At 60.6% G+C, this 56,080-nt stretch carries 58 protein-coding genes and 1 pseudogene (2 of these 59 only partly in view); 31 read left to right on the top strand and 28 right to left on the bottom strand.

Annotated features, from left to right (window positions below; genetic code table 11):
• Positions 1-1,606, top strand: the 3' portion of a protein-coding gene (locus tag GR197_RS08710; protein ID WP_164008506.1) for an efflux RND transporter permease subunit. It extends 1,541 nt beyond the left edge of the window; the window shows 1,606 of its 3,147 coding nt (coding positions 1,542-3,147); the start codon falls outside the window, past its left edge; its stop codon occupies positions 1,604-1,606.
• Between the two features lie 181 nt (positions 1,607-1,787).
• Here GR197_RS08710 and GR197_RS08705 read toward each other — a convergent pair whose 3' ends face one another.
• Genes GR197_RS08705 through GR197_RS08660 form a run of 10 tightly spaced genes read right to left on the bottom strand, consistent with a single transcriptional unit; the run spans position 1,788 to position 9,151 of the window.
• Positions 1,788-2,825, bottom strand: coding sequence for a Gfo/Idh/MocA family protein (locus tag GR197_RS08705; protein ID WP_164008505.1), 1,038 nt, complete (start codon positions 2,823-2,825; stop codon positions 1,788-1,790).
• 6 nt (positions 2,826-2,831) lie between these two features.
• On the bottom strand, positions 2,832-3,281 hold the full coding sequence (aroQ, locus tag GR197_RS08700; RefSeq protein WP_164008503.1) for a type II 3-dehydroquinate dehydratase: 450 nt from the start codon (positions 3,279-3,281) through the stop codon (positions 2,832-2,834).
• Between the two features lie 32 nt (positions 3,282-3,313).
• Positions 3,314-3,682, bottom strand: coding sequence for a 5-carboxymethyl-2-hydroxymuconate Delta-isomerase (locus GR197_RS08695; RefSeq protein WP_164008502.1), 369 nt, complete (start codon positions 3,680-3,682; stop codon positions 3,314-3,316).
• Between the two features lie 15 nt (positions 3,683-3,697).
• On the bottom strand, positions 3,698-4,558 hold the full coding sequence (locus GR197_RS08690) for a shikimate dehydrogenase (protein ID WP_164008500.1): 861 nt from the start codon (positions 4,556-4,558) through the stop codon (positions 3,698-3,700).
• An 18-nt stretch (positions 4,559-4,576) separates the two neighbouring features.
• The gene (locus GR197_RS08685; RefSeq protein WP_164008577.1) at positions 4,577-5,311 is read right to left on the bottom strand and encodes an amino acid ABC transporter ATP-binding protein; all 735 of its coding nucleotides are present in this window, start codon (positions 5,309-5,311) and stop codon (positions 4,577-4,579) included.
• A gap of 41 nt (positions 5,312-5,352) precedes the next feature.
• Positions 5,353-6,177, bottom strand: a complete 825-nt coding sequence (locus tag GR197_RS08680; RefSeq protein WP_164008498.1) for a transporter substrate-binding domain-containing protein — start codon at positions 6,175-6,177, stop codon at positions 5,353-5,355.
• 40 nt (positions 6,178-6,217) lie between these two features.
• Positions 6,218-6,868, bottom strand: coding sequence for an amino acid ABC transporter permease (locus GR197_RS08675; RefSeq protein ID WP_164008496.1), 651 nt, complete (start codon positions 6,866-6,868; stop codon positions 6,218-6,220).
• Between the two features lie 9 nt (positions 6,869-6,877).
• A complete protein-coding gene (locus GR197_RS08670; protein WP_164008494.1) occupies positions 6,878-7,546 on the bottom strand; it encodes an amino acid ABC transporter permease in 669 nt (222 codons plus the stop codon).
• A gap of 46 nt (positions 7,547-7,592) precedes the next feature.
• Positions 7,593-8,414, bottom strand: coding sequence for a sugar phosphate isomerase/epimerase family protein (locus tag GR197_RS08665; protein ID WP_164008492.1), 822 nt, complete (start codon positions 8,412-8,414; stop codon positions 7,593-7,595).
• A complete protein-coding gene (locus tag GR197_RS08660; protein WP_164008490.1) occupies positions 8,414-9,151 on the bottom strand; it encodes a GntR family transcriptional regulator in 738 nt (245 codons plus the stop codon). Before GR197_RS08660 ends, GR197_RS08665 begins: the two co-directional genes overlap by 1 nt.
• A gap of 255 nt (positions 9,152-9,406) precedes the next feature.
• On the opposite strand from GR197_RS08660, the gene GR197_RS08655 reads away from it, so the two are divergent.
• The 5 genes from GR197_RS08655 to GR197_RS08635 all read left to right on the top strand — a co-directional run bounded on the left by GR197_RS08655 (position 9,407) and on the right by GR197_RS08635 (position 14,674).
• Positions 9,407-10,300, top strand: coding sequence for an intradiol ring-cleavage dioxygenase (locus GR197_RS08655; RefSeq protein WP_164008488.1), 894 nt, complete (start codon positions 9,407-9,409; stop codon positions 10,298-10,300).
• 20 nt (positions 10,301-10,320) lie between these two features.
• On the top strand, positions 10,321-11,103 hold the full coding sequence (hpaH, locus tag GR197_RS08650; RefSeq protein WP_164008486.1) for a 2-oxo-hept-4-ene-1,7-dioate hydratase: 783 nt from the start codon (positions 10,321-10,323) through the stop codon (positions 11,101-11,103).
• Positions 11,104-11,110: 7 nt separating this feature from the next.
• Entirely contained in the window at positions 11,111-11,875 is a 765-nt protein-coding gene (hpaI, locus tag GR197_RS08645; RefSeq protein ID WP_164008484.1) for a 4-hydroxy-2-oxoheptanedioate aldolase, read from the top strand.
• Positions 11,876-11,886: 11 nt separating this feature from the next.
• Complete coding sequence (locus GR197_RS08640; protein WP_164008482.1) at positions 11,887-12,558, top strand: transporter substrate-binding domain-containing protein; 672 nt, start codon at positions 11,887-11,889, stop codon at positions 12,556-12,558.
• A 205-nt stretch (positions 12,559-12,763) separates the two neighbouring features.
• The gene (locus GR197_RS08635; RefSeq protein ID WP_164008480.1) at positions 12,764-14,674 is read left to right on the top strand and encodes a beta-N-acetylhexosaminidase; all 1,911 of its coding nucleotides are present in this window, start codon (positions 12,764-12,766) and stop codon (positions 14,672-14,674) included.
• Here the strand turns inward: GR197_RS08635 and GR197_RS08630 are convergent.
• Entirely contained in the window at positions 14,664-15,587 is a 924-nt protein-coding gene (locus tag GR197_RS08630) for an ROK family protein (protein WP_164008478.1), read from the bottom strand. The two genes, GR197_RS08635 and GR197_RS08630, sit on opposite strands and share 11 nt — an antisense overlap.
• Between GR197_RS08630 and GR197_RS32615 the strand changes: the two genes are divergently transcribed.
• From GR197_RS32615 to GR197_RS08585, 10 genes are all read left to right on the top strand, one after another.
• Complete coding sequence (locus GR197_RS32615) at positions 15,568-15,696, top strand: hypothetical protein (RefSeq protein ID WP_281409514.1); 129 nt, start codon at positions 15,568-15,570, stop codon at positions 15,694-15,696. The genes GR197_RS08630 and GR197_RS32615 overlap by 20 nt on opposite strands.
• A 185-nt stretch (positions 15,697-15,881) precedes the next feature.
• Positions 15,882-16,460 (top strand): exopolysaccharide biosynthesis protein, encoded by a 579-nt coding sequence (locus GR197_RS08625; RefSeq protein ID WP_204330125.1) that lies wholly within the window; start codon positions 15,882-15,884, stop codon positions 16,458-16,460.
• 126 nt (positions 16,461-16,586) lie between these two features.
• Positions 16,587-17,537 carry a sugar-binding transcriptional regulator gene (locus GR197_RS08620; protein ID WP_164008475.1) on the top strand — a complete coding sequence of 317 codons (951 nt, stop codon included), beginning with the start codon at positions 16,587-16,589 and terminating at the stop codon, positions 17,535-17,537.
• Between the two features lie 146 nt (positions 17,538-17,683).
• The gene (locus GR197_RS08615) at positions 17,684-18,994 is read left to right on the top strand and encodes an ABC transporter substrate-binding protein (RefSeq protein WP_164008473.1); all 1,311 of its coding nucleotides are present in this window, start codon (positions 17,684-17,686) and stop codon (positions 18,992-18,994) included.
• A gap of 137 nt (positions 18,995-19,131) precedes the next feature.
• A complete protein-coding gene (locus GR197_RS08610) occupies positions 19,132-20,004 on the top strand; it encodes a carbohydrate ABC transporter permease (protein ID WP_164008471.1) in 873 nt (290 codons plus the stop codon).
• A gap of 1 nt (position 20,005) precedes the next feature.
• Complete coding sequence (locus tag GR197_RS08605; protein WP_003590144.1) at positions 20,006-20,836, top strand: carbohydrate ABC transporter permease; 831 nt, start codon at positions 20,006-20,008, stop codon at positions 20,834-20,836.
• Positions 20,837-20,853: 17 nt separating this feature from the next.
• Positions 20,854-21,852, top strand: a complete 999-nt coding sequence (locus GR197_RS08600; RefSeq protein ID WP_164008469.1) for an ABC transporter ATP-binding protein — start codon at positions 20,854-20,856, stop codon at positions 21,850-21,852.
• Positions 21,853-21,936: 84 nt separating this feature from the next.
• Positions 21,937-23,418 carry a mannitol dehydrogenase family protein gene (locus tag GR197_RS08595; protein ID WP_164008467.1) on the top strand — a complete coding sequence of 494 codons (1,482 nt, stop codon included), beginning with the start codon at positions 21,937-21,939 and terminating at the stop codon, positions 23,416-23,418.
• 36 nt (positions 23,419-23,454) lie between these two features.
• Positions 23,455-24,150, top strand: coding sequence for an HAD family hydrolase (locus GR197_RS08590; RefSeq protein ID WP_164008465.1), 696 nt, complete (start codon positions 23,455-23,457; stop codon positions 24,148-24,150).
• On the top strand, positions 24,143-25,726 hold the full coding sequence (locus GR197_RS08585) for an FGGY-family carbohydrate kinase (RefSeq protein ID WP_164008463.1): 1,584 nt from the start codon (positions 24,143-24,145) through the stop codon (positions 25,724-25,726). Before GR197_RS08590 ends, GR197_RS08585 begins: the two co-directional genes overlap by 8 nt.
• Positions 25,727-25,730: 4 nt before the next feature.
• Here GR197_RS08585 and GR197_RS08580 read toward each other — a convergent pair whose 3' ends face one another.
• Positions 25,731-26,585 carry a MurR/RpiR family transcriptional regulator gene (locus tag GR197_RS08580; RefSeq protein ID WP_164008461.1) on the bottom strand — a complete coding sequence of 285 codons (855 nt, stop codon included), beginning with the start codon at positions 26,583-26,585 and terminating at the stop codon, positions 25,731-25,733.
• A 235-nt stretch (positions 26,586-26,820) separates the two neighbouring features.
• Here GR197_RS08580 and GR197_RS08575 point away from each other — a divergent pair, with 235 nt between their 5' ends.
• On the top strand, positions 26,821-27,534 hold the full coding sequence (locus tag GR197_RS08575; RefSeq protein ID WP_164008459.1) for a sulfate transporter family protein: 714 nt from the start codon (positions 26,821-26,823) through the stop codon (positions 27,532-27,534).
• 33 nt (positions 27,535-27,567) lie between these two features.
• Here GR197_RS08575 and nth read toward each other — a convergent pair whose 3' ends face one another.
• Positions 27,568-28,347 carry an endonuclease III gene (nth, locus tag GR197_RS08570; protein ID WP_164008457.1) on the bottom strand — a complete coding sequence of 260 codons (780 nt, stop codon included), beginning with the start codon at positions 28,345-28,347 and terminating at the stop codon, positions 27,568-27,570.
• A 22-nt stretch (positions 28,348-28,369) separates the two neighbouring features.
• Here nth and GR197_RS08565 point away from each other — a divergent pair, with 22 nt between their 5' ends.
• Both GR197_RS08565 and GR197_RS08560 read left to right on the top strand, forming a co-directional pair.
• Complete coding sequence (locus tag GR197_RS08565; protein ID WP_164008575.1) at positions 28,370-28,867, top strand: DUF2244 domain-containing protein; 498 nt, start codon at positions 28,370-28,372, stop codon at positions 28,865-28,867.
• A gap of 79 nt (positions 28,868-28,946) precedes the next feature.
• Positions 28,947-29,819, top strand: coding sequence for a methylated-DNA--[protein]-cysteine S-methyltransferase (locus GR197_RS08560; RefSeq protein WP_164008455.1), 873 nt, complete (start codon positions 28,947-28,949; stop codon positions 29,817-29,819).
• Positions 29,820-29,854: 35 nt separating this feature from the next.
• Here GR197_RS08560 and GR197_RS08555 read toward each other — a convergent pair whose 3' ends face one another.
• The gene (locus tag GR197_RS08555; protein WP_164008453.1) at positions 29,855-30,880 is read right to left on the bottom strand and encodes a sugar-binding domain-containing protein; all 1,026 of its coding nucleotides are present in this window, start codon (positions 30,878-30,880) and stop codon (positions 29,855-29,857) included.
• Positions 30,881-31,303: 423 nt separating this feature from the next.
• Between GR197_RS08555 and tal the strand changes: the two genes are divergently transcribed.
• Entirely contained in the window at positions 31,304-32,269 is a 966-nt protein-coding gene (gene tal / locus GR197_RS08550) for a transaldolase (RefSeq protein WP_003543075.1), read from the top strand.
• 92 nt (positions 32,270-32,361) lie between these two features.
• Positions 32,362-33,030 (top strand): DUF1345 domain-containing protein, encoded by a 669-nt coding sequence (locus GR197_RS08545; protein ID WP_164008451.1) that lies wholly within the window; start codon positions 32,362-32,364, stop codon positions 33,028-33,030.
• 41 nt (positions 33,031-33,071) lie between these two features.
• Here the strand turns inward: GR197_RS08545 and GR197_RS08540 are convergent, their stop codons facing one another.
• Both GR197_RS08540 and GR197_RS08535 read right to left on the bottom strand, forming a co-directional pair.
• A complete protein-coding gene (locus GR197_RS08540) occupies positions 33,072-33,872 on the bottom strand; it encodes an anti-sigma factor family protein (protein WP_164008449.1) in 801 nt (266 codons plus the stop codon).
• Positions 33,869-34,621, bottom strand: coding sequence for a sigma-70 family RNA polymerase sigma factor (locus GR197_RS08535; protein WP_164008447.1), 753 nt, complete (start codon positions 34,619-34,621; stop codon positions 33,869-33,871). Before GR197_RS08535 ends, GR197_RS08540 begins: the two co-directional genes overlap by 4 nt.
• A 301-nt stretch (positions 34,622-34,922) precedes the next feature.
• Here GR197_RS08535 and GR197_RS08530 point away from each other — a divergent pair, with 301 nt between their 5' ends.
• From GR197_RS08530 to GR197_RS08495, 8 genes and pseudogenes are all read left to right on the top strand, one after another.
• Positions 34,923-35,897, top strand: coding sequence for an MBL fold metallo-hydrolase (locus tag GR197_RS08530; RefSeq protein WP_164008446.1), 975 nt, complete (start codon positions 34,923-34,925; stop codon positions 35,895-35,897).
• A gap of 20 nt (positions 35,898-35,917) precedes the next feature.
• A complete protein-coding gene (locus tag GR197_RS08525) occupies positions 35,918-36,379 on the top strand; it encodes a tetratricopeptide repeat protein (protein WP_164008445.1) in 462 nt (153 codons plus the stop codon).
• Positions 36,380-36,441: 62 nt separating this feature from the next.
• Positions 36,442-36,885 (top strand): DoxX family protein, encoded by a 444-nt coding sequence (locus GR197_RS08520; protein WP_164008444.1) that lies wholly within the window; start codon positions 36,442-36,444, stop codon positions 36,883-36,885.
• Between the two features lie 98 nt (positions 36,886-36,983).
• The gene (locus GR197_RS08515) at positions 36,984-37,475 is read left to right on the top strand and encodes a hypothetical protein (protein ID WP_164008443.1); all 492 of its coding nucleotides are present in this window, start codon (positions 36,984-36,986) and stop codon (positions 37,473-37,475) included.
• 143 nt (positions 37,476-37,618) lie between these two features.
• Entirely contained in the window at positions 37,619-37,897 is a 279-nt protein-coding gene (locus GR197_RS08510) for a hypothetical protein (RefSeq protein WP_164008442.1), read from the top strand.
• Between the two features lie 189 nt (positions 37,898-38,086).
• A complete protein-coding gene (locus tag GR197_RS08505) occupies positions 38,087-38,827 on the top strand; it encodes a response regulator (protein WP_164008573.1) in 741 nt (246 codons plus the stop codon).
• The gene (locus GR197_RS08500) at positions 38,824-40,197 is read left to right on the top strand and encodes a sensor histidine kinase (RefSeq protein ID WP_164008441.1); all 1,374 of its coding nucleotides are present in this window, start codon (positions 38,824-38,826) and stop codon (positions 40,195-40,197) included. Before GR197_RS08505 ends, GR197_RS08500 begins: the two co-directional genes overlap by 4 nt.
• A 194-nt stretch (positions 40,198-40,391) precedes the next feature.
• Positions 40,392-41,009 (top strand): annotated as a pseudogene (locus GR197_RS08495) (DUF3313 domain-containing protein); the annotation flags it as partial.
• Positions 41,010-41,039: 30 nt separating this feature from the next.
• Here GR197_RS08495 and GR197_RS08490 read toward each other — a convergent pair.
• The 7 genes from GR197_RS08490 to GR197_RS08460 form a co-directional block, all read right to left on the bottom strand.
• Positions 41,040-41,213 carry a DUF1328 domain-containing protein gene (locus tag GR197_RS08490; protein WP_007631868.1) on the bottom strand — a complete coding sequence of 58 codons (174 nt, stop codon included), beginning with the start codon at positions 41,211-41,213 and terminating at the stop codon, positions 41,040-41,042.
• Positions 41,214-41,423: 210 nt separating this feature from the next.
• Positions 41,424-42,851: a gamma-aminobutyraldehyde dehydrogenase gene (locus tag GR197_RS08485; RefSeq protein ID WP_164008440.1), complete on the bottom strand. Its 1,428-nt coding sequence runs from the start codon at positions 42,849-42,851 to the stop codon at positions 41,424-41,426.
• 13 nt (positions 42,852-42,864) lie between these two features.
• Positions 42,865-43,677: an ABC transporter permease gene (locus GR197_RS08480; RefSeq protein WP_164008438.1), complete on the bottom strand. Its 813-nt coding sequence runs from the start codon at positions 43,675-43,677 to the stop codon at positions 42,865-42,867.
• Positions 43,667-44,629 (bottom strand): ABC transporter permease, encoded by a 963-nt coding sequence (locus GR197_RS08475; protein WP_164008437.1) that lies wholly within the window; start codon positions 44,627-44,629, stop codon positions 43,667-43,669. Before GR197_RS08475 ends, GR197_RS08480 begins: the two co-directional genes overlap by 11 nt.
• Complete coding sequence (locus GR197_RS08470) at positions 44,626-45,612, bottom strand: ABC transporter ATP-binding protein (RefSeq protein WP_164008435.1); 987 nt, start codon at positions 45,610-45,612, stop codon at positions 44,626-44,628. The genes GR197_RS08475 and GR197_RS08470 overlap by 4 nt, the downstream gene beginning before the upstream one ends.
• A 220-nt stretch (positions 45,613-45,832) precedes the next feature.
• On the bottom strand, positions 45,833-46,993 hold the full coding sequence (locus GR197_RS08465; RefSeq protein ID WP_164008433.1) for an ABC transporter substrate-binding protein: 1,161 nt from the start codon (positions 46,991-46,993) through the stop codon (positions 45,833-45,835).
• A gap of 119 nt (positions 46,994-47,112) precedes the next feature.
• Positions 47,113-48,021: a LysR family transcriptional regulator gene (locus GR197_RS08460; RefSeq protein WP_164008431.1), complete on the bottom strand. Its 909-nt coding sequence runs from the start codon at positions 48,019-48,021 to the stop codon at positions 47,113-47,115.
• Between the two features lie 179 nt (positions 48,022-48,200).
• Between GR197_RS08460 and GR197_RS08455 the strand changes: the two genes are divergently transcribed.
• Positions 48,201-48,941, top strand: coding sequence for a hypothetical protein (locus GR197_RS08455; protein WP_164008429.1), 741 nt, complete (start codon positions 48,201-48,203; stop codon positions 48,939-48,941).
• 67 nt (positions 48,942-49,008) lie between these two features.
• On the opposite strand, the gene lysS is transcribed toward GR197_RS08455, so the two are convergent.
• The 5 genes from lysS to GR197_RS08430 form a co-directional block, all read right to left on the bottom strand.
• Positions 49,009-50,505 (bottom strand): lysine--tRNA ligase, encoded by a 1,497-nt coding sequence (lysS, locus tag GR197_RS08450; RefSeq protein WP_164008427.1) that lies wholly within the window; start codon positions 50,503-50,505, stop codon positions 49,009-49,011.
• A gap of 22 nt (positions 50,506-50,527) precedes the next feature.
• Positions 50,528-51,982 carry a glutamate--tRNA ligase gene (gene gltX / locus GR197_RS08445; RefSeq protein ID WP_164008426.1) on the bottom strand — a complete coding sequence of 485 codons (1,455 nt, stop codon included), beginning with the start codon at positions 51,980-51,982 and terminating at the stop codon, positions 50,528-50,530.
• Positions 51,983-52,219: 237 nt separating this feature from the next.
• Complete coding sequence (locus GR197_RS08440) at positions 52,220-52,969, bottom strand: TerC family protein (RefSeq protein ID WP_164008424.1); 750 nt, start codon at positions 52,967-52,969, stop codon at positions 52,220-52,222.
• Between the two features lie 159 nt (positions 52,970-53,128).
• Positions 53,129-53,968 carry an AraC family transcriptional regulator gene (locus GR197_RS08435; RefSeq protein WP_164008422.1) on the bottom strand — a complete coding sequence of 280 codons (840 nt, stop codon included), beginning with the start codon at positions 53,966-53,968 and terminating at the stop codon, positions 53,129-53,131.
• Between the two features lie 104 nt (positions 53,969-54,072).
• The gene (locus GR197_RS08430) at positions 54,073-54,753 is read right to left on the bottom strand and encodes a TetR/AcrR family transcriptional regulator (RefSeq protein ID WP_164008420.1); all 681 of its coding nucleotides are present in this window, start codon (positions 54,751-54,753) and stop codon (positions 54,073-54,075) included.
• Positions 54,754-54,905: 152 nt separating this feature from the next.
• Here GR197_RS08430 and GR197_RS08425 point away from each other — a divergent pair, with 152 nt between their 5' ends.
• On the top strand, positions 54,906-56,080 hold the 5' portion of the coding sequence (locus GR197_RS08425) for an HlyD family secretion protein (RefSeq protein ID WP_164008418.1). It continues 34 nt past the right edge of the window; only the first 1,175 of its 1,209 coding nucleotides appear in the window; its start codon is at positions 54,906-54,908; its stop codon lies off the right edge, out of view.

Below are 56,080 nucleotides of genomic sequence, written 5' to 3'. Positions count from 1 at the left end.
GAGCTTTTATCGCCGTCTGCGCGGCACGGTCGGCTGGGCGGTGCGCCACCGGGTCATCGTGCTGCTCTTGACGCTCGGCACCTTCGTCACCAGCCTCTGGGCCTTCCAGTTCATTCCGCAGAATTTCTTCCCGCAATCGTCGCGGCCGGAAATCCTCGTCGATCTGTGGCTGCCCGAGGGCACCAGCATCAAGGAAGTCGAGGTCCAGGCAAAGGCGCTCGAAGCCAAGATGATGGATGATCCCGACAAGAAGTTCATCGCCACCTATATCGGCGAAGGCGCGCCGCGCTTCTTCCTGCCGCTTGACCAGCAGCTGCGCAATCCGAACTTCGCCCAGCTTCTCGTCATGGCCAATGACGAACCGGCGCGCGAGAGGCTGATCGTCAAGCTGCGGGCGATTCTTGCGGAAGATTTCCCGGAGATTCGCGGCAAGGTCGACCGGCTCTTCCTCGGCCCTCCCACAGGCTGGCCGGTGCAGATGCGCGTCATGGGACCGGACCGCCAGGAAGTGCGGGCAATCGCTGACCAGGTGAAGGCACGCTTCCAGGCCAACCCGATGCTCGGCGCCATCCATGACGACTGGCTGGAACAGGTGCCGGCAATGAAGCTGGTCATCGACCAGGACCGCGCCCGGGCCCTTGGCGTCACCTCGCAGCGGGTGCGCCAGATGCTGCAGACCGCCATGTCGGGAGCCGCCCTCGACGATTTCCGCGACGGCGAGGAAACGGTCTCGATCGTCGCCCGCGAACCGGATGCCAGTCGTTCGCTGCTGTCGGCGGTGAACTCGGTCTATGTGCCGACGGATTTCGGCGGCTTCGTGCCGGTCTCGCAGGTTGCCAAGGTCGTGCCGGTCATGGAGCAGGGCATCGAATGGCGGCGCGACAGGCTGCCGACGATCACCGTGCGGGCGACGCTGCCCGATGGCGTGCAGCCGAACGACGTGGTGATGAAGATGTATGCCGACATGAAGGACATGCGCGACAGCCTGCCGGCCGGCTACAATGTCGAAATCCAGGGCGGCGCCGAGGATGCGGCGGAAAGCCAGATGTCGATTGCCGCCAAGGCGCCGATCATGCTTGCCGTCATCATCGTGCTGCTGATGGTGCAGTTGCAGCATTTCGGCAAGGCAATGCTGGTGTTGGCGACCGGGCCGCTCGGCATCATCGGCGCGGCCGCCGCCTTGCTGATCAGCGGCGCGCCCTTCGGCTTCGTGGCGATCCTCGGGGTCATCGCGCTGCTCGGCATTATCATGCGCAACTCGATCATCCTGGTCGATCAGATCGACCAGGATATCAAGGCCGGCATGCACAGGCAGGAGGCGATCGTCGGTGCTGCCGTGCGGCGCTTCCGGCCGATCATGCTGACGGCACTGACCGCCGTTCTGGCACTGATCCCAATCTCGCGCGGCGTCTTCTGGGGTCCGCTCGCCTACGCGATGATGGGCGGTATCCTGGTTGCGACTGTGCTCACCATTCTGGTTCTGCCTGCCGGTTACGCGCTTTTCTTCGGCCGGGAGCCGAAGGCAAAGGACGAGCCAGGTCAGGATGCCGACGCCATCCAGGAAGAGGCGGATGACAGACATCCGCCGGCGTTGGCAGCAGAGTGAAAACGGCGCGGCGAAAGCCGCGCCGTTTTCCTTAGAGGTCGCAGATCCCTATCAAAACGCGTCTCTTGGGGCGGTTCACGGAAACGCGAGCCGCCTGCTTCCTCCGCTTTGAATTCCGGCGGACGATGCGATTGTCGTCTCGAACTCCGAGCCTAAGACGAGGGCAGGCACGTGTCGCGATTCACGACAGCGTGACGCGCCGAGCCATGACTGCGGACCGTTTGACGGCTTCGATTACCTTCAGGGTTTCAAGTCCCTCTCGCCCGCTGACCAGAGGCTCCTCGTGACCTCGGATGACCTTGCAGAACTGCCGTATCTGAAGGACAAGCGGATCCTCGGTCTCGACGCTGACGCGTTTCCGGTCGAAGGGCTCCAGCCAACTCCGCTCCGCTGGGTTGCACCATATGTCGAGCGAAGGAACGGCGAGCGAGCCGTGTGTTCCGCCTATCATGTAGCAGGCCTCTTCCGTCTTCGGATAGGCGGCGTTCTCTCCGGTCGTCATCTCCCAGCTCCATGGCGCGACAACGGAATCCGAAACCGACGCAGTGCCGAGAATTCCGTTCTTGAATTCGATTAAGATCACGGCTGTCTCCTCGACGGCGTTTCCACGCATTGCGTTGGACTCGCGCTCCTCGACGGCCGCGATATCCCCAAACAGGTAGCGAAGATTGTCGATGTCGTGGATCAGATTGAGAAACACAGGTCCCGCGCCGCGCTCCCGTCGCCAGGGCATGTCGAAATAGTCGTCCGGCTTGAACAGCCAGAACATTGCGTTGACGACCAGTATCCGACCGAGCCTCCCGCTTTCAATGATCTGTTTTGCTCTCTGCATCATCGGATTATGCCGGCGATGATGACCCGTCAGAAGCGGGACCCCCTTGGCTTCTGCCGTCTCTATGAGTTTCTCGCCGGCTGCAATGTCGTCGGCAACCGGCTTCTCAATCAGTGCCGGGATGCCGGCTTCTACAGCCTCCATGCCGTTCGAGACATGCACTTGGTTGGGGGTGGCGATGATGACGCCGTCCGGACGCTGGACGGCGATCATGTCGGCAAAGCTCGGAAACCATCTGACGCCGGCCTCCTTTGCAATCTTTCGACCGACCGATGTGGGATCCACCACGGCGACGAGGTCCGCCGCGGGTTCTTCCAAGACAAGTCGAATGTGACGCTTCCCAATCAGTCCCGCGCCGAGCACTGCTAGTTTGACCTGGTCGACCATTTTGTGTCAGCCGTTCTTCGGGGTCTTTAGCATTGTCGCGACGCGGCGGATGCCGAGCTGGTAGCCTTCCGTCCCAAGTCCGGCGATTACGCCGTCTGCCCTGTGGGAGACAAAGGAGTGGTGGCGGAAGCTTTCGCGCTTATGCACGTTGGAGATATGGATCTCGATGACGGGACCTTCGAACGTATTCAGGGCGTCGAGGATGGCAACCGACGTGTGCGTGAATGCAGCTGGATTGATGACGATGCCGGCTCCATCCTCACGCGCTTCATGGATCCAGTCGATGATTTCGTATTCGCGGTTGCTCTGGTGGAAGCGGAGCTCGTGTCCGAGTTCCGATGCCAGTTTCCGGCAGTCGGCCTCGACGTCAGCCAGCGTTTCGTGGCCGTAGATATGCGGCTGGCGCTTGCCGAGAAGGTTGAGATTTGGACCGTTCAAAACATAAAGCAGGCTCATTGCAATTATCCTTGTGAAGGCAACGCCTGAGTTCAGGCGAACGCTATTTCCTGGAATGCGAAATCGGGATCGGATTCGTAGAGATCTGCGCGTAGCCCTAGCCGTCCTTCCTCCAATGCGGGTGCTGCGACATTGTGCGCGGCGTCGAGAACCGCTTTCAGCAGCTCTCGTTTGGTCTCCGCCGGCCGTCCGGGAGCCATGCGCACAATGATTTGGATGAAGTGATTGTCGGCATGCTCGTCACCGACGCAGGAGAAAGTCGCCTCCCTGGCGAATGTGCGAACTATAGCAGGCTTTACCAGGCCCCCGTCGCGGACTCGGCGATGCACCGCTCTGGTCAGCTCGTCAATAACGACGCGTTGGGCAGCGCCCCGGCTGTAGTCGATGATGATATGCGGCATCACATGTCCTCTCGATCACACTGCAGCTCGGCACAACTCTTCGAAGTGACGCGACATGCGTTCCGCGTCCGGATGCACGCCCGTGAACAATTCGAACGCGGCGGCGGCCTGGAATACCGTCATTCCACCACCGGGCAGCGTTCTGCAGCCCTTCTTCTCGGCCAAAGCCAGAAGTTCGGTCACAAGCGGCATGTAGACGATGTCAGCGACCCAGTGACGCGATTGAAGCGATCTCGGGTCGATCGGGATGCCAGGATAGCTTCGCATACCCGTCGGCGTGGCATGGATCAGCCCGTCGGCCGAAGCGAGCGTGGCGCTGACATCCCTGATCGGCTGCGCGCAGCTTTTTGAGAAGCGCTGGTTGAGCTGATCGGCAAGCGTGGCGGCGCGATTTGCGTCCTGGTCGAAGATCGAAAGCATCTCGATTCCGAGCTTGATGGCTGCGTGCGCGACTGCGACCCCTGCGCCGCCAGCGCCGAGCAGAACCGCATGTGCTTTGGCAACATCGGGTAATCCGCGCTCGAAATTCTTATAAAAGCCATACCAATCGGTGTTGTGCCCGATCCGCTTTCCGTTGCGAAGCACGACCGTGTTGACTGCGCCGAGCATCTGGGCATCTTCCGACAGATCGGTAAGGTGAGCTATGACGGTCTGCTTGCACGGATGGGTAATGTTGCTTCCCGCAAAGCCCCGGCGTTCGATCTCGTCGAGAAGCTCTGGCAGCGCAGATGCAGGAAGATCACGCTCGGCCAGATCGAGAAGCTCGTACCGATATTCCAGTCCAAGCTGGTATGCTTCGGTCTCATGGAGAGCCGGCGACTTCGACATCTGAATGTCTGCGCCGATTAGCCCGACATGGAATTTCCTATTGTCCATTTTGATAGCTCTACCGGATCAGTGATGGGCAAGTATTTCGCCGAGAAACGCCCTGGTGCGCTCGTGCTGAGGAGACTCGAAGAAAACCTCGGGGTCAGCCTCTTCGATGATCTCACCAGAGGCCATGAAGATGACCCTGTCTGCTACCTGGCGGGCGAAGCCCATTTCATGGGTCACACAGATCATGGTCATGCCGTCGCGTGCGAGCCCGATCATTGTATCCAGCACTTCCTTGACCATCTCGGGGTCCAGCGCACTCGTGGGCTCATCGAACAGCATCACTTTCGGCTCCATGCAGAGCGCACGCGCGATTGCGACGCGCTGCTGCTGGCCCCCCGAAAGCTGGGCGGGATATTTCTCCGCCTGATCGAGGATCCGGACACGTTCCAGATATTTTCGTGCCAGTCGTTCGGCGTCGGCGCGGCTGGTGCCACGAACGCGCATGGGGGCCAGCGTGCAGTTCTGGAGCACGGTCATGTGAGGGAACAAATTGAAACTCTGGAACACCATGCCCACTTCGCGCCGGATCGCATCCACGGCCTTGGTGCTGCCATCCAGCAACTGTCCTTCGACGACTATCTTCCCGTCCTGGATCGTCTCAAGCGCGTTGATGCAGCGGATCAAAGTCGATTTGCCGGAACCCGACGGGCCGCAAAGGACGATCTTCTCGCCTTTGCGAACCGACAGGCTGATGTTTTTCAGGGCATGGAAGGAGCCGTACCATTTCTCCATCTTCTCAAGTGAAATCAACATCGACTGATCGTTTGAAGAATTGAGCACGGCGCCCTCCAGCTTTACTTGACGGTGAACGGGATGTTGGGGATGGATTCGGGGAATGTCGGAAGTTCGATGCCCATCCACTTCTTGGTGATGGCCGCCAGCTCCCCGCTTGCCTTGATCTTGTCGATGAAGCTGTTGGTGGCTTCGTTCCAGTCTTTCTCGCCAAGGCGCGTTCCGACGCCATTATAGGTCTTCAGGAAGTCGATCTTACGCTCGTAAGTCCCGGCGCTGGCCGCATCGAGCCTCTGTCCGTAGAACTGGTTGCCGCCCACAGCCTTCACCTGACCGGAAATGAGAGCCTGGATGGTGGCGGCGTCATCGTCGAACCGGCGGATTGTTGCAGTCGATCCTACGGCGTCCGTCACGGCCTTATCCTGCGAGCTCGACTTCGGCACACCGATCTCCCAGGCCGCTACATCGGCCGGCGCCTTTACGGCATCGGCCTTCGCGGCATAGAGGGAGATTGTGTTCGCTGCATAGGGCTTGCTGTACTGGATCGATTTGGCGCGCTCCTCGGTCATGGCCATTGTGGCGAACAGGATGTCGACCTTCCCCGTCGTCAGCGCCGGAATTCGGTTGGCGACGGCGAGCGGCTGGAATTCGACCTTCACGCCGAGTTCCTTGGCAAACAGCGTCGCGATATCGGCGTCGAAGCCGTCCTGCTTGCCGCTCGTATTTACAAAGCCCCATGGCGCGTTGTCGCCCTGGATGCCGACGACGAGAGTGCCCTTGGCTTTGATCTCTTCGACAGTGGCGGCCGATGCGGCGGCGGCGCCGATGGTGGCGAAAGCGACCGTCGCAAAAGCGATTCCCAGAAATTCCCTACGGTTGGTCTGCATTGCTTATTCCTCCTCTTTGTTTTTGCTTCGAACGAAGCGGTTAGCGGACTGCTTTCGCCATCCGTTTTTCGAGGCCACTTCCAAGGTGCGACAGCGGCCAGCAAATGATGAAATAGATCACGCCGACGATCCCGAAGACGAGGAGCGGGCGGTAGGTCTGGTTCGAGATAATCTGTCCAGCTCGGGTCAGCTCGATGAAGCCGACGATCGCGGCGAGCGACGTTCCTTTGATCAACTGGACAAGGAAGCCGACGGTCGCAGGCATGGAGATTTTCAGGGCCTGCGGAAGGATGACGTCTTTCATCCGCGATACGTAGTGCAGGCCCAGCGCGTTTGCGGCTTCGTTCTGACCTTTCGGCACGGCTTCGATGGAGCCGCGCCAGATCTCGCCGAGGAAGGCGCTCGCATGAAGAGTGAAGGCGATAGCCACCGCGATCCAGGCGTTGACATCAACGCCGAGCAGCGCCACGCCGTAGTAAACGACGAAGAGCTGCATCAGGAGCGGCGTGCCCTGGAAGAGTGCGATGTAGCCCGAAGTTGCGACGCGCGCCGTCCGGTTTTTTGATGTGCGCGCCAGGGCGATCACTATCCCGAACACGCCTCCACCTACAAAGCCGATGATCGCGAGCAGGACGGTCCATTTCAGACCCTGCAAGATGAATAGAAATTCGTTTTCGCCGATGGGACCCATAAGTGCCTCCTATCGCGTCGGGTAGTTGAAGTAGTGGCGGGAAATGAGGGCAAAGAGGCCCATCATCATGGTCGAAATCACGAGGTAGATGGTAGTTACGGAGAAATAGACCTCGAAGCTTCGGAACGTGTCGGATTCGATTCTCTGCGCCGCCGACGTCAGCTCGTAGGCTGCGATCGAGGTGCAGACGGAGGTGGTGAGAGTCAGCATCACGAACTGACTGGTGAGCGATGGGTAGATTGCCCGAAGAGCCGGCTTCAGCACAATCAACCGGAAGACGTCGCCCTTGTGGAGGCCAAGTGCGAAGCCTGCCTCGATCTGACCCTTGCTGACGCTCTCGACGCCGCCACGGATGATCTCGATCGCGTATGCCCCGCCGTTGATGCCCAGTGCGATAATCGCGGTAACCGTCGGGTTGAGGCGTATCCCCAACAAGGGAAGCGCGAAGTAGATGAAGAAAATCTGTACGAGGAATGGCGTATTCCGGACGATTTCCACGAACCCGATGACGGGAGCTCGAACGAGCCGGATCTTGGACGTTCTGGCGGCAACGCCGATAATACCGATGACCAGCGCGAGGACCATTCCGGCCAGCGCCAGTCCGATCGTACCGAGCGAACCCCAAAGCAATTCCGGGGCGCGGTCAAAGACCGCACCAAAATCGAATGTATAACCCATGTATGATTTCCTCCTTCCGGTGCGGATCACCTGCATCCGCGCCGGACTATCGATCCGGTCCGACTATTCTTTCCGCGCAGCCGAAAAGATGTTTAAGGTGGACCTCCGGCGCCATGGATCCGACCAAAGGCACCTCCACCGAGATGGACGCGGCGGCGCCGACCGCAGAAACCAGATCGTCCAACGGCAACTCACCTTCCCCTGGAGGCAGTCGGCCGCTTCTTGCTTCCGCGATCATTTCCTCCGGCTTCGTCGGCGCCGGACCGGCCACGTCGCATAGTTGGACGTGCTTCACTTTGTCGAGGTTGGCCCGTAGGTCTGCCAGAGCCGCGCCGTTCCTGAAGAAATGAATGCCGTCGACGAGAACGCCGGCATTCTCCATCCCCGCCTCGGTCACGAGGTCGATGCCATCTGCAAAGGCTTTGACAACCCGCCAGCCCATATTCTCGATATCAACCGCCAACCCGTACCGTTCCGCGAGGGCGCAGAAATCCGAGAAGTTCGATAGCAACCTGGCATGATCCGGATCGTCACCGCAGACGCTGAGCCGACGCGCTCCAATATTCGCAGCGGCGGCGATGGTCGCCTCCACTGACGATGCGTCGAAAGTGGGATCGATCACGAAGAACTCGATATCGAAGACCTCGACTTCTTCACCGGCAAGCACAGCCTTCAACTCTCCGGCCGCTGCGCTGCCTACAGGCAGTTCATAATACGGCGCACCGGGAAAGGCTGGATGGAGCCTGAGGCCGATCCTGGAGAAACCTGCCCGTTTGGCAATCTTCGCGAACTCCGTGGGGGGCAGCATTATAGACGAGAAATGCGCGACGCCGATCGGGACGGTCGACTTTGATGTTGAGGCGGCCATCATACGACACCTTTCGTCGCAAGATGATTTCGAAGATTGGTCCCGGTCCGGTGGATGTGCTGGCGCAGCTTCTCGCAGGCATATTCAACGTCGCGTGCCACGGCACCCTGCGCAATCTCGCTGTGCTCCTGGCCTACGTTGCGGTCCCCGGATGTGCGGATGAGGAAGGCGCGGCGGTATCGGTCGTTGAGATTCAGCAGAAGATTGCAGAAGTGGAGAAGCAGCGGCTTGCCACAGCCCGAGATTAAGGTGAGGTGGAATTCGCGATGCAGCGCTTCCCAGTGTTCCAGCGTTTCGGGACGGGCGGCGTCGCGCTCGGTTCGGTTCAGGCGATGGAGCGCACGCATGATGTTGCCCTCCCACTCGACGTCGCCGATGCGAATGGATTCGCGCAGTGCGAAGACCTCGAGCTCCTCCCGAAGGGTCGTAACTTCCTCGAGATTGGCAAGCGAGATCGGGGCGACGCGATAGCCTCGATTGTCCTGAAACTCAACCAGGCCGTCGGAAATGAGTCGGGCCAGGCCTTCGCGCAACGGGCTGAGGCTGACATTGAACGTCTTTCGGGCCTTGTCGAGATTGATCTTGCTGCCCGCCTCCAGTTCGCCGGAAATGATCGCCTCTCGAAGACGCGATGCGAGCTGGCTGCCGATGGTGTTTTTACCATCATCGGCGAAGGTGGCGGGCGGCGCATCTTCCTCTGTCGGCGCGCCACGGGCGCTGTCGTCGCTCGAGTCCATCACTCCTCCCAGGCAATCCGGCTCAACTTTCGATGATCGATATAATAAACGATTATCTGTGTCAACTTGTCGTCAGTATTATTAGCGACGAGCTTCCTGGAGAAGGAATAATTTTTGCAGTTTTTCTTTTGAAAATCAATTAATTGCTGATGATGTGCGCAAGAGATGAGGCAGGCGAGTGCGGTTTGGACACTTTCGCTTGCTTGACAAATAATCGATTATTTTATATTCGGCGCTCCATGAGGAGGTGGCAGTATGCCAATCAGAACTGAGAGCGAGGTGACGCCTGCCGTCGTCGCTGTGATGAATCGCACCGAGGATCCCAGGCTGCGTGAAATACTCGTCGCAATGGTGAAACATCTCCACGCCTTCGTGCGGGAGGTCAGGCTTTCGGAAGCCGAATTCCGGGAGGCCACGGCGGTCCTCAACGAAATTGGCCAATTGCAGACTGACAGTCACAATGAGCTCGTGCTCATGGCAGGGTCGCTCGGGGTCTCTTCGCTCGTCTGCCTGCTCAATAACGGCGACAAGGGGCAGACAGAGACGTCGCAATCGTTGCTCGGGCCATTCTGGCGGCTTAACTCTCCGCGAATCGAGAACGGTGGAATCATCATCCGGTCCGAGACGCCAGGCACGCCTTTGTTCGTCCATGCGAAGGTGATCGATCGGGAGGGCAAGCCTATCGCAGGCGCCGAGGTCGACGTGTGGCATGCGTCGCCTGTCGGTCTTTACGAAAACCAGGATCCCGACCAGGCAGAAATGAATCTCCGCGGGAAGCTCACCACGGACGAAGAAGGCCGCTTCTGGTTCAGGACGGTGAAAATGGTTGGCTATCCGATCCCGGTCGACGGGGTCGTGGGTCGCCTTCTCAAGGCGCAAGGCCGCCACCCCTATCGCCCCGCCCATCTGCACGCGCTCATCTTCAAGCACGGATACAAGACACTCATCTCGCAGGTCTTCGATCCGAGCGATCCGAACATCGACTCCGACGTGCAGTTTGGCGTGACCGCGGCGTTGACCGGCGACTTCGTCCGGCATGAAGAGCCGCACCCGACCGACGCTGACGTCGCAGGGCCGTGGTTCTCGCTCGATTACACATATGTCATGGAGCCAGGCGAGGCAGCCCTGCCACGCCCTCCGATCAAATAACGAAAGCAGCAGAGCCAATCATGATCACGGACAAGGAACGCCAGGAGGCAGCTGACGCGCTGCTGAAGGCCGAAGTCGAACGCAAGCCAATCGTCCAACCAAGCAAGACATATCCGAACCTGGAACTCGAAGACGCCTACAAAATACAAGCGCTCTGGGCGCAGGCGCGGATTGCGAAAGGCGCACGGATCGCTGGCCACAAGATCGGACTAACGTCGCGGGCAATGCAGATGGCCTCGAAAATGACGGAGCCCGATTACGGCGTCATTCTCGACGACGCTCTCTTCAATGATGGAGCGCAAATCAAAGCGGATCTGTTCATCAAGCCCCGTCTCGAAGTCGAACTCGCATTCGTAATGGGCGAGAATCTCGAAGGTCCAAGCACCCGCATCTATGACGTCATGCGGGCGACCGAATTTGTCGTTCCCGCTCTCGAAATCATCGACTATCGAACCGAAGTGCCAAGAGCCATCACCGACACAATCGCCGACAACGCGGCTTTCGGAGCGATCGTCATCGGTGGTCGTATCGTTCGGCCGATGGACGTCGATATCCGCTGGGTCGGTGCGACGCTTTCGAAAAACGGCATCATCGAGGAATCCGGCGTTTCCGCAGCCATCATGGGCCATCCAGCCGCCGGAATTGCATGGCTCGTGAACAAGCTCCATGCTGTCGGAGGCGGTTTGAAGAAGGGCCAGATCGTCCTTGCCGGCTCGTTCACCCGCCCCGTGGATATCGCCAAAGGCGACGTCATCCAGGCCGATTACGGGCCGGTCGGCTCCATCGGCGTTTCGTTCGTGTGAGGTGGTGATGGAACTCCCTGTCAATCACTTTAAACGAAAGCTCATGGCCGGACAAAGCCAGATCGGTTTATGGTGCGGCCTTCCGGGAAGCTATGCAGCGGAAATCGTCGCGCCATCGGGTTTCGATTGGCTGCTGTTCGACACCGAGCATTCTCCCAGTGACGTCCTCACCGTCCTGCCACAATTGCAGGCGGTTGCGCCCTACAAGGTTTCGCCCGTCGTACGCCCTGCCTTCAACGACCCCGTGCTGATTAAGCGGTTCCTGGACATCGGCGTGCAGACGCTGCTAGTTCCATATGTGCAGAATGAGGAGGAGGCGATGGCCGCTGTAGCAGCCATACGGTATCCGCCGTGCGGAATTCGTGGTGTCTCCGCCTTGACGCGTGCTACCCGCTTCGGGCGTGTTGCGAACTACGCGCAGATCGCGGAGCAGGAGATATGCCTGCTTCTTCAAATCGAGACCCGTGAAGCGCTCGATCGTCTCGAGTCCATCGCCGCTGTCGAAGGAGTGGACGGCATCTTCATCGGGCCGGCTGATCTCGCGGCGAGCTTTGGCCATCCTGGTCAACCGGGTCACCCTGAAGTGGTAGCTGCGATCGAAGACGCGATAAGGCGCCTGAAGGCGCTTGGAAAGCCGACCGGCATACTCACCCCCGACGAAAAGTTCGCAGCCCGCTGCATTTCGCTGGGGACGCTGTTTACCGCAGTCGGTGTAGACGTCGCCCTGCTTGCAAGAGGATCCGAAGCACTCGCGGCCAGGTTCGCATCTTAGGGAGTTCGAAGATGCCGACGCGAAAGCAGATTTTGGCTGAGATAGCGCCGGCCGGCGCGATCAGGGCCGCCGTCAACATGTCAAATTCGGCGTTGGTCCGATGGGACGATGAGGCGGGCGCCTTGGTCGGTCCGAGCGCTGAGCTAGCCCGCAAGATCGCCGAACAACTTGATTGCGGCCTCTTCCTGATCCAGTACGGCTCGGCCGCCGACATACTCGCCGATGCAGACGGCGACGAATGGGACATCGCTTTCATTGCCTCGGATCCATCCAGAGCCGACCGCTTCTCCTTTTCACCTCCATACATCTTCGTCAAGGCGACCTATCTCGTGCCTGACAGTTCGTCCTTCCGGCGGGTCGAAGACGTTGATGTCGAGGGAGTCCGGATTGCGTCTGCAAGGAGTGCGGCCTACACTAAGCAGCTCGAACGAATGCTTGAAAGAGCAACGGTTTTCCACACTGACAGCCCCGCAGCAGCCGTCGATCTACTTGTCGGATCCCAGTGTGACGCGGCTGCCGGATTGACCGAATATCTCATCCAGACTTCGGTGCGCATTTCGGGCTTCCGGCTCTTGGAAGGAACATTCTCCGAAATCCCCCAGACGATCGCCGTGCATAAAAGAGCCATCCATGCCTCAGCCTTTTTCGCAGATTTCATACACCATCTGCATGGCGCCCCATAGGCGATCGGGTCGCCGGGGTTCGTTTGGCTGGGCAATGATGAGCGGCATTCTCGTTGCGACCGTGCTGACCATTCTGGATTCCCATCGCTGTTCGTCTCGCCTGAGTTCGCGCTGATTCCATTGCCTTCCCGAACAGGCTAAGCTGCGAAGGAATGCCGGAAGACCAGCCGTGATCCCGGCCGTTCGTTGACGGGGAGGGCGCGGCATGGCCGATTATAGTCTTGAGACAAGCTGGTGCCCGGTCGAAGGCAGTTTCGGGCGCTTGACTTTCACGCTCCACAATCTTTCGGCCGAGCCGTTGTCCGGCTTCTCGCTCTGCTATACGTCGGAGACGCGGGTTGCCGACAAACATGTCTGCGACGGCGGCAGCCTCAAGCGGCAGGTCGCGCATTTCCATGAGTTCCTGCCGTCCGAGGAGTTGACGGTGCCGCCGGGTGGGTGCTGGCGGTTCACGGTCGAGGGGCTGAGCCGAGAGCCGAAACATGTCACGGCTGGCGTTAAATCCGCTTATCTGACACTTGCCGACCGTCGTCACCTTCCGGTCGATTTCGGCGATCTGATGCTCAAAGGCCGGGATGGGGGTGTGTCGCCGCCGCTCTTGCCGCCGGGCAAAGCCGATGAACCCTATGCGCTGCTCCCCTGGCCGCTGTCGCTGGGGCTGAAGGCGGGTGACTTGCCAGCCACCCTCTATCCGGCCGAGAGGACGCGGCCTGATGCGATCGAGGCCTTCTCCCAGGTTCTTTCTCTTTACCAGCGCCTCTACCCAGCCGAAGACGCGGCGTTTTCGCTGAGTGCCGTCGATGGCGGACGGCGCGTTCGTTTCGTCGCCGAATCGTCGATCGCCGCCTTCGCCTACGAGCTGCGTTTCACTGCGCATGAGATCGTGCTTTCGAGCGCGGATGACGCGGGGCGGCGCTACGGCCTCATCAGCCTGGCGCAGCTGCTGCATGGCGCCCGCGCCGATGGCGAAAGATTTAAATTCCCCAATTTCGGCACGATCGCCGACCAGCCGCGTTATGACTGGCGCGGCTGCCATCTCGATGTATCGGGGCGGTTTTATCCGGTGACCGACGTCGTGCGGCTGATCGATATCCTCGCTTGGAACAAGCTCAATATTTTCCACTGGCACCTGACCGATGACGAGGCCTGGCGATTGGAGATCAAGGCCTATCCGGAATTGACGGCCGTCGGCGCACGGCTGGGGCTCGACGAAGCGCTGGCGCCACAGTACGGCGACGGGCCGGAAACGCGCGCCGGCTATTACACGCAAGACGACGTCAGGCGGATCGTTGCGCATGCCGCATCGCTTGGTGTCGAGGTGGTGCCGGAAATCGATATTCCCGGCCACAGCGCCGCAGCGCTTTCCTCATTGCCCGATCTCGTCGACCCGCAGGAGGCTGAGGACAGTTACCGCTCGCCGCAGGGATATGCCAACAATGCCCTCAACCCGGCAGTCGAATTCACCTACGAATTCCTCGGCACGGTGTTCGACGAAATGATGTCGCTGTTCCCCGGCGAGTATTTTCATATCGGCGGTGACGAGGTTGCGTCCGGCGCCTGGCTTTCCTCCCCTCTCTGCCAGGCGCTGATGAAGCGGGAGAAACTGGCCGGACCCGCCGCGCTGCAATCCTATTTCCTCAAGCGCGTCCACGGCATGCTGTCGGAGCGCGGCAGGAAGCTCGCCGGCTGGAATGAGGTCTCGCATGGCGGCGGGGTCGATCGCGACGGCACGCTGCTGATGGCCTGGGAAAGGCCTGACGTCGGCATCGAACTGGCGCAGGCAGGTTACGACGTGGTGATGACGCCGGGACAGGCCTATTATCTCGACATGGCGCAGGCGGAAGCCTGGTCCGAGCCCGGCGCAAGCTGGGCAGGCTTCACGCCGCCGGAGCGGACCTACTGTTACGAGGCCGAGGGCGAGTCGCCGGAGGCGCTGAAGGGGAAGATGCGCGGGATCCAGGCCTGTATCTGGAGCGGCGACATCGCCTCGCGCGCGCATTTCAACCGGCTGGTCTTCCCGCGTCTTTCGGCAATCGCCGAGGCCGCATGGACACCGGCGGACCGGAAGGATTGGGACCGGTTCGCAGTGATCGTGCGGATGTGGCCTAAGCTTTAGGAAGCACTGCTTCGGCTTTCAGCCCCAGCAGTGCTGCGCCGATCAGGCCGGGTTCGATACGGCATTGGCTGCGCACCACCAGCGGCCGGTCGAACTTGCGCAGGATGCGGGCGCGCACGGCGTGGTCGAGTTCGGCAAGCAATGGCTCGACATTTGACAGGCCGCCGCCGACCGGCACGATGGTGGCGCCGGTGATGTTGATCGTCAGCGCCAGGGGCGAGGCGACGAGATCGACATAGACGTCGATCGTCCGTGTCGCCTTCTCCTCGCGCTGTTGCCATTGCGCGATGATCGCCTCGCTCGAAAGATCGAGATCGTGCAGCGTCTTGTGCAGCCGTTCCATGCCACGGGCGCCGCCGACGGTGTCGACGCATCCCTTCTGGCCGCAGCCGCAGGCATAGGCGGGAATGGCGACAGGCGGATTGCCGGCTGCGGAGGCGATGATCGGCCCGTGACCCCATTCGCCGGCAAAACCGCCGGCCTCATTGACGAGGCGGCCGTCGGCAATCAGGCCACCGCCGACGCCGGTGCCGAGGATGGCGCCGAAGACGATGCGGTGGCCGCGCCCGGCGCCCAGGCCGGCCTCGGCCATGGCGAAACAGTCGGCGTCGTTGGCGATCAGCGCCGGCAGACCGAGTTCGGCTTCGAGATCGGCGGCCAGCGTGCGGCCATGGATGCAGGGAATGTTGGCGCAGATCAGCCGCTGGCTATCGGGATCGACGACGCCGGCGATGGAGAGCGCGATGCGGCTCGGCGCTTCACCGGTTTCGGTGATGATGGCGCGCAAGGTCCCGACGAAAGCGGCGAAATCATCTTTCGGCGTCGGGCGGCGGCCGAGGGGGACGATGTCTGTCTCGGAGCGGGCGATGCCGCCCTTGATGGCGGAGCCGCCGATGTCGAATGAAATGATCATTGCCACCCTGCCGTTTCTCTGGTCTGTGGTGTCTGCTCGCACTGTTGGCGGGGAATTACAAGCCTTCATTCCGCCGTCCGCCATGCGCCTGTGGCGCGAACGGGAATGATCCAGCCAAATCGCCACCAACAGCTATTCCCGTCCGACAAGTCATTCAATTGGCATATTGCGCGGCCAAAATCTGCGCCTGCACTTCCATCATTCACTGGTATCATGACCATCGAAAACGCCGATTCCCATAGACGCAGAAGACCACGTCCACCCCGTCCCAAAGGTCGCCGCCTCTCATCCATCCTGCGTCAGCTGGCCGCCGACCGGAGCCGGGAGCGAATTTCGATCGGCGACCTGTTCCAGACGATGGGCGACAGGGCGATCAGCGCGCTGATGCTGATCTTCGCGCTGCCGAACGCTTTTCCCACGCCGCCAGGGACTTCGGCAGTGCTCGGCGCGCCATTGGTCTTCCTGGCGGCACAGTTGACCTTCGGGCTGAAGCCCTGGCTGCCAAGGATAATTGCCGACCGTTCGATGCGGCGGGAGGATTTCGAAACCATTGTCGGCCGCATCCACCGCTGGCTCGCCTGGGCGGAGCGCATGCTGAAGCCAAGGCTGGCGATCTTCGCCGAGCCGCCGGCGGAATATCTCGCCGGGGCCGCATGTCTGTTGCTGTCGATCGTGCTGCTGCTGCCGGTGCCGCTCGGCAACATGCTGCCGGCGATCACGATCTCGGTCTTCGCCTTCGGCATATTGGGCCGCGACGGGCTCTTTGCGCTGATCGGCTTCGTGATGACGGCGGTGTCGCTGGTCGTTGCCGGCGGCGTGATTTACGGTCTCGCGAAGGCGGCGATCTATCTCGTCGTGCAATGGTTTGCCTGAGTAATTCGGCAGGGCTCCTTTCAACGGGCTCGACATTTGCCGGAATTTGTTTTGATCTGGCGGGATACAGATTCAAATCATGTTCGGCGGCGGCACGCCGGTTCACTTTGGCGCGGTAGGCATTCAATGGCAAAAAGATCCGAGACCCCTGCACGGCTCGACGATGCGGCGCGTGCCGGCTGGCTCTACTACGTCGCCGGGCGCACGCAGGATGAAATCGCTGCCGCGATGGGCATCTCGCGGCAATCGGCGCAGCGGCTGGTATCGCTGGCGGTCGCCGAGCGTCTGATCAAGGTGCGGCTCGATCATCCGATCGCCGCCTGCCTGGAGCTCGCCAGCCAGTTGCGGCGGAAATTCGGGCTGAAACATGTGGAGGTGGTGCCGAGCGATTCCGGGTCGTCGGCGACGGTCGGCATTGCCGAGGCGGCCGCGGCCGAGATCGAGCGGTGGCTGAAACGGGCCGAGCCGATCGTGCTTGCCGTCGGCACCGGCCGGACGCTGAAGGCGGCGGTCGATCAGCTTCCGGCGATCGAATGTCCCCATCATCGCATCGTCTCGCTGACCGGCAATATCGCCCCGGACGGATCGGCGGCTTATTACAACGTCATCTTCAGCATGGCCGATGCCGTGAAAGCGCGGCACTATCCGATGCCGTTGCCGGTGCTCGTCACCTCGGCGGAGGAGCGGGAGCTGCTGCATGGCCAGCAGCTGGTGCGCTCGACGCTTGACATCAGCGCGCAAGCCGACGTCACCTTCGTCGGCATCGGCGAGCTCGGCATCGACGGGCCGCTTTGCGTCGACGGTTTTCTCGAGAAGGACGAGATGATGGAGCTGATGCGCGGCGGCGCCGTCGGCGAGATCTGCGGCTGGATCTTCGATGTCGACGGCAGGTTGCTGGACAACCCGATCAACGAACGCGTCGCATCGGCGCCGATCCCGTCCCGCGACGCCTCGATTGTTATTGGGCTGGCCAAGGGCAAGCGCAAATTCAAGGCGATCAGGGCTGCGGTTGTCGGCCATCAAATCAATGGTCTGATCACCGACGAAGAGACTGCTGAGTTTTTGCTCAGAAACTGAGCAAAAAATACACTATTTAAATCAATATCATAACTGTCTCCTTCGGCACCGCAGCAACGATTGCCGATTGACATTCTTTATCATTTATTGAGTAATTGCCCATGAGCGAAGCGAATGCTCACACCCCATCTTCTGGGAGGAAGATTATGACATTGAGAACTTTTCTGCTGGGCGCCTGCTCAGCGCTGGCGTTTGCCGGCATGGCTTCGGCCGAGACGCTGACAATCGCAACCGTGAATAACGGCGACATGATCCGGATGCAGAAGCTGACGGATGATTTCAAGGCGAAGAATCCCGGCATCGACCTTGAATGGGTAACCCTCGAAGAAAACGTGCTGCGCCAGAAGGTCACGACCGACATCGCGACCAAGGGCGGCCAGTACGACGTTCTGACCATCGGCACCTACGAAGTTCCGATCTGGTCAAAACAGGGCTGGCTGCTGCCGCTCGACAACCTCGGCAAGGATTACGACGCCGACGACCTGCTGCCGGCGATCCGCAGCGGCCTGACCACGGACGGCAAGCTCTATGCTGCGCCGTTCTACGGCGAAAGCTCGATGGTCATGTACCGCAAGGACCTGTTCGACGCCGCAGGCCTGAAGATGCCCGACGCCCCGACCTGGGACTTCGTTGCCGACGCTGCTCGCAAGATCACCAACAAGGACAAGGAAATCTATGGCATCTGCCTGCGCGGCAAGGCGGGCTGGGGCGAGAACATGGCCTTCCTGACGGCCATGTCCAATTCCTTCGGCGCACGCTGGTTCGATGAAAAGTGGAAGCCGCAGTTCGACCAGCCCGAATGGAAAGACACGCTCGACTTCTACGTCAAGCTGATGAAGGATGCCGGCCCTCCGGGCGCTTCTTCCAACGGCTTCAACGAAAACCTGGCGCTCTTCCAGACCGGCAAGTGCGGCATGTGGATCGACGCAACGGTTGCCGCTTCCTTCGTCGCCGATCCGAAGCAGTCCCAGGTCGCCGACAAGGTCGGCTTCGCGCTTGCCCCGGACAAGGGCCTCGGCAAGCGTGGCAACTGGCTCTGGGCCTGGAATCTTGCCATCCCCGCAGGTTCGCAGAAGGTCGAAGCCGCTGAGAAGTTTGTCGCCTGGGCAACGAGCAAGGAGTACACCAACCTCGTCGCCGAGAAGGAAGGTTGGCTGAATGCACCTCCAGGCACCCGCACCTCGCTCTACGCGAATGCGGACTACCAGAAGGCGGCGTCCTTCGCCAAGATGACGCTCGACTCGATCAACTCGGCCGATCCGACCAAGCCGACCGTCAAGCCGGTTCCCTATGTCGGCGTCCAGTTCGTGGCGATCCCGGAATTCCAGGGCATCGGTACGGCAGTGGGCCAGCAGTTCTCCGCAGCACTTGCCGGCCAGCTTTCGGTCGACCAGGCCCTGCAGGCCGCCCAGCAACTGACCACGCGCGAAATGACCAAGGCCGGCTACATTAAATAAAACCTCCTGAGCAAGAGGCGGATTCTTGACGATCCGCCCCTCTGGGCCGCCGATTGCCCGAACTGCATCGGCGGCCGCTTTTTCAGACAAAGCTTTCCTGCAGCCGCTCCCCGCTTCAGATCAGATCGGTGATTGCCATGGCAACCTTGCATACCCGCGCCGCAGCGCGCCTGATGATTGCGCCCTCCGTGCTGCTCCTCTTTGCATGGATGATCGTCCCGCTTGCGATGACGATCTACTTTTCGACGCTGAACTACAATCTGCTCAGCCCCGGCATGGAGAGCTTTGTCGGCTTTCTGAACTACGAATATTTCCTTTCCGATCCTGCCTTCTTCGCCGCGCTGATCAATACGCTGGTGCTCGTCGCCGGCGTTCTCCTAATCACCGTCATCGGCGGCATCGCCTTTGCGCTGCTGCTCGACCAGCCGATGTACGGCCAGGGCATCGTGCGCATCCTGGTGATTGCGCCGTTCTTCGTCATGCCGACGGTGGCCGCGCTGGTGTGGAAGAACATGTTCATGAACCCGGTCAACGGCCTGTTTGCGCATCTTGCCAAGGCCCTCGGCCTGCAGCCGATCGACTGGCTGGCGAATGCGCCGCTGTTCTCCGTCATTCTCATCGTTGCCTGGCAGTGGCTGCCCTTTGCGACGCTTATCATGCTGACGGCGCTGCAGTCGCTCGACGAGGAGCAGAAGGAAGCCTCCGAAATGGACGGCGCCGGGCCGATCTCGAAATTCATCTACATCATCCTGCCGCACATGGCCCGCGCCATCACCGTGGTGATCCTAATCCAGACGATCTTCCTGCTTTCGGTCTTCGCCGAAATCCTCGTCACCACCAATGGCGGGCCGGGCACCGACAGCACCAACCTCACCTATCTCGTCTATGCCCAGGCGCTGCTGCAGTTCGATATCGGCGGCGCTTCGGCGGGCGGCATCGTCGCGGTGGTGCTTGCCAATATCGTCGCGATCTTCCTCGTCCGCCTCGTCGGCAAGAATCTGGAGGCTTGAGATGGCCAGAAAAGTCACAACCCGGCGCAAGGTCATCGTCACCGCGATTGCCTGGACGCTCGGCATCCTGATCTTCTTCCCGATCCTCTGGACCTTCCTGACCAGCTTCAAGTCGGAAGCCGACGCCATCGCCTCGCCGCCGCAGTTCCTGTTCTTCCACTGGACGACGGAGAACTATGCGGAGGTGCAGAGCCGGTCGAACTATCTCAGCCACTTCATGAACTCGGTGATCATTTCCTTCGGCTCGACGCTGATCGGCCTGATCATCGCTATCCCTGCCGCCTGGGCGATGGCGTTTTCGCCGACCAAGCGGACCAAGGACGTGCTGATGTGGATGCTGTCGACCAAGATGATGCCGCCGGTGGGCGCGCTGATCCCGATCTATCTGTTGTTCCGCAATTCGGGCCTGCTCGACACGCGCACCGGCCTGGTGATCGTGCTGACGCTGATCAACCTGCCGATCATCGTCTGGATGCTCTATACCTATTTCAAGGAAATTCCCGGCGAGATCCTCGAAGCGGCCCGCATGGACGGGGCCTCGCTGATGAAAGAGATCGTCTACGTGCTGACGCCGATGGCGGTGCCCGGTATCGCCTCGACGCTGCTTTTGAACATCATCCTTGCCTGGAACGAGGCGTTCTGGACGCTCAACCTCACCGCCTCGAAAGCAGCACCGCTGACGGCCTTCATCGCTTCCTATTCCAGCCCGGAGGGCTTGTTCTACGCCAAACTCTCGGCGGCTTCGACGATGGCGATCGCGCCGATCCTGATCCTCGGCTGGTTCAGCCAGAAACAACTCGTCCGCGGCCTGACCTTCGGCGCAGTGAAATAAGATAAAGGGAGACAAACATGGGCAGCATTACCCTTCAGAAGGTTTCCAAGGTCTTCGGCGAAGCCAAGGTCATCCCTTCGATCGATCTCGACATCAAGGACGGCGAGTTCGTCGTCTTCGTCGGCCCGTCGGGCTGCGGCAAGTCCACGCTGCTCAGGCTGATCGCCGGCCTTGAGGACGTCTCCGGCGGCAAGATCGTCATCGACGGCCGGGACGCCACCGAAAAGGCGCCGTCGGAGCGCGGCCTTGCCATGGTGTTCCAATCCTATGCGCTTTATCCGCATATGAGCGTGCGCAACAACATCGCCTTCCCGCTGAAAATGGCGGGCATCGACAAGGCGGAAATCGACCGCAAGGTGACGGATGCGGCCCGTGTGCTCAATCTCACCGACTATCTGGAGCGCAAGCCGCGTCAGCTTTCCGGCGGTCAGCGCCAGCGCGTCGCGATCGGCCGAGCCATCGTGCGCCAGCCTTCGGCTTTCCTGTTCGACGAACCGCTGTCGAACCTCGATGCAGCATTGCGTGTCAACATGCGCCTCGAGATCAGCGAACTGCATCAGCAGTTGAAGACGACGATGGTTTACGTCACCCACGACCAGGTCGAGGCGATGACCATGGCCGACAAGATCGTCGTGCTGAACAGGGGAAATATCGAGCAGGTCGGCTCGCCGCTCGAGCTTTACAGCCGCCCGCGCAACCTCTTCGTTGCCGGTTTCATCGGCTCGCCGAAGATGAATTTCATCAACGGCCAGAACGCGGCTCAGCTTGGCGCCCATACGATCGGCATCCGACCCGAACATATGTTGTTGTCCATGGAGAGCGGCGACTGGAAGGGCAGGGTCGTGGTCGCCGAACATCTTGGTTCCGACACCTTCCTGCATATCGATGCCGAGGGCATCGGCATGATGACGGCGCGCGGCAGCGGCGATTTTGCCGCCAAAGCTGGAGACACGGTCTATCTGACGCCGGATCGTTCGCGTATTCACAAATTCAACGAGGGCGGCCTTGCCATCTGAGGCGGGCTGCCGGGCTGGGGGCAGGCATACGAGCCGGGCGAGGGCGTCCGGCCGTTTCGGCAAGACCTTCAAGAGGACTGGAACATGACGTGCAAACTATCGCTGGCAACGCTTTCGGATGTGGCGCGCACTGCCGCCATCCCTGGATATGACAGGGCGTCGCTGAAAGCCGGCATCGTGCACTTCGGCGTCGGCAATTTCCACCGCGCCCATCAGGCGGTCTATCTCGACGATCTCTTCAACTCAGGCGCGGATCACGATTGGGCGATTGTCGGCGCCGGTGTGCTGCCATCGGACGCCGCGATGCGTGAAAAGCTTGCGGCACAAGATTTTCTGACGACGGTGGTCGAGCAGGACAACAACAAGACGGCGGCGCGCGTCACCGCGCCGATGGTCGACATCCTGCCGGTCGGCGACCCCGCCGCGATCATCGCCAGGCTCGCCGATCCCGAGATCCGCATCGTTTCGCTGACGATCACCGAGGGCGGTTATTTCATCGACGCATCCGGAACCTTCAACCCGGCGCATCCGGCGATCGCCGCCGACGGAAACAGCCCCGATGCGCCGAAGACGGTGTTCGGCCTGATCGTCGCCGGGCTGAAGGCGCGCAAGGACCGGGGTATCGAACCCTTTACCGTCATGTCCTGCGACAACATTCCCCATAATGGCATCGTTACCGCCAATGCCGTGGTCGGCACGGCCGCCCTTTCGGACCCGGGCTTTGCCGCGTGGATCCGGGCGAATGTCGCCTTCCCGAATGCGATGGTCGACCGCATCACGCCGGCAACCGGCCAGCGCGAAATCGATTTCCTCAGGGACAACTTCGAGATCGATGACAACTGGCCGGTCTATTGCGAGGAATTCAAGCAATGGGTGCTTGAGGATAAGTTTACTGCCGGTCGGCCGGCACTAGAAAAGGTCGGCGTCACCTTCGTGCCTGATGTCACGCCCTACGAGCATATGAAGATCCGGATTCTCAACGGCGGACATGCCGCGATCGCCTATCCGGCGGCGCTGATGGACATCCATTTCGTTCACGATTCCATGGAGGATCCGCTGATCCGCGCCTTCCTCGCCAAGCTCGAGAACGACGAAATCATCCCGATCGTGCCGCCGGTGCCGAACACGTCGCTGACGGATTATTTCGCGCTGATCGAACATCGCCTGCTCAATCCGAAAATCGCCGACACCATTCCGCGGCTGGCGCAGGACGGATCGAACCGCCAGCCGAAATTCATCTTGCCGTCGACGCTCGACAATCTCAGCCAGGGCAGGGACGTCGTCGGCCTGGCGCTGGTTTCGGCGCTCTGGTGCCGTTACTTCGCGGGCAAGACCGATAGCGGCAAGGATATCGTCTTCAACGACGCCAGCGCCGAGCGCCTGCATGCGGCGGCGCTGAAGGCGAAGACCGATCCGTCAGCCTTTCTCACCTTCGACGATATTTTCGGCGAGGTGGCGAAATCCGAACTTTTCCGCAAGCGTTTTGCCCATGCACTCAAAAGCCTGTGGGAAAAAGGCACGCGGGAGACGCTGCAACTCTATCTCGATGGCAAGCTCGCGGTGTAAGGAATCCGTCCGAATTGAACTCAGGTTGGGTCTTCCATGGCTGATGCTGAACCACGGCTGGTTATCTTCGATTGCGACGGCGTGCTCGTCGACAGCGAGCCGATCTCGATCAGTGTGCTCGTCGGGGCGATGAACGATCTCGGCGTCTCGATCACCGAGGATCAGGCCTACGAGCGCTTTCTCGGCCGCAGCCTTTCGACCCTCATCGATACGCTGGAAACCGAATTCAACGTCCATGCCGGTGAGGAATTCCTTGAGCGCATTCGCACCGATCTCTACACCCGCTTTCGCACCGAGCTGAAGCCGATCGAGGGTATTGCCGCAACGATCGATGGGCTTGGCGTTCGTTGCTGCGTCGCCTCGTCCAGCCAGATGGAGCGAATCCGGCTGTCGCTGTCCGTCACCGGGCTGCTCGACAAGCTGCCCGACATCTTTAGCGCGACGATGGTCAAGCGCGGCAAACCGGCGCCCGATCTTTTTCTGCATGCGGCGCGTGAAATGCAGGTGGCGCCTGCGCATTGCATTGTTGTGGAGGACAGCCCGGCCGGCATTGCCGCCGCCAAGGCAGCGGGTATGACGGTCTTCGCCTTCACCGGCGGATCACACGCCAATTTCGCCGGCTATCGCGCCGAACTCGACCGGCTTTCGCCGGAAGCGGTGTTTGACGCCATGCCGGATTTGATCCACCTTGTCCGCAACCATAGCTGGACGGGACCAAGATTTGATGCGTGATCATGTGGTTGCGGTGGATATCGGCACGGGCAGCGCGCGCGCCGGTGTCTTCGATGCGCGCGGTCGCCTGCTCGCCAAGGCCGAGCATCCGATCGTGATGAACCGGCCGCGTGAAAACCATGCCGAGCACGATTCCGAAGATATCTGGTCGGCAGCCTGTACGGCGGTGCGTAGCGCCATGGAGCAATCCGGCATCGCCGCCGCCTCGGTCGGCGCGATCGGCTTCGACGCCACATGTTCGCTCGTCGTGCGTGACGTCGAGGGCCGGCAGCTCAGCGTGTCCACAGGCGGCGAGACACGCTTCGACACGATCGTCTGGCTCGATCACCGGGCGCTGAAGGAAGCCGATTTCTGCACGGCGACGGAGCACGCGGTGCTCGAACATTCCGGCCACGTCATGTCGCCTGAGATGGAGATGCCGAAGCTGATGTGGCTGAAGAAGAAGCTGCCTGCCACATGGGAGAAGGCCGGCTATTTCTTCGATCTCGCCGATTTCATGACGTGGAAATCGACCGGATCGCTCGCCCGTTCGCGCTGCACGCTGACAGCGAAGTGGAACTATCTCGCCCATCGCGAAAAGGGCTGGCAGCAGGATTTTCTGGAGCGGATCGGCCTTGAGGACCTTCAGAAGCGCGGTCACCTACCGGATGAGACCACGGCTGTCGGAGGCAGCGTCGGCTGGCTGACGCCGGAAGCGGCGCAGGCGCTCGGGCTGACCACGGACTGCCATGTCTCCGCCGGCATGATCGACGCCTATGCCGGCGCGCTCGGCGCGCTTGGCGGCTACGCCGCCGATCCTGTAAAACGGGAGCACCAGCTGGCGCTGATCGCCGGCACGTCGAGCTGCATCGTGACTTTCTCGCGGGAACGCAAGCCGAGCCATGGCATGTGGGGTCCCTATTACGAGGCGGTCTTTCCAGAATCCTGGCTGGTGGAGGCCGGGCAATCGGCGACCGGCGCGCTGCTCGACCACATCGTGCGCATGCATGCCGCCGGCGGCGAGCCGACGGCGGGCCTGCATCAGAGAATCGTCGCACGCATCGCCGAATTGCGGGCCGACGAGGGCGATGCCTTCGGCGCACGCATCTTCGTACTGCCGGATTTTCATGGCAACCGTTCGCCGCTCGCTGATCCGCATGCCGTCGGGGTCGTCAGCGGGCTGACGCTCGATGCGTCCTTCGATGGCCTCTGCACACTTTACTGGCGCACCGCCGTGGCGATTGCGCTCGGCATCCGCCACATCCTCGAAATGATGAAGGAATACGGCTACGTGCCCGATACGCTGCATATTGCCGGCGGGCATGTGAAGAACCCGGTGCTGATGGAGCTCTATAGTGATGCCACCGGCTGCAAGGTGGTGGTGCCGAAAATGAACGAGGCGGTGCTGCTCGGTACGGCGATTGCGGCATCCGTTGCCTGCGGCCTGTACGGGGATCTGGCGGCAGCCGGCGAGGCGATGTATCCGGGTGGCGACGAACGGCTGCCCGATAAAACCAAACAGGCGCTCTATGACCGCGACTACCGCCGCCTTCTCGCCATGCACAGGCATCGCGCCGAGCTGGAAACGATGCAATAACGGCTCAGTGGTTTGCCGTCTCGCCAAGGACCGTCGCAAATTCCATCATGCGGCGGCGGCGAAGGGCCGCCTCTTCTCCGACGTCAAGGACGACGGATTCCGACAGGCAATCGAGCAGCGCAATCAGTGGTGGAAGATTGTCGAGATCGGGCGCGCGCGCTGGCGGCAAGGGCAGCATGACATTCGACTGATCCGCCATCCAGTCCGCTTGCTGCGGTGAAATCAGCACGACCTTATAGCCGTAGCGCCGTGCAGTTCGGGCAAGCAGCCGCGCTTTGGCGAAGCGGCGACAATCGATGATGACCAGTAGCGCGTCATCAACGGCCAGCCGGGCGAAAAGCTCGGCAAAACGGTTGTCGGCGCCGTCGAGCGTGCGCACGCCGTCGCGGGCCTGCGTCAGCCGCTGGCAGAAATGATGGGCAAGGCTTGCAAGCCGGGCATGGGTGACGATCGATACTTCGCGGGCAGTGCTGATCAAGCTGACGGCTTCGGACCAGTGTGGCTGCGCCGTCAGATGATAGATATGATGGAGCGCCTGGATCTGTTCGGCAACCAGCACGGCGAGCGGTTTGCCCTCCGCTGCGTCCTGATGCAGCTCGCTCATGGCGCTTTGCAATTGCGCCGGCGATGTCGTCACGGTCTCGCGAATCTCCACCTTGACGCTGTCCAATCCCTGATAGCCGAGTGCGCGCAGGAAGCGCCCGACGGTCATCGGCGAGAGATCCAGGCGATCGGCGACCGATGCAGCTGTCTCGAACGGCAGGTCGTTTAGGTGTTCGTTAAAATATTTCGCAATGCGACGTTCGGCCGGTGTGCCGGTTTTTGCGTATTGCCTGAGTTTTTGGACAAAATCTTCCACGTCAGCCTCCCCCGTTTTTCCTTAGAGGCGTTCCGTGGATGCGCTGTTGCGACCCCTTGTCTTTGCAACTATTTCGGAAGCTGCTTCTCAGGCCCATGCATATTTGGATGCGTGACAATACTATATTAGCATTTAATTTTCGACAAGTTTTCTATTGCCGCATGCAATTTTATTCTCACTTGTCGGTGGCAGCAATCTTTCCTACATCTTCGGCGCAACCGGAGACGCCTGAGACATGATCCTTGACGCCGCTCGATTATCGCTGACCAATTTGTTCGCCTCGGAAACACGTTCGGTCTTCTGGAAAGTGCTCGGCCTGACGATTCTCGTGCTGGTCGGACTCTGGTTCGCGCTGCGCGGGGCCTTCATGGCTTTTCTCTTTCCCTGGCTTACCAGTTTCTTTCCCGATGTGCCGGATTGGGCGGGGTGGCTCGCTTTGGTTTTCGCAATTCTTGCCGGTGTCGGCCTTGCGCTGATGTTGGCGTTACTGCTTTCGCCTGTCACGGCGCTGATCGCCGGCTTGTTTCTCGACGATGTCGCCGATGTCATCGAAAAGCGCGATTATCCCAAGGACATGCCGGGCACCGCCATGCCGCTCGGCCCGGCGATGGCAAGCTCGATCAAGTTCCTCGGCGTGGTGATCCTCGGCAATATCGTGGCGTTGCTGCTGCTGTTCATTCCCGGCGTCAATCTGATCGCGTTCTTTCTGGTGAACGGCTATCTGCTCGGACGGGAATTTTTCGAATTCGCCGCCATGCGCTTCCGTTCGCCTGAGGAGGCGCGGCTCCTCCGCGCCAAGCACGCCTCCACCGTCTTTCTTGGTGGGCTGATGATCGCCCTGTTTCTGGCGATCCCCTTCGTCAATCTTCTGACGCCGCTTTTTGCCGCCGGCATGATGGTGCATCTGCACAAGCTGATTTCCGCGCGCGACATCGGTTTTCGGGTGTGAGGTTCAGCCGGGCAGGGCGGGAGAGGTCCTGCCCTATTCCACGGCCTCGCCGATCACCTGCGGCGGTAGCTCGACGAGCGGTGCCGGCACATCCCAACTCTTCTCCGGCGATTTGCAGAGATCGGCGATGACGCAGCGCTCGCATTCGGGGCGGCGCGCCTTGCAGGTGTAGCGACCGTGCAGGATCAGCCAGTGATGGGCGTGATAGAGGTAATGTTGCGGGATCACCTTCATCAGCCGCGCCTCGACCTCGTCGGGCGTCTTGCCGGGGGCAAGCTTGATGCGATTGGCGATGCGGAAGATATGCGTGTCGACGGCCATCGTCGCCTGGCCGAAGGCCATGGACAGCACGACATTGGCGGTCTTGCGGCCGACGCCCGGCAGTTTCACCAGTTCGTCGCGCGTCTCCGGCACCTTGCCGGCGAAATCATCGATCAGCATCTGCGAGAGCGCGATGACATTTTTCGCCTTGTTGCGGTAGAGGCCGATCGTCCTGATATGATCTCGCAGCCGCTCCTCGCCGAGATCGAGCATCTTTTCCGGCGTATCGGCAATCTGGAAGAGCGCGCGCGTCGCCTTGTTGACGCCGACATCGGTCGCTTGCGCCGAAAGCGCGACGGCGACGACCAAGGTAAAAGGATTGGTGTGCTCGAGCTCGCCCCTCGGTTCCGGCCGCTGCACCGAGAAGCGGCGGAAGATCTCTTCGCGCTCGGCCAGCGAATAGGCCGTCTTCACCGCCGCCGGTTTGCGGCGGGCGATCACATTCGAGTTTTGCGATGGTCTGGTGACGGATTTGAGTTTCGGATTTGCCATGGAGAATCTATACTCAACGGCTATGATGGAAAGCAACGCCGACAGCTTCAACGAGCAGCCTGTTTTCGCTGCCGAGCTTTTCCCCCACCGGTCGCTTGGCCGCCGGGGCTTCAGGGTGCTGCTTATCCTGTCCGGTTCCGTCTGCCTGCTCTATGGCATGTTCTTCATCGCGACCGGCGCCTGGCCGATCGGCCTCTTCTTCGGACTGGATTTCGTGCTTCTCTACGGCGCCTTCCGGCTGAATTACCGCTCCGGCAAAGCGCGCGAACAGGTAACGGTGTCGCGCACGGACGTGTCGGTGCGCAAGTTCACAGCGTCGGGACGGATGGTTGAGCATCACTTCAATCCGTTCTGGGCGCGCTTCCTCATTCGCCGGCACCAGGAGATAGGCATCCTCTCCATGCAGATCTTCGGCGAGGGCCGGCGCACGGATATCGGCTCCTTCCTCAATCCCGACGATCGTGAAAGCTTCGCCAAAGCCTTCAAGGGCGCGCTCGCCACGGTCAAGCAGCGTATCTGAACTTACCTGGTGGGTGCGCAAGAAACGGGTGGTTTGCGAACAGCCAATTGATTATCTCCTTATGACAAGGAGAAAGACGATGAACATGATGGCGAACCTGCAGACTGACATCACGCCTGACGGCCCTGATTACGACATTGTCCGCCGGGTGATCGAACTCATCACCGAGGATTACCGCGACCAGCCTTCGCTGGAGGCGATCGCGGCGCGGCTCAACCAGTCGCCGACCCAGTTGCAGAAGACCTTCACCCGCTGGGCCGGCCTGTCGCCCAAGGGTTTCCTGCAGGCAGTGACGCTCGACCACGCCAAGCGGCTGCTGCGCAAGGAAGACATGCCGCTGCTCGAGACCTCGATCGAGGTCGGCCTCTCCGGGCCGAGCCGCCTGCACGATCTGTTCGTCACGCATGAGGCGATGTCACCCGGCGAATGGAAGGCGAAGGGCGGTGGTCTCACCATCCGCTACGGCTTCCACATCTGCCCCTTCGGCATCGCACTGATCATGGTGACCGACCGCGGCCTTGCCGGCCTTGCCTTCAGCGATTCCGGCGACGAGAAGGCCTGCCTCGAAGATATGACCTGCCGCTGGCCGAACGCCTGCTATGCCGAGGACCTGCAGGCGACGGTTCCCTATGCCGCCCGCATCTTCGAGCCTGGCAAATGGTCTTCGGAACAGCCGCTGCGGGTCGTGCTGATCGGCACGGATTTCCAGGTGAGTGTCTGGCAGAGCCTCATGAAAATCCCGTTCGGCAAGGCCGTCACCTATTCCGATATCGCCAATGATATCGGCCGGCCGACGGCGCAGCGCGCCGTGGGGGCCGCCGTCGGGGCCAACCCGATCTCCTTCGTGGTGCCCTGCCACCGGGCGCTCGGCAAGAACGGCGCACTGACCGGTTACCATTGGGGCCTCACCCGCAAGCGGGCGATGTTGGGCTGGGAATCGGCGCACGCCTGATAGGGTTCCGACCGTCGCTCACCCTCATCGCCTCGCTAACCCTCCGGCACTTCTCCCCGCTGGGGAGAAGTGCCGGAGGTTAATGTCTCAGCTAATTCCAGCAATGCCCGTGCGGCACTTTCATCGGTGATCAGCGTGTTGCACCCGATGCGCTTGATGGTGGCGCGTATGGCGACGGCCCGGTGGGCGCCGCCGGAGGAGAGCACGATATGCTTGGCCTCTTTCAGCGTGTCTAGATCGACGGACATGACACGGCGATTGATCGAGTGGTCGACAGACTTGCCGTTCTCGTCGAGGAAATTGAACATGGTGTCGCAGACGCAGCCGGCGTCGATCAACTCCTGCAGCTCGGCCTTCGAGATCCAGCCTTCCGACAGCGAGGTCGAATGCGGGCCGATGTCGCCGCAGCTGACAATCGCCAGATCGAGGTTTTCGGCGAGACGGTAAATCGTGTCCAACCCGCATTTTTCGATCAGATTGCGTTTCGTCTCGATGGAATCGACGAGAAGCGGTGCCAGGAACATGTAACACTCGGCACCGAGCTGATTTGCCAGCCGCCATGTGAAATCGATCGGGTTTGTCTGGTGCACGGCGACGATGCCGCCCAGAAGCGAGACGATTTTGCAATTGGCGCGGCGTGGCGGCCGGAAGCTCGACAGCGAGGCGGTCATGGTGCGGCCCCAGCCGACGCCGATGGTGTAATCGTCGGGAATGGCTTCGGAGAGGAACTGGCCAAGCGCCAGACCGACATTTTTCGCCAACGCATTGACGTCGTTATTGACCGGTGCGGGTACAACAATCGCCTCGTCGAGGCCGTAGGCGCGCTCCAGTCTCACCGAAAGCTCGACGCAGTCGCCGATCGAATCGTTGATCCAGATCTGGACTTCGCTGCGCTTCATCGCCTCGTCGAGCAGGCGGATCACGGTGGTGCGGCTGATGCCGAGTTGTTCGGCGACGTCCTTCTGGGTCAAGCCCTCGTTGTAATAGAGCCATGCCGCCCGCAGCCGCAGTGAGGATGCTTCCGAAAAGGCCGTGTGCGTGCCGCGTTTAAGCTTGACCACATCTCCTCCGCACAATTCCTGGCCTTAGACCCCTCATTGAGGCGAGAGGTTGCGACGACGCGCTTGTTGCGGGGGATAATGACGGGTGTGACACTTATGTCAATTGAAATGCACAAATGTCCTTGACTTTTCCTTGGGCGAATGGCGATAGTCCGGGTGATACAAGTCGTTCCTGTCCGTCCGAGGAGGACATAGTGCGGGCATGCCCAAAGTCACGACCGGCCTTCCAGCCGCAGGCGATATCGCTTGCGTTCGGCGTGCGGTTTGCCCGCGGGAACACGGCTACTGTCCTTCACGTTTATGAATCATCCGTGACGGATGCGCGCATTTTCGCCTGCAGCATGCAAATAACCTGTCGATAGATCACCTTTACCGGGCGGAACTCGTGCCGGTCGCAGCCCAAGTTCAACAAGGATATTGACCATGACATCCAAGCTTGACCAACTCCGCGAGATTACCACCGTCGTCGCCGACACTGGCGATATCGAAGCCGTCGCCCGCCTGAAGCCTGTCGATTGCACGACGAACCCGAGCATCGTGCTCAAAGCCCTCGGTACGCCGATGTTTGCCGATGCCATCAAGGAAGCCGTCGCCTGGGGCAAGAAGCAGGGTGGCAATCCTGAAGCCGTTTCTTCCGCCGTCGCCGACCGCCTCGCCATCTCGGTCGGCGCCGCCCTTGTGAAGCTCGTCCCGGGCCGCGTGTCGACCGAAGTCGACGCCGATCTTTCCTTCGATACCGAGGCTTCGCTTGCCAAGGCGCGCGCGATCATCGCCGCCTACAAGGATCGCGGTATCGGTCAGGACCGCATCCTCATCAAGCTCGCTTCCACCTGGGAAGGTATCCGCGCCGCCGAAGTGCTGCAGAAGGAAGGCATCGACTGCAACCTGACGCTTCTGTTCAGCAAGGCCCAGGCGATCGCCTGCGCCGATGCCAAGGTGTTCCTGATCTCGCCCTTCGTCGGCCGCATCCTCGACTGGTACAAAAAATCAACCGGCAAGGACTACACGGCCGAGGAGGATCCGGGCGTCATCTCCGTCCGTGAAATCTACAACTACTACAAGGCGAACGACATCAAGACGATCGTCATGGGCGCCTCCTTCCGCAGCGCCGGCGAAATCGAAGCCCTTGCCGGCTGCGACCGCCTGACCATCAGCCCGAACCTGCTCGACGAGCTTGCCAAGGATGAAGGCAAGCTGGAGCGTAAGCTCTCGCCGGAGAGCCGCAAGCCGGATCCGAAGGTCTCTGTCGATGAGAAGACCTTCCGCTGGATGATGAACGAAGACGCGATGGCGACGGAAAAACTCGCCGAAGGCATTCGCGCCTTCGCCAAGGATCTGGGAACGTTGCGCACCATGGTGCAGAAGGAACTGCAGCTCGCCGCCGCCTGATAAGGTCCGGCATGCAATCGAAGGCGCGGCTGCCGCTGGCAGGCGCGCCTTTTTCATGCTGTTATCAAAGGCATATGCAGTTGGAGACCAATATGGCGGGTGAGAAACGGGCAAGTTCGCTGGCGGCATTTGCCTACAAGCATGCGAGCTTCATCATCGCTATCCTGGCCGGACTGGTGGTCTTCTTGGCTGTGACCTCGCGCGACGTCAGCGCCGGCAACATCTTGTTCGGCTGGAATGTCAGCGCCGGCGTTTTTGTCGTGCTCAGTTGGCGCAAGATGCTGCGGGCAACGGTTGAAAGCATCCGGAAACGCTCCGCGGATCTCGATTTCTCCGACACCGTCCTGCTGGCTCTTTCGATCGGTGCAGCACTTGCCAGCGTCGCCGGTATCGGCCTCGAGCTTCATTCGATCAAGGAAGCGACACCTGACGTCGCGCTGGCCCGGGCAGGGGCCGCGGTGCTGACGATCCTGATCTCCTGGATCTTTCTGCACACTCTCTTCACCATCCATTATGCCCATTATTTCTATGGTGGGGCGGACGAGGAGGGTGGCCTCAAGTTTCCTGACGGAATCGAAGAACCTGGCTATTGGGATTTCCTCTACTTCTCCTTCACGATCGGCGTTGCTGCGCAGACGGCGGATGTCGCGGTCAGTTCGACCAGCATGCGCAAGCTGACGCTGCTGCATGCCGTGCTGTCTTTCCTGTTCAATACGACGATTCTGGCGCTGGCGATCAATGTCGGAGCGAGCCTGCTTTAGAGCCTTTCCCGGTCAGATTGAGCTCTGACCAGGAAAAGGCTCTAACCCTTCGCCGCCGCCCTGAAAAAGGTCTCGAACTCGGCCAGGTCGCCTGCGGCGACATCCGAAACTGCCCAGAACACCAGCCCTCCGTCCGACCATTGCGTCATGTTGTAGCCATCATGCACCGTCGTCGTCTGGGCGGCCGATGCCGCGGGCCAGATGAACAGGTTGATGACATGGCCGTGGCGCCGGTAGACGAGGGCAGCAACGGCGCGATCACCGATATAGTCGACACGCCCGCCGATCAGCGGAAAGCCATCCTTGGAGAGATCGCTGACCGGTGGCGAAAAATCGATCTTGCCGTTGAACCAGGGTTTTACCGTGTGCTGATCCGAGGTCAGCACGTCGGTCAGATGATCGGCCATCATCGACCTGACATGGCTTGCCATGATCTGGTCCTGCAAAAGCATCGTCTGCGATGGCGCGCTGGCGAACAGGATTGCGCCTGCCGCCAATGCCGCCAGCGAAGGCACGAAGCTCCATTGCCGGAAGAAATCCAGGGCGCGGCGCCAGACCGACGCCTGACGCTGCAGCGGCAGGCTGGATACCACTGCCGACTGTTCGAAAGACAGCATTGACAGCACTTGCGAGCGCAGCGCCACCGGCGGCTTCCACTTGATGCCATCCTGATCGATGATCTCTCTCACGCCGCGGACCCTTTCCATCTCCGCCCGGCAATTCGCGCAGGTGGCAAGATGGTCCTCGAATTGCGCTGCATGGACGGAATCGAGTTCGCCATCGACGAAGCCGTGCAGCATGACGCGCCATTCCGGGCAACCTTTCTGTTGGGCTCCACTCATCCTGCCGTCTCGCTTTTGCCGCATGCATCCCAGGCTTCGCCAAATTCACGCCGCGCCCTGGCAAGCCGCGACATGACCGTGCCGATCGGCGCATCGATGATCTCCGCGATCTGCCGGTAGGAAAGATCTTCAAGCTCGCGCAAGACAAGGATTTCCCGCATCGCCTCCGGAAGTCGGCTGATAACTGCACGTACGCGCTGCTGTTCGCTTCGCCGGATCGTCGCCGTCTCCGGCGAATCCTCCTCCGAGGCGATCTGGTATTCGCCACCTTCATCGGGGTCAGCGTAGCCGTCATTGCCCAAAGGCTGCTCGAACCGCGCTTTGCGTCGATCCTGCTGGCGCCAGACATGGCAGCAGTTCCTGATGATGGCAAAGAGCCAGGCGCGCGGATCGCCGCCACGATAGGTTTCAAAATTGCGATAGGCGCGCAGGAACGCTTCCTGGACAATATCCTGTGCGGCATCCGCATCGCGGCTGAGGAAACGGGCAAAATTATACGCCGCGTCAAGATGGGGAACGATCATGTCTTGAAAGCGCTGCATGAACTCATGCTGCACGATCGCATCGGCTGCCGAAGCGACCCGATCGCTGCTCGATTTTTCCGAGACCATGAGGTGGAATAACCGTACAGCGCCGCCGAGAAGCACGGCCAGCGGCGACGGTCGAATGCGGGTCTTCGACGGTTGCCGGCCCAGCAGCAACCAGCCGTTCGATCCGAAGGGATAGGTGATCTGAGCGTTTGTCATCATTCTCCCTGCCTCAACAGCAGCCGAATTTAGGCGTGAGACCCACAGGCATGCAATGCGGTCCCTTGCCGTCTAGACCGATCGGCACACGGTTTTATTCCACTGCGACGCCATTTTTTTATGCATGCGGTGGGACGTCAGTCGCACGTGATAGAAATCGGAAAACGTTTTCAACAGCTTGAAGAAATAACTCCCGAGACTGGGAATAAGCCGGCTTCGCCAGCGATCTAGTTCGGCAGCGAGGGCATCTGACCAATTCCAGTCTTCGCCACCAGAAATGCCATCAACAAGAGGAGGCATATCCATGTTTACCATGTCACGTCGCGCGGTCCTCGGATCGGCTGCCGCGGCGGCTGCATTCGGTCTGTCGTCGAAGCTCGAATTCGTCATGCCGGCGCTCGCCGCGACGCCGCTGGAGCCGATGGTCGGCTTCTACAAATACAAGGTCGGGGATGTCGAGGTCACGGCGATCTATGACGGTATCTGGAAAAAGCCGCATGACCCGACCTTCATCAAGAACGCTTCGATCGAGGACACCAAGGAGGCGCTTTCCAAGGCCGGGCTCACCACCGAATTCATGCCGATCCCGTTGACGGTGGTCGTCCTGAAGCTCGGCAATCGTCTGATCATGATGGACGCCGGCTCGGGCGTCGGTCAATGGCAGGCAAATGCCACGCACCTGCCGGCGAACATGGCGGCTGCCGGCATCGACTATAAGAAGATCGATACGATCATGCTCTCGCATTTCCATCCAGACCACGTCTGGGGACTGATGGAAAAGGGAACGAACGATCCCGTCTTCCCGAACGCCGAACTCATCGTCAACGCCGTCGAATACAATTGGTGGACGGAACCCGGCCGGGTCGAAAAGCTCGCCGAAGGCCGAAAGCCGGCCGGCAAGCGCATCGCCGAGGTGTTCCCGAAATGGAAGAATTGGAAGCTCGTCGTCGACGGCGCAGAAGTTGCCCCCGGCATGCAGCTTGTCGCCGCGCCCGGCCATACGCCCGGCCATTCCGCCTATCTCATCGCCTCGGGCAGCAAGCAACTGCTTGTCTCGGCTGACATCATGTATGTGCCGGCCCTGCTCGCGCCGCATCCCGAATGGGAAGGCAGCTACGACCAGGACGGGCCGATGGCCGTCGATACGCGCCGGCGCCTGATCGACCGCATCATCGCCGACAATATCGCGATCTGCGGCTCGCATTTCCCTTTCCCCGGCTCGGGCACGTTCGTCAAGGACGGCAATGCCTATGGCTTTACACCGACAGTCCGGGCCTGAAAGGCCGAAAGGAGACCACCATGAAATATGCAATTCTCGGATTCATCTGGCTTTGTGCCATATGCGCGGGCTTTTCCGCGGTGACGGCGCTTCCCGCCTTTGCCGTCGACAACATGCAATCGACGGACGCTCCCGACTTGACCTCGGTGCGCGCCAAGATCGATGCCAAGGACTATGCCGGCGCCCTGGCGGAGCTTCGCGGCCTTGCCGAGGACAACCAGCAGGCAGATGTCTATAATCTGATGGGATATACGCTGCGCAAGACGGGCGACTACAGAACGTCGCTGACCTACTACACCAAGGCGCTGGAGCTTCAGCCCGACCACAAGGCAGCACGTGAATATCTCGGCGAACTCTATGTTGAAACGGGCGAGATGGCGAAGGCCGAGGAGCAGGTGTCATCACTGAAGCAACTTTGCCCGAGTGGCTGCGAGGAACTCGACGATCTACAAAAGGCCATTACGGCCAAGGGTGGGAATTGACGAGTATATGAATGTAAGAGCAGGCGGGCTAACCGCCTGCTCTTCTCAAACCGGAGGATATGATGGAAAACGCCCCAAGCCGGCTGCGACTGGCCGATCTCGTTCTTCTCCTGGGCAGGCTGCTGCTATCGCTGATCTTCCTGCATGAAGGGTTGTCTCTCGCGACCAATATCGCCACGACCATCGACACTTTCGCAACGCTCGGCCTGTCGGCGCCGGTTGCGCTTGCGGTGATCGTCCTTCAGATCGGCGCTGGCCTTTCTATTGCGGCAGGTTTCCTCAGCCGGCTTGGCGCGCTTGCATTGGCGCTCTTCTGCCTGGCGACCGCCTTTCTCTTCCACACGAATTTTGCGAGCCAGAACGAGCTGCTGCATTTCGAGAAGGACCTGGCGATCGCCGGCGGCATGTTCGTCCTGGCGGCTTCAGGCGCGGGATCGATATCGATCGACAAGCTGCTGCAAAAGCGAACAAACAGACTGCATCCCTGGCTCCGGGCGGTGCTGTAGTCAAAGCTTCGCGAACCTCCCCGGCGCAATAAAACCGAATAAAACCGAACAAACGGAAGCGTCGATGCGGGCTACACTTATGGCGACAGGTCAGGAGTGTGCCAGTGATGTCTTCCGCGCAACGCAGTCAGCAAAAACCAATTCTCGTCTTTCTCGCAAAAGGCGCTGCCTGCGATATCGTCTCGAAATTGAATGAGAACGGGTATGCCGCGGCGGCTGTATCCTCGGTGCCGGAGCTCTTCGATGCCTTGCGTTCTGACCGATATTTTCTGGCCGTAACAATGCGGTCGGATATCGATATGGTCCGGAACATCAAGCCGATACCGGTCATCAATCTGGAGGTGTTTTTCCATGCTGCCCAGCCGGCAAAAAAGTCTGCTCAATCCGCGAAAGAATTCGACAGCGACGCATTTCTGAGAAGAATCGCTGCCCTCACGGAGTCAAGAACAAGCAGGATTGCTGCAGTCCAGAAAGCCCCGATGGCAGGCGAGAGGTCGATTGCAAGCACGGTCAAGGCATCTCGCTGGCGTGCTGCCACATCTCTTCTTTTAAGCCACCGCGCCACGTCAAATGCAGAGCGGGCTGATTAGACGTGGGCAAACTGCCACCGCCGACGGGCCGGACGCTGCGCCTCGTTCCGGGCGGATCCGATGGGCATATTTCTGCCTGGTCTCGTCGGCTTGAAGGCGTAGTTCCGAAACCGGAGCTTTTCACTTGGTGCGGGTGTCTTGTCATGTTTCAGTTGTTAGGAGCAGCTTCGATAAGCGGCTATATCATCACGGCATTGTTCCTGCTCGTGGCGGTCGGTCGTCTCGCCAGAAACGCCCTTTATAGATTCACCGCAGGGCTGCCGAAGCGCTCAGCCTTGAAGCATTATGCGACGGCTGCCACCTCTTTGGTGTTCTTTTGCCTGCTGGTTGTTCGGATGTGTTTCATCGCCACCGTGATCATCGATTGCGCAATTCAAGGTGACAAGATGGAAATCAGCGGCAGTCCTGGAAGCCAGTTTTGACGCCGGATCCATCTCGGAGATCCCCGCAACATATCTCAACATTATCGAACATATCATCGCACGACACCTGATATGCTGAAGGCGGCGTCCGGCGCGGCGGCTGGCATCGTGTGGCATCCCTCCGAGATCTTTGACCCGGCCATGGTGAAACATGGTAATTTCGCGCCGCAGCTCCCGGCAACAGAACGAATGACGATGGCATATGAAATGGCAGTTCCCAATCACGTTCGTATCCTCATCGTCGAGGACGATCCCGCGATCGCGGATATGCTGGTGGACCTTCTTCGAAGCGGCGGCTTTGGGGCCTCGTCGGTGGAGAACGGCGCGGCTATGGATCGACTGATGGCGCGCGAGCAATTCGATCTCATCGTCCTCGACGCGATGCTTCCGGGCGAGGACGGCTTCAGCATCTGCAGGCGGCTTCGTGCTTCGTGCCCGGTACCGATCTTGATGCTGACGGCGCTTCAGGAAGATATCGACCGCATTCTGGGCTTGGAGCTCGGAGCCGACGATTATGTCACGAAACCATTCAACTCCCGCGAGCTGCTGGCCAGGATCAAGAGTATTCTCCGCAGAGCGTCATATGCTCTTCATCAGGAGGAAGCACTTGGCCTCATGACGTTCTCGGGGTGGCGCATCGATCCCAAAAGCCGTCAGCTCCACGACGCGGACGGAGCGCAGGTTTCGATGACCACCGCGGAGTTCGATATTCTCCTGGCATTCTGCTGCAATCCGAACAAGGTTTTGACCCGCGAACAACTTCTGTCGATGACGCATGCCGGATCGGCGGGACCGGTTGAGCGCAGCATCGACGCCCACATCAGCCGGGTCAGGCAAAAGATAGAGCCGAACCTGAAAGATCCGACGTTCATAAAGACGGTGCGGCTGGGCGGCTATCTTTTCGCATCCAAGGTAGAGCGTCTCTCTTGAGAAATTTTCGGCGCGCTTCAATCCAGAACCAGATCCTCATCCTGGCGACCCTCCTTGTCGTGCTGGTTTCCGTGGTGGCGACCGCCATGGAGCCATTCATCTACGGCCGTCATGATCGCGGCTTTCAAAACGGGCTGTTTGCTGCGAGGGCGGCGATGATTGCGGAGCAATTTGCTGAGGCAAGATCGGCGGAGGGCGAAGACGTCGTCCTCGAGCGAGCTGCAGCCCTCGGCATTACGGTCCAAAGGACGCCCTTGGATCGGTCCGGCGCAGGGGAACAACGGATACCTCCAAGCGAGTTGGTGGCGCGTATCGGCGCGATGCTCGCCGACAATGTTTTGACGGCATTTCATCGCTTCGTCATGGGTCAATCGCACCCTGACGTCTTGACTGTCGAAATTGACGGTAAGCGCGCCCTCGTCTTCCAACTGCCGGTTTTTCCCAGCTACTTGTGGTTCGTTCCGGCAGCTGCAAGCGGATTTCTGAAGATCGTCATTCCTTTGGTGCTGCTCGCCTATTTCAGCAGCCGGCTGATCACCGAACCTCTCAGGCGGTTTGCTGCCGCTGCCAAACAAGCATGCATGGAAGGCAATCTGGAACAACCTTTCGAACCGGACGGTGCAGCCGAGATTCGCAGTCTTGCGGAATCACTCAATGTCATGAGCGATCGAATCCAGAGCATGGCGGAGGATCGGACAAGAATGCTGAGCGGAGTGGGTCATGATCTGAGGACGCCGCTGACGAGACTGCGGATGCGGGCCGAGCGCTCCGCTGAGCCGGAACTTCGCAGCCTGATGCTGGCCGATATCGCCACCTTGAGCTTCATGATCGACGAGTGCCTGGCCTATTTCAAAGACCCGTTGGTGAGGGCGGTCGATCGAAAGGTCGATATCTCGAGCCTGCTGCAGACGATCGCGACCGATTTCGCCGACACCGGCGTCGATGTGAGTTTCACCGGCCCGCGGCGGCTGGCGTTTATCTGCAAACCCCAGGCGCTCAGCCGCGCGATTACGAATCTGGTGGAGAATGCGTCCCGTTACGCGGCGCAGGTCGAAATCGGCTTGGAATGCCGCAATGATGGCGGGATCGAAATAAGGGTGAGCGACAACGGCCCCGGCTTGACGGATGAGCTCAAGACAAAGGTTTTAGAGCCGTTCTTCAAAGCGGATAAATCGCGACAGATCGGCGCCCAAGGCGGTTCCGGGCTTGGGCTCGGTCTGCCGATCGCCAAGGGGATCGTCACCAAAGGGCACAACGGAGAATTGACGTTGCTGGACAGGAAGCCGAGCGGCTTGGTCGTCGTGATCGATCTTCCCGCCGGTCAGTTGGCCCAGCCTGAAGACCCGCCGTCGATCCCTTCATCACATTAAATTCCGGCCGGCCGGCGGCGTCGTCAAGCTTGGCGTCGTGCCTGCGTCGCAAAATGCTCGCGAACATTTCCGCATATTATAGCAAACACAGCAATATTCGAATTCCATAAAACCGGTCCCAGATCGATGCCGTTCGGCATTTCCAAAGCTGGAGCCAAACCTTGATAAAGACAATAAAAGTCGGTGCCGCATTGATGCTCGCCAGTTCGGCCATCGCCGGATGCTCGACTCCTGATCCGACTGTCTATTCCGGACTCGCTTCGGCCTCGCAGCTTCAGCCGAATATGGCGGACAAGACCGGCCGCGTGCCTTATCGTTATCAGACGAATGTCAGCTGGAGCCAATACACCAGGATCATCATCGATCCGGTCACGGTCTATAACGGTCCCGACAATCAGTTCGGCAAGTTCCCTGAAAAAGACAAGGCGTTGCTTGCCGACTATATGCAGGCTCAATTCACGGAACAGTTGAAGACGCGCTTTGCCATCGTCAGCGCGCCTGCTCCGGCAACGCTCCGATTGCACGTGACGCTGACGGGCGCAAAGGCGACGACCGCGGTGCTCGGAACGGCCTCACACATCGACGTTGCGGGCGGTTTGTACAACACCGTCCAGGCCGCTCGTGGCCGAGAAGGCTCGATGACCGGATCGGTGAATTATGCCGTGGAGATCTATGATGCTGCGAGCAATCGTCTGCTGTCGTCATACGTCACCAAGCAATATCCCAATGCGATGAATATCGGTGCCAGCTTCACGGCATTGGAAGCCTCAAAGGTAGGCGTCCGCAAAGGTGCCGACGCTCTGCTTGCCGAGTTCAACAGCTGTAGGAGGGCTGCGTTCCGCTCACAAGATCGCCTGGCCGGCCATCAGTGCCAGGACCAGGAAGATGAGGAAGATCACCAGCGCAATGCCGAAGAGAACGCGGGCGATCGTCGCAGTGGCCGCGGACACGCCGGAAAAACCGAAGAAGCCGGCGATCAGTGAAATCACGAAAAATATCAAAGCCCATTTCAACATGACGTGATCCTTTGCACCTATCCGAGAAAGACGCGTCAACCGGGAAAATGTTCCAAGTCGTTTGAATGGGATGGCGTCTCTGCGGAGAAATAACGCTCCTTGTGCAGTTCATCGTCTACGCGCGCGCCATGATCCGGACCGGCGGCGGGCGAGTGCTGGCGCTTTGCCGCCACACCGCCCGAGTCTCCGCGGATCCTAGCTTTTCGCCGCTCAGCCGTGATTGATCATCACGTGGCGCACGGCGGTGTAATCTTCCAGCGCGTAGACCGACATGTCCTTGCCGTATCCCGACTGTTTGAGGCCGCCATGCGGCATCTCGTTGACCAGCATGAAATGCGTGTTGATCCAGGTGCAGCCATATTGCAGGCGAGCGGCAGTCTTCATGCCGCGGCCGATATCCTTGGTCCAGACGGAAGAGGCGAGGCCGTAGTCGCTGTCGTTTGCCCAGGTGACGGCATCCTCGGCGTCGGTAAATCGGGTGACCGAAACCACCGGGCCGAAGACTTCACGGCGGACGATCTCGTCGTCCTGCGTGGCGCCCGATATGACGGTCGGGGTAAAGAAGAAGCCCTTGTCGCCGGAGACTTTGCCGCCGGTGGTGATCTCCATGTGCTTGTGTTCGGAAGCGCGGGCGACGAAGCTTTCGACGCGGTCGCGCTGGCGCTTGGAGATCAGCGGACCGATCTCGTTTTCGGTATCGTCGGCTTGGTTGAAGCGGATGCTCGACACCGCCGAGGAGAGATCGGCGACAAAATTGTCGTAGACCCTGGCGTCGGCATAGATGCGGCAGGCGGCGGTGCAGTCCTGGCCGGCATTGTAGTAGCCGAAGGTGCGGATGCCGGCGACGACGGCGTCGATATCGGCATCGTCGAAGACGATGACCGGTGCCTTGCCGCCGAGTTCCAGGTGCGTGCGCTTGACGGTCTTGGCGGCCGCCTGCAGCACCTTCTTGCCGGTAGCGATATCGCCGGTAATCGAGACCATGCCGATCTTGGCATGATTGATCAGGGCGTTGCCGACACTTTCGCCGCGGCCGAGGATGAGGTTGACGACGCCTTCGGGAAGAATATCCGAGAGCAGTTTGGCCATCTTCAGCGCCGTCAGCGGCGTCTGCTCCGAGGGCTTGAAGACGACCGTATTGCCGCCGGCGATCGCCGGCGCCAGCTTCCAGGCCATCATCATCAGCGGATAGTTCCAGGGCGCAATCGAGCCGACGATGCCGATCGGATCGCGCCGGATCATCGACGTATGGCCGGGCAGGTATTCACCGGCGGCCGGTCCGTGCAGATTTCGCACGGCACCGGCAAAGAAGCGATAACAATCGACGATCGCCGGGATTTCGTCGTTCAGCACTGCATTGATCGGCTTGCCGCAATTCAGCGCCTCAAGCGTCGCGAAGCCGGCGGCATCCTTCTCGATGGCGTCGGCAATCCTCAACAGGTAGCCGGAACGTTCGCCCGGCGTCGTCCGCGACCAGCTTGCGAAGGCTTTTTCGGCGGCATCGACGGCGGCGTCGACTTGGGAAAGCGAGGCTTCAGGAAGGTCGATTACCGTCTCGCCGGTCTTCGGGTTCAGGATGCGCTCTTCCGTCTCCGTGCCTTTTTCAAAGCGGGAACCGATCAGCATTTGGATGTCCATGATGTTCTCCCTGTTATTTGCCGGCACCGGCGATCTGATCGCCGTCGCGGGTGAGGTAATAGGCTGCCAGGATCGGCAGGAAGGTGACGAGCACCACGACCATGGCGACCACATTGGTGACCGGGCGCTGGCGCGGGCGGATGAGTTCTTCCAGCATCCAGATCGGCAAGGTCGATTGCTGGCCGCCGGTGAAAGTGGTGACGATGACCTCATCGAAGGAAAGAGCGAAAGCGAGCATGCCGCCGGCAAGAAGAGCGGTGCCGATATTCGGCAGGATGATATGACGAAAGGTCTGGAAGCCGTCGGCGCCGAGATCCATCGAAGCTTCGATTAGGGAACCGGAGGTGCGGCGGAAGCGGGCGACCGCATTGTTGTAGACGACGACCACGCAGAAGGTCGCGTGGCCGAGCACGATGGTCCACACCGAAAACGGAATGTCAAACAGACTGAAGGCGGAGCGTAGCGCAATGCCGGTGATAATGCCGGGAAGGGCGATCGGCAGGATGACCAGCAGCGAGATCGCCTCGCGGCCGAAAAATTTCGTCTGGCTGACGGCTGCCGCGCAGAGCGTGCCGAGGAGGAGCGCGATCGCTGTGGCGATGACGGCGACCTGCACGGAGAGGCCAAGCGCCGACCAGACGTCCGGCCGGTTCCAGGCAACGGCGAACCATTGCAGCGTCAGGCCGGGCGGCGGCCACTGATAGCTCTTTTCCTCGGTCGTGAAGGCATAGACGAAGATCAGCAGGATCGGCAGGTGCAGGAAGAGCAATCCGACGGCTGCGGCGATCTTCAAGGCCAGCGGCGATCGTTTGAGGTCAGAGCGCATCGAAGGCTCCCAGTTTCTTGGCGAGCGATAGATAGAGCGTCATGATGACGATCGGCACGACGGAGAAGGCGGCGGCGAGCGGCACGTTGCCGGCCGTTCCCTGCTGAGCATACACGGCCTGGCCGATGAAGAGCCTGGACGAACCGATGATCTGCGGGATGATGTAATCGCCCAATGTCAACGAGAAGGTGAAGATCGAACCGGCGACGATGCCGGGCAGCGCCAAAGGCAGCAGCACGGTGCGGAAGGTCTGCCGTGGGGTGGCGCCGAGATCGCCCGAGGCCTCGATCAGGTTGGCGGGCACGCGTTCGAGGGCCGCTTGGGTCGGCAGGATCATATAGGGAAGCCAGATGTAGACAAAGACGATGAATGTGCCGAGGTAGCTCACCGACAGCGAATTGCCGCCGACGACCGGCAGATTGAGAATGCCGTCGAGCAGCCAGGCGAGGTGAAGCTTCTCGAAGATCCAGGTGAGGATGCCTTCCTTGGCGAGGATCAGTTTCCAGGCGTAGATCTTGACGAGATAGCTCGACCAGAGCGGCAGCATGACGCCGAGATAGAAGAGCGCCTTCCACTTGCCCTGGGCATAACGCGCCGCGTAATAGGCGATCGGGAAAGCGATCAGGGCGGCAGCGACGGTGACCAGCGCCGCCATGACGACAGTGCGGATGATGATGTCGAAATTCGTCGGGCTCAGAAGCTGGGCATAGGTCGAGAGGGTGAATTCGTAATTCACCAGTCCGGAAAAATCATCGATCGAGAAGAAGCTCTGCAGCAGCAGGGCGATCAGCGAGCCGACATAAATGATGCCGAGCCAGAGCAGCGGCGGCGTCAGCATCAGGAAGAGCAGCAATTTCGGGTGCCGCCAGAAGGCGTCCGACAGCCGGCCGAAGAGCCCGCTGCGTCCCGGCAGGATCGATGCCTTGCCGCCTGACAGAGTGAGCGCCGTCATGCCGCATCGTCCATGTAATGGACATCGGCAGGCTGCCAGGCGAGACGGATGCCGGCGCCGACTTCGGGCACCGGCACGCCGGCCGGCAGCATGACATGCAGCCTGCTGCCCTTCAGAGCGACGCTGAGGCGGGTGGCAGCGCCGAGGAAGCTTGCATTTTCGACTTTTGCCTCGATGCCGTCGCTTGCCAGGCGGATGGCTTCGGGGCGGAGGCTTGTCCAGCGCTTCTCACCGCCGAGGAGGGCCATCAGATCAGGCGCAATCACGTTCGATGAGCCGACGAAATCGGCGACGAAGCGGGTCTTCGGGCAGCGATAGATATCCTGCGGCGTGCCCTGTTGAACGATGTTGCCATCGTTGAAGACGGCGACGCGATCGGCCATCGACAGCGCTTCGCCCTGATCATGCGTGACGAAGACGAAGGTGATGCCGAGGGCGCGCTGCAGGCTTTTCAACTCCTCCTGCATCAGCTCGCGCAGCTTCAGGTCCAGGGCGCCGAGCGGCTCGTCGAGCAGCAGCACCTTCGGCTTGTTGACCAGCGCGCGGGCGAGCGCCACGCGCTGGCGCTGGCCGCCGGACAGTTGACCGGGACGGCGGGCGCCATAGCCCGGCAACTTGACGAGATCGAGGGCTTCGCCCGCCGCTTTCATCCGCTCGACCTTGCCGACGCCCTTGACCATCAGCCCGTAGGCGACGTTGTCGAGGATATTGAGATGCGGGAAGAGCGCGTAATCCTGGAAGACGGTGTTGACGTTGCGGCGATAGGGTGGAACGCCGTCGGCCGTTTCGCCGAAGATCTGGATATGGCCGGCGGTCGGTTGCTCGAAGCCGGCGATCAATCTCAGGCAGGTCGTCTTGCCGGAACCTGACGGTCCGAGCATGGCGAAGAATTCGCCGGGCGCGATCTCGAGATCGACGCCGTCGACGGCGCGAACCTGGCCGAAATGGCGCGATACCTGCTGGAAGCGGACGGCTGACGTCATTGGGGAACTCCGGGCCTTGCATGTTCAGAGAGGGCTTGGGTCTTGGCTAGCGAAGACCCCGCCCCAAACCCCTCCCCACAAGGGGGAGGGGCTTAACCTGCCGTACCCTTTCGCAAATACCTTGGTGTTTCGGCAGGATTCGGCGGTGCCACTTGTAGCCCCTCCCCCTTGTGGGGAGGGGTTGGGGCGGGGTCTTCAACCACACAAGCTGACTTGGCTGTTACCGTCCGCCGATCACGCCGATATAATCCGACACCCAACGATGATAGGGCACGCATTCGCTCTGCGTGGTGCATTTGGCGACCGGGGTTTTCCAGAACTTGATCTTGTCGAAGTGATCGAAGCCGTTGGTGGCGCAGCCGGCGTCTCCCATCAGTGCGTTGCCCTTGCAGGCGGCGGGGACGGAGGGCACGGCGCCGAACCAGGCGGCGGCATCGCCCTGGACTTTGGCCTGCAGCGAATGTTCCATCCACATATAGGCGCAGTTCGGATGTTCGCTGTCGGCGTGCAGCATGGTGGTGTCGGCCCAGCCGGTGACGCCTTCATCGGGGAAAGTCGAGGCGATCTTCTGTTTGTCGGCCTGCAGCAGGTTCACCTGGAAGGGCCAGGAGCCGGAGGCGACGACGCCTTCGTTCTTGAAGTCGTCGATCTGGATCATCGCGTCGTGCCAGTAGCGGGAGACGAGCTTGCGCTGGCCGCGCAGCAGATCGAGGGCCGCCTTGTACTGGTCCTCTGTCAGTTCGTAAGGATCCTTGATGCCGAGATCCGGCTTATGCGCCATCAGATACATCGCCGCGTCGGCGATATAGATCGCGCCGTCATAGGCCTGAACGCGACCCTTGTTCGATTTGCCGTCCGGCAGCGTCTGCTCCTCGAAGACGACATTCCAGCTGGTCGGCGCCTTGTCCTTGAAGGCATCGGTATTGTACATCAGCACATTCGGACCCCAAAGGTAGGGCACGCCGTAATGGACGTCGCCGACCGTATACCATGGGCCTTTCTGCAAACGCTCGTCGACGGTCTTGAAGCTCGGGATCAGGTCGGTGTTGATCGGCTGGACCCGCTTGCCGGCGATGAGGCGAAGCGAGGCGTCGCCCGATGCCGTGACGAGATCGAAGCCGCCCTCGTTCATCAGCGATACCATTTCATCCGAGGTAGCGGCGGTCTTGACGGAAACCTTGCAGCCGGTTTCCTTTTCGAAATCGGTGACCCAGTCGTAGTTCTTGTCGGTTTCGCCGCGCTCGATATAGCCGGCCCAGGCGACGATGCTGACCGCTCCTTCGCCCTTGCCGAGCGCCTTCAGCGGTTCGGCGGCGATCCCCTGCGTCGCGAAGCTCAGGCAGGCGAGCGCTGCCGTGCAGGATTTCAAGAGATGCGTCATCATCCGTCTCCCGGTCTGGTGCCACTTTTGTGGCGGTTTGTTCCCGGATGAAAAGGTGACGCGAAAAGGCCGCTTTCGCAAATTCATTTATCAGAAAGGCGTTATCGGAAATTCCGATATCAGCGGATGCGTCCAGACCGCAGACTCTCGGCAATGCCGACGAAATCGCGTGCCGCCTGCGGCAGGCTGGAGCCCTTGCGCCAGACCATGCCGACCTGGACGACCGGCAGCGAGCCGGAGACGTCGCGGCTTTCGATACGGTCGCCTTCAAGCGACCACGGGCGATAGACCAGATCGGGAAGCAGCGCCACGCCGGCGCCTGTGGCAACCAGGCTGCGCACCGCCTCCACCGATCGGGTGCGGAAGGCGACATGCGGGCGGGCGCCAAGCGCCGAGAGCAGCTTGCCGGTATTCTCCTCGATTTCATCAACCGTCAGCATGATCAGCGGTTCGCGGGCGATGTCGGCGACCGAGATGATGTCGGCCGAGACCAGCGGATGGCCCATCGGCAGCCAGAGCCGATAGGGCGAAGTTTCGAGGATTTCCGCCTGGAGCGCCATGCGGTCGCGCAGGTTTGATATCACCATGACGGCGACATCGAGTTCGCCGCCGACCAGGAGGTGTTCGAGGTAGCCGCCATTGTCCTCAATGGCGCTGACCTCGATGCCAGGGCAGGCGCGCCGATATCGCGCCAGGAGGTCGGAAAGCACGTAGCCGGCAACAAGCGAAGTGACGCCGATGTTCAGCGTGCCGGAAAGGGCGCTTTGCTGGCCGGAGAAGCTGGTGCGCGCATCGGAAACGGAGGCGAGGATCTTCGTCGCGTGACGCAGGAACTGGTGGCCGTTATGGGTGATCGTCAGGCCGCGCGGGTGGCGCTCGAAGAGCGTAACGCCGAGATCCGTTTCGAGCTCCTTCAGCGCTTCCGTCACCGAGGATTGCGAGATCGACAGGTTCTGTGCGGCGCGCGTTACCGAACCCTGCTCGGCGACGGCGACGAAATATTGAACCTGGCGAAGCGTGAAGGCCATGGGCGTTTAGAGCATGGCGGAACAGGCCGTGGCAAGCGGTCGGCGAAAGCGGACCTTTTTTGGTGTTTTCTCAAAATGGCGCAGGCTTTTCACCCCCACTTAAACTTTCGGAAACGTCATTTCCTTAGCATTATCAGCACTTGTCCTGCGTTGGAGTTTCAGATGGCGGAGCAGTTGGCGTGAAGGCCTTACTGCGCATGTTCCGGCCTTCCCGGAAATTGGCAATCATCATCGGTGGAGTCGCTCTTCTGGCGGGCGTTTCCGGCGGCGCGGCTGTTTATGTCGGCAAGGACAGGCTGATGGGTGCCGCCGGTGGTGGCTACGGGCTCGAATGTAGCGACATCAACCTGGTGACGATCCGGAAGCAGGACCACATCTGGGTACGCAAATACATCAAGACCGAACCGACCGATGGGATGACGCGCGTCAAAACCGCGCTTCGGGTCGCCCAGGCCGTTTATGAAGCGCAGAAGCCGGATCTGGTCCAGGTGGTGGTGCTCGACGAGAACGGCCCGACATTGCGCGCCGACATCCGCGGCCGAGCCATCGGCGCCGACGTCGTCTATATCCCGCATCCCGACAAGACCGTTCCCGGCCTCGACGACAAGCCGTATACGGCGCGCTACTATGACGGCAAGGCCAGCGAAAACGGGCTGTTCTTCGGTGAGCGCATAGATATGCCTTCCGACGAAATCGCCATGATCAGTTCCGGTTTCAAGGATCCCGAGGATTGTGTCGATCCGGTCGCGGTTGGCTCCACGAAGAACGGGGAAAAGGGCAAGAAGGCCGCAGGCGGCGCACATGGCGCAGCACCGGCGGCCGAAAGCAAGGCCGCGCCTGCTGCGGAGAGCGGCGGCGCCGATGTCGGCGCGGAGGCACCGGCCGAAGAGTCGCCGGCGGAAGCGCCAAAGACCCACTGAACGGGCAGCACAAAAAAACGGAGCGCCGGCCGGCACTCCGCTTATTTTGTTCGATATTTTATTTCTGTCAGTCGGCCTTGTTGCGGCGGGCCGGGAAGAGGATGACGTCGCGGATCGACGGCGCGTTGGTCAGCAGCATGATGAGGCGGTCGACGCCGATGCCGAGGCCGCCTGCCGGCGGCATGCCCTGGTCGATCGCATCGAGGAATTCCTCGTCCAGCTGCTTTTCCTTTTCGCCGCGGGCATGCGCCTGTTCGAGTTGTTCGACCATGCGGCGGCGCTGCTCTTCGGGATCGTTCAGCTCCGAGAAAGCGTTGCCGAGTTCCCAGGCATTGCAATAGGTCTCGAAGCGCTCGACGAGGCGCGGCTCGCCCGGCACTTCCTTGGCGAAGGGCGAGATGTCCTTCGGGAAGTGGGTGACGTGCGAGGGCTGGATCAGCGTCTGCTCCACCTTCTCTTCGAAGATGAAGGCGAGGCATTCGCCCCAGGTCCAGTCTTTCTCGACCTCGAAGCCGGCGGCCTTGGCGGCAGCGCGGGCTTCCTCGTCCGTCTTCATCGCCAGGAAGTCGATGCCGGTGACTTCCTTGACGGCATCAGGCATCGGCACCCGCTTGAACGGCCCCTTGAAGGACAGGCGCTTGTCGCCGAATTCGAATTCGGTGGTGCCATGGATGGAGAGCGCCAGGGTCTCGAACAGCCGCTCGACGAGGTCCATCATGTCCTCGTAATCGGCATAGGCCCAATAACACTCCATCATGGTGAATTCAGGATTGTGCCGGGTGGAGACGCCTTCGTTCCGGAAGTTCCGGTTGATCTCGAAGACCTTGTCAGTGAGGCCCGAGACCAGCGTGCGCTTCAAGAACAGTTCTGGCGCGATGCGCAGATACATGTCGAGCTTCAGCGTGTTGTGATGCGTCTTGAACGGCTCGGCGGTGGCGCCGCCATAGATCGATTGCAGCATCGGCGTCTCGACTTCCATGAAGCCGTCATTCTCCATGAAGCGTCGGATGCCGGAGACGATCTTCGAGCGCTGCTGGAAGCGAAGCTTCGAATCCTCGTTGGTCATGATGTCGAGATGGCGCTTGCGATAACGCAGCTCGATGTCGGAGAGCCCGTGCCACTTTTCGGGCATCGGCAGCAGCGACTTGGTCAGCATTTCGATCTTCTGGGCGTTGATCGTCAGTTCGCCGCGCTTGGTGCGGCGCACGATGCCGGTGACGCCGATGATATCGCCGATATCGATCATCGGCAGCAGCGCCCGGGCTTCTTCCGGGGTCGTGTCCTTGTGACTGAAAATCTGGATCTTGCCGCCGGCGTCGTGGATATCCATGAACATGCCGGAGTTACGCGAGGAATAAACGCGACCGGCAACGGTCACGATGTCCTGCGTCTCGACGTCGGGTTCCAGAGATTCGTATTTGGCGCCGAGCTCGGCATTGGTCATCGTCCGGTGGAAATGCGCCGGGTAGACGTCGCCGATCTGCTCGCGCAGCAGCTTCAGCTTCTGGGCGCGCACCTCAGTCGCGTCGGAGGAAAGGGTGTTTTCGGTCTTGTTGTCAGCCACTGTCGAAATCCTCTGACTGTTCTTACTTCGAGCCAACGAGGGCGGCAACCGCCTGCGAGGCGAGCTTCAGGCGCTGACGCACGACGGACCGGCCGAGGATCGCCATGGAATCGAAGAGCGGCAGCGAACGCGACGAGCCGGACACGGCGACAAAGAGTGGCGAGACCACCACCTTCAGCTTCTTGCCCATGCGGTCGGCAATCGCGCGCAGCTCTGCCTCGATCGTCTCGACATTCCATTCCAGGATCTTTTCGAGATCCGGCTGAACGGTGTTGAGGATCTCCAGGATCTCTTCCGGCGGCGACTTGATCTTGGCGAAGTCGGAAGGCTGCAGGCCGAGATCGGACTTCAGCAGGAAGCCGGCGAGATCGGGCAGCTCGCCGAGCTTGGAAATACGCGTCTGCGATAGGCGCAAGCCGGCCTTCAGGCGGTCGTTTTCCATCGCCCAGCTCAGCACACGAGCCTGGAATTCCTCTTCGGAAAGCTTCTCGCGGATCCAGCGGCCATTCAGCCAATCGAGCTTCTGGATGTCGAAGATCGCGCCGGCCTTGGAGAGCATTTCCGGGTCGAACTTCTCCGAAAGCTCATCCATCGTCAACAGCTCCTCACCTTCGGCGATCTGGATGAAGAACAGGCCGAGGAAGTTCATCAGGGCTTCGGGGATATAGCCGAGCGCGGAATAATAGGAGATCGAGGTTGGGTTCTTGCGCTTCGACAGTTTCGATTTGTCGGCGTTGCGCATCAGCGACAGATGCATGAAGACCGGCTGGTCCCAACCGAAATAGCGGTAGAGCAGGATGTGCTTCGGCACTGAAGCCAACCATTCTTCGCCGCGTGCGACATGGGTGATCTTCATCAGATGGTCGTCGATGACGTTGGCCATGTGATAGGTCGGCATGCCGTCGGCCTTGACCAGCACCTGCATGTCGACGGAATCCCAGGGGATGGAGACATCGCCGTAGACGCCGTCGGTGAAGTCGCACGAGCCTTCGGCCGGGATCTTCATCCGGATGACGGTCGTCTCTCCGGCTGCCATGCGCGAGGTCACTTCCTCGGCCGTCAGATTGAGGCAGAGGCCATCATACTTTGGCGGCTTGCCGGCGGCGCGCTGAGTTTCGCGCATCTGTTCGAGGCGCGCGGGCGTGCAGAAACAGCGGAAAGCATGGCCCTTTTCCAGCAACTCCTCGGCGTATGGCTGGTACATCGGCTTGCGGTCGGACTGGCGATAAGGGCCGTAGGGACCGCCGATATCCGGGCCTTCCTTCCATTCCAGGCCGCACCATTTCAGGGCGTCCAACACCTTCGTCTCGAATTCCGGGGTCGAGCGCGCCGCGTCGGTATCCTCAATGCGCAGGATGAACTCGCCGCCGTGCTTCTTGGCGAAAAGGTAGTTGAAGAGAGCGATGTAAGCGGTGCCGACATGCGGCTCGCCGGTCGGCGAGGGAGCGATGCGGACGCGGACGCCGGAAGTTGTCATTGGTATGGCCCGTCAATGAACGCCGGACGGCTTTCCGGGGAAAGCGACGTTCGGTCGAAGGATGCAGATATCTTCATCGGCAAACCGGCCGAAAAAGGGCATACGCCCGCATTATCCGCCGATCGTCCGTTCGGCTGGCCTTAGGCCATATTCAACCGGCGCGTCAAGAAAAACCGCCTGCAAAGGCCCGATGGAAGAGAAGGCGCGCCGGTTTCGCCGCGCCTTCTCGCTTCAGCCTCAATGCGCGCTTTCGCGCTTGCGCTTGCGGGCATTGCGCGCGAACATGTTCAGCACCTCGACCAGCGCCGAGAAGGCCATGGCGGCGTAGACGTAGCCCTTCGGCACATGGAAGCCCATGCCTTCGGCGATCAGCGTCGTGCCGATCATCAGCAGGAAGGCGAGCGCCAGCATGACGATCGTCGGGTTCCGCTCGATGAAGTTGGCAAGCGGGGTCGCGGCAACCAGCATGACGGTAACGGCGGCGACGACGGCGACCACCATGATCGGCAGATGCGGCGTCATGCCGACCGCAGTGATGATGCTGTCGACCGAAAAGACCAGGTCGAGCAGCAGGATCTGGCCGATCGCCGATGCAAAGCCTGTCGTGGTGGATTTCGCGATGAAATCCTCCTGCTGGTCTACAGGATCGACGCTGTGGTGAATTTCCTTGGTGGCTTTCCAGACCAGGAACAAGCCGCCGGCGATCAGGATCAGATCCTTCCAGGAGAAGCCGTGTCCGAAGGCCTCGAATAGAGGTTCGGTCAGTTGCACGATCCAGGCGACGGTGCCGAGGAGTGCGAGGCGCATGACGAGCGCAAGACCGATGCCGATCTTGCGAGCCTTCTCCCGGTGTTCAGGCGGCAGTTTGTTGGTGAGAATGGAAATGAAGATCAGGTTGTCGATCCCGAGAACGACTTCCATCACCACCAGCGTGATGAGCGCCACCCAGGCGGCCGGATCCTGAATGAGCGTCATGATTTCCTGCATAAGCGTATATCCCTCTTGCGTCACATGCGTGAATGACGCGCGCAATGTAGTTTGGGTAGCCTGCTACGCAAGCACCGCAAGGGGGTATACGAAATCGATGTGACTTTTATTCCCTAGAACAGGACGATGTCATGAGAAAACCGCTCACACTTTTCGGCGTCATGCTCTGATCGGCAACCAGATTTCGGTGACGCCCATGCCGGTATAGGGGTCGAAGCGCTCGTCGTAGCGTTCGAACATGTCGGGGGTCTCGCCATGCTCCAGGCCGGAGGTCGGCCACCATGTGCCGAAAATCCGGTGCATGGTCGCGGGAATGCCGGAGACATGGCCGCGATGAGTGAAGACGACGTAGCGCTGGCCGGGAAGCTTGAGCGTTGCAAAATCCGCCGGCAGATCACCCGCATCGGAGATTTCGGCCGCGGCCATGTAGCGGAATTTCTCCGCTTCGCCGTCGATATGCGTGCAGATGCCGTAGGCGACGTTGCCTTTCTGGCCTGGTATATGGCCGAAATGGGCATTGAACTTCTGCCAGAGCGAAGGAATGGCGGCATTGCCGCCATAGGGGTAGATCTCCTGCAGACCGGCAAAGAGCATCGGCTGAAGGGTTTCGAAGCGGGGCGGTTCGAGGTCGTTGAGGTGGGCGGGGTCCATTCTGATCGGCTCCAGCAAGACAAGGTTGCGGGCGTGCCCCTGCCGGCGCACCGCATCCGGCGTCATGCCGAACTGGTCGCGGAAGGCACGGGTGAAAGCTTCGTGCGAGCCGTAGCCCGCGCAAAGCGCAACCTCGAGAATGGTGGACGAGCCGCTAACAAGCGTGGGCAAGGCGCGGCTGAGGCGCCGCCCTCTGATATAGCCGCTGATCGAGTGGCCGGTGACGAGCCCGAAGACGCGTGACAGATGGTAACGCGACAATCCGGCTGCTTCCGATATCTCTTCCAGCGATAGATCGCTTTCGAAATGGCTCTCTATGAACCATATCGCCCGTGCGATGGCGCTCATCCTTACTCCCCTGGTTACCGCTCCTTCTTAGAGAAATGCCGGCAGCCGGGTTTGATCGTTGTTGCGGAGTTTCGGTCGGCGGGGAGCGACCGTCAAGGATGTGGTCAGGGGCTCTCGTGCTGGCGCGCGCCGTAAGCGGCCATGAAGACCCGGATCGCGCCGCGAATGACGCGCTCGATTTCGTCGCGATGGGGCGGCTCTTCCATGCTTCCGAACAGACGGAGCTTGAAGAAACTGCCGCTGGCGAGGTCGAGAAACTGGCCGGCGGCCAGATCGATATCGTCGATCTCGAGCCTGCCTTCGGTGATCTGTCGTTCGAGAAAATCGCGCATGATGGTGCGCAGGTTTTCCGGGCCCTTGAAGAAGCGTTGACAGAGCACCGGCATGCGGTCGCGCACGCCAAGAACGGTGCGCATGGCGCTGATGACCTTTTCATCGGTCATATGGGTGACGAAGCTTACCCCGAATTCGTACAGACCGGTTTCGGGATCGTCATGTTCGGCAAGCGCCGTGCGCACGGCCGCCACGAAGGCGGCGCGCTCGGCCTCGATCATTGCCGAAAACAGTTCTTCCTTGTTGGTGAAATAGACGTAGAGCGTTCCCTTGGAGACGCCGGCCTCGCGCGTCACGTCGTTCATGCTGGCGGCGTCGAAGCCCATCTTCATGAAGACGCGCTTGGCGCCGGCGAGAATCTGCTGGCGCTTGGCCGGGTCTTCGCCCGCGGCAAACCGGCCTCCGCCAATGGGAGGGCTGAAGACGGCGGCGTGGTCGGGTTTCAGCGTCATTTATCCTTAACCGTATTCACGGTTTCGTTTTTTCTTTAAAAGAAATCGAACCGATTGGTTCTATACATCTTGATATGACGGTAAAACAGGTTTAAGTCAACTGAACCGAACCGTTCAGTTCGATTATTTACTCCAAGATCGGTAAAGTGGCCATGTCGAGCAACCAGAAAAGCAGCGTCGCGCGGATTGTCAGCGAAAACGCCGAAGCCGAAGAGGTGAAGGCCGAAGTCGCGGCGGTTGCAGAAGCTCCGACGGCGGAAGCCCGCGAGAAACCATCGGCGCCTGCGCAGTCGGCGCCGGTCGCTGCACCTGCAGCTGCGAAGAAGCGCCGCAGCCCGGTGCTGCCGATCGTTGTTCTCGCCATTCTGGCGGGCGGCGGCTGGTATGGTTACGAATGGTGGACGAACGGCCGCTTCATGGTGTCGACAGACGACGCCTATATCGAGGGCGATATTGCAACGATATCGCCGAAGGTCACGGGCTACGTCGCGAAGGTGAATGTAGTCGCCAACCAGGAAGTCAAAGCGGGCGACGTGCTTGCCACGCTTGATAACGGCGACTATCAGAACGCCCTCGATCAGGCCGAGGCCCAGATCGCCACCGAACAGCTTTCGCTGCAGCGCATCGACGCGCAGATAGAAGGCGCCAATGCCAGCCTCTTACAGGCGCGGGCGCAAAAGGTGGCACTCGAAGCGGCCGTTCGCGGTGCCGAGATTACCCAGAAGCGCCAGAGCGAGCTGCAAGCGAAGTCGGTCGGCACTGCCGCCGATCTCGACAATGCCAATATCGCGCTCGACCAGGCCAAGGCCAATCTTGCCGGCGGCGACGCCAATATCACCGCCGCGCAGGCCAACATCACCATCCTCCAGGCGCAGCGCAAGGAGGCCGAAGGTTCGGTCCGTTCGCTGGAAATTTCGCGCGACAAGGCCGCCCGCGACCTCTCCTTCACCGTGCTCAAGGCGCCTTATGACGGCATCGTCGGCAACCGCTCGGTCCAGGAAGGCGATCTCGTTTCGCCGGGCCAGCGTCTGATGGCGCTCGTTCCGGTGCATGAGCTCTATATCGACGCCAACTTCAAGGAAACGCAGATACAGCATCTGGTTCCCGGCTCGAAGGTTAACGTCCATGTCGATGCCTATAGCGACCATCCTGTTGTCGGCACCGTGGAATCGATCTCGCCGGCTTCCGGCTCAGTCTTCTCGCTGCTGCCGCCGGAAAATGCCACGGGCAACTTCACCAAGGTGATCCAGCGCGTGCCGGTGCGCATCGCGCTGCCGCAGGATGCGCTCGATAGCGGGCGTCTGCGCGCCGGCCTGAGCGTCGTCGT

The organism is Rhizobium phaseoli (assembly GCF_010668805.1).
Classification (GTDB): domain Bacteria; phylum Pseudomonadota; class Alphaproteobacteria; order Rhizobiales; family Rhizobiaceae; genus Rhizobium; species Rhizobium phaseoli_A.
This window is presented reverse-complemented; position numbering and strand designations above follow the sequence as displayed.

Bases quoted from the DNA above. Each gene is read 5' to 3' on its own strand.
- GR197_RS08615 (WP_164008473.1), top strand. From the start codon at position 17,684: ATGACATTGAGAACTTTTCTGCTGGGCGCCTGCTCAGCGCTGGCGTTT.
- GR197_RS08665 (WP_164008492.1), bottom strand. From the start codon at position 8,414: ATGGCCGCCTCAACATCAAAGTCGACCGTCCCGATCGGCGTCGCGCAT.
- GR197_RS32615 (WP_281409514.1), top strand. From the start codon at position 15,568: ATGTCGAATGAAATGATCATTGCCACCCTGCCGTTTCTCTGGTCTGTG.
- GR197_RS08465 (WP_164008433.1), bottom strand. From the start codon at position 46,993: ATGACGCATCTCTTGAAATCCTGCACGGCAGCGCTCGCCTGCCTGAGC.
- GR197_RS08605 (WP_003590144.1), top strand. From the start codon at position 20,006: ATGGCCAGAAAAGTCACAACCCGGCGCAAGGTCATCGTCACCGCGATT.
- GR197_RS08620 (WP_164008475.1), top strand. From the start codon at position 16,587: ATGGCAAAAAGATCCGAGACCCCTGCACGGCTCGACGATGCGGCGCGT.
- GR197_RS08490 (WP_007631868.1), bottom strand. From the start codon at position 41,213: ATGTTGAAATGGGCTTTGATATTTTTCGTGATTTCACTGATCGCCGGC.
- nth (WP_164008457.1), bottom strand. From the start codon at position 28,347: ATGGCAAATCCGAAACTCAAATCCGTCACCAGACCATCGCAAAACTCG.
- GR197_RS08505 (WP_164008573.1), top strand. From the start codon at position 38,087: ATGACGATGGCATATGAAATGGCAGTTCCCAATCACGTTCGTATCCTC.
- GR197_RS08475 (WP_164008437.1), bottom strand. From the start codon at position 44,629: ATGACGGCGCTCACTCTGTCAGGCGGCAAGGCATCGATCCTGCCGGGA.
- GR197_RS08520 (WP_164008444.1), top strand. From the start codon at position 36,442: ATGGAAAACGCCCCAAGCCGGCTGCGACTGGCCGATCTCGTTCTTCTC.
- GR197_RS08430 (WP_164008420.1), bottom strand. From the start codon at position 54,753: ATGACGCTGAAACCCGACCACGCCGCCGTCTTCAGCCCTCCCATTGGC.
- GR197_RS08685 (WP_164008577.1), bottom strand. From the start codon at position 5,311: ATGTTGATTTCACTTGAGAAGATGGAGAAATGGTACGGCTCCTTCCAT.
- GR197_RS08530 (WP_164008446.1), top strand. From the start codon at position 34,923: ATGTTTACCATGTCACGTCGCGCGGTCCTCGGATCGGCTGCCGCGGCG.
- GR197_RS08440 (WP_164008424.1), bottom strand. From the start codon at position 52,969: ATGCAGGAAATCATGACGCTCATTCAGGATCCGGCCGCCTGGGTGGCG.
- GR197_RS08595 (WP_164008467.1), top strand. From the start codon at position 21,937: ATGACGTGCAAACTATCGCTGGCAACGCTTTCGGATGTGGCGCGCACT.
- GR197_RS08470 (WP_164008435.1), bottom strand. From the start codon at position 45,612: ATGACGTCAGCCGTCCGCTTCCAGCAGGTATCGCGCCATTTCGGCCAG.
- GR197_RS08545 (WP_164008451.1), top strand. From the start codon at position 32,362: ATGGCGGGTGAGAAACGGGCAAGTTCGCTGGCGGCATTTGCCTACAAG.
- GR197_RS08485 (WP_164008440.1), bottom strand. From the start codon at position 42,851: ATGGACATCCAAATGCTGATCGGTTCCCGCTTTGAAAAAGGCACGGAG.
- GR197_RS08705 (WP_164008505.1), bottom strand. From the start codon at position 2,825: ATGGTCGACCAGGTCAAACTAGCAGTGCTCGGCGCGGGACTGATTGGG.
- GR197_RS08560 (WP_164008455.1), top strand. From the start codon at position 28,947: ATGAACATGATGGCGAACCTGCAGACTGACATCACGCCTGACGGCCCT.
- GR197_RS08655 (WP_164008488.1), top strand. From the start codon at position 9,407: ATGCCAATCAGAACTGAGAGCGAGGTGACGCCTGCCGTCGTCGCTGTG.
- GR197_RS08680 (WP_164008498.1), bottom strand. From the start codon at position 6,177: ATGCAGACCAACCGTAGGGAATTTCTGGGAATCGCTTTTGCGACGGTC.
- GR197_RS08670 (WP_164008494.1), bottom strand. From the start codon at position 7,546: ATGGGTTATACATTCGATTTTGGTGCGGTCTTTGACCGCGCCCCGGAA.
- GR197_RS08610 (WP_164008471.1), top strand. From the start codon at position 19,132: ATGGCAACCTTGCATACCCGCGCCGCAGCGCGCCTGATGATTGCGCCC.
- GR197_RS08635 (WP_164008480.1), top strand. From the start codon at position 12,764: ATGGCCGATTATAGTCTTGAGACAAGCTGGTGCCCGGTCGAAGGCAGT.
- GR197_RS08535 (WP_164008447.1), bottom strand. From the start codon at position 34,621: ATGATGACAAACGCTCAGATCACCTATCCCTTCGGATCGAACGGCTGG.
- tal (WP_003543075.1), top strand. From the start codon at position 31,304: ATGACATCCAAGCTTGACCAACTCCGCGAGATTACCACCGTCGTCGCC.
- GR197_RS08460 (WP_164008431.1), bottom strand. From the start codon at position 48,021: ATGGCCTTCACGCTTCGCCAGGTTCAATATTTCGTCGCCGTCGCCGAG.
- GR197_RS08590 (WP_164008465.1), top strand. From the start codon at position 23,455: ATGGCTGATGCTGAACCACGGCTGGTTATCTTCGATTGCGACGGCGTG.
- aroQ (WP_164008503.1), bottom strand. From the start codon at position 3,281: ATGAGCCTGCTTTATGTTTTGAACGGTCCAAATCTCAACCTTCTCGGC.
- GR197_RS08660 (WP_164008490.1), bottom strand. From the start codon at position 9,151: ATGGACTCGAGCGACGACAGCGCCCGTGGCGCGCCGACAGAGGAAGAT.
- GR197_RS08585 (WP_164008463.1), top strand. From the start codon at position 24,143: ATGCGTGATCATGTGGTTGCGGTGGATATCGGCACGGGCAGCGCGCGC.
- GR197_RS08565 (WP_164008575.1), top strand. From the start codon at position 28,370: ATGATGGAAAGCAACGCCGACAGCTTCAACGAGCAGCCTGTTTTCGCT.
- GR197_RS08640 (WP_164008482.1), top strand. From the start codon at position 11,887: ATGCCGACGCGAAAGCAGATTTTGGCTGAGATAGCGCCGGCCGGCGCG.
- GR197_RS08575 (WP_164008459.1), top strand. From the start codon at position 26,821: ATGATCCTTGACGCCGCTCGATTATCGCTGACCAATTTGTTCGCCTCG.
- GR197_RS08525 (WP_164008445.1), top strand. From the start codon at position 35,918: ATGAAATATGCAATTCTCGGATTCATCTGGCTTTGTGCCATATGCGCG.
- GR197_RS08480 (WP_164008438.1), bottom strand. From the start codon at position 43,677: ATGCGCTCTGACCTCAAACGATCGCCGCTGGCCTTGAAGATCGCCGCA.
- GR197_RS08675 (WP_164008496.1), bottom strand. From the start codon at position 6,868: ATGGGTCCCATCGGCGAAAACGAATTTCTATTCATCTTGCAGGGTCTG.
- hpaH (WP_164008486.1), top strand. From the start codon at position 10,321: ATGATCACGGACAAGGAACGCCAGGAGGCAGCTGACGCGCTGCTGAAG.
- GR197_RS08695 (WP_164008502.1), bottom strand. From the start codon at position 3,682: ATGCCGCATATCATCATCGACTACAGCCGGGGCGCTGCCCAACGCGTC.
- GR197_RS08690 (WP_164008500.1), bottom strand. From the start codon at position 4,558: ATGGACAATAGGAAATTCCATGTCGGGCTAATCGGCGCAGACATTCAG.
- GR197_RS08630 (WP_164008478.1), bottom strand. From the start codon at position 15,587: ATGATCATTTCATTCGACATCGGCGGCTCCGCCATCAAGGGCGGCATC.
- GR197_RS08540 (WP_164008449.1), bottom strand. From the start codon at position 33,872: ATGAGTGGAGCCCAACAGAAAGGTTGCCCGGAATGGCGCGTCATGCTG.
- GR197_RS08510 (WP_164008442.1), top strand. From the start codon at position 37,619: ATGTTTCAGTTGTTAGGAGCAGCTTCGATAAGCGGCTATATCATCACG.
- GR197_RS08600 (WP_164008469.1), top strand. From the start codon at position 20,854: ATGGGCAGCATTACCCTTCAGAAGGTTTCCAAGGTCTTCGGCGAAGCC.
- hpaI (WP_164008484.1), top strand. From the start codon at position 11,111: ATGGAACTCCCTGTCAATCACTTTAAACGAAAGCTCATGGCCGGACAA.
- gltX (WP_164008426.1), bottom strand. From the start codon at position 51,982: ATGACAACTTCCGGCGTCCGCGTCCGCATCGCTCCCTCGCCGACCGGC.
- GR197_RS08435 (WP_164008422.1), bottom strand. From the start codon at position 53,968: ATGAGCGCCATCGCACGGGCGATATGGTTCATAGAGAGCCATTTCGAA.